Genomic DNA, 56,211 nt, shown 5'->3' on the forward strand with positions numbered 1-56,211 from the left:
ACGGTTACCGCGACGGCATGGCCGACCTGCCGCGCGACGTGATCCCGCACGTCGACCGAGTGACGGACGGCGTCGAGGTCAATTGCGATCTCGGCGGGCTGCCGCACGGCGAGCTGCTGATGTCGCTGACCGCGGTGATCGAGGAGGCGGACGGGCGGCGCTCGTTCTGGGCGCTCCAGCAGCCGCCGGGCGCGCCCGACTTCCATCATCGCGATTGCTTTGCCGCGCGGCTCCCGGCACCAGCGGCGCCATGAACTTCGGGATCGACCGCCTGCTCGCCGACGCGAGCCTCCGCCGCGAACTGAAAGGGCGTCGCGTCGCGCTGCTCGCGCATCCGGCCTCGGTCACCGCGGACCTGACGCACTCGCTAGACGCGCTGGTGGCGGCGGGGGTGAACGTGTCGGCGGTGTTCGGGCCGCAGCACGGCGTGCGCGGCGACCTGCAGGACAACATGATGGAGTCGCCCGACTTCACCGATCCGACCTACGGCATGCCGGTGTTCAGCCTGTACGGCGATGTGCGACGGCCTACGTCCGAGTCGATGGACACGTTCGACGTCATGCTGGTCGACCTGCAGGACGTGGGATGCCGCATCTACACGTTCGTGACGACCCTGCTCTACGTGCTGGAGGCCGCGGCCGCGCACGGGAAGGCGGTGTGGGTGCTCGATCGCCCCAACCCCGCGGGGCGGCCGATCGAGGGGCTGACGCTCAGGCCGGGATGGGAGAGCTTCGTCGGCGCGGGGCCTATGCCGATGCGGCACGGAATGACGCTGGGTGAGCTCGGCCACTGGTTCGTCGCGCACTACGGCTTGGACGTCGACTATAGCGTGGTGGCGATAAAGGGCTGGGCGCCCGAGGCGGCGCCGGGGTTCGGCTGGCCCGACACGCGGGTGTGGATCAATCCCAGCCCCAACGCGGCGAACGTCAACATGGCGCGCGCCTATGCCGGCACGGTGATGCTGGAAGGGACCACGCTTTCGGAGGGGCGCGGGACGACGCGCCCGCTCGAGCTGTTCGGCGCCCCCGACGTGGACGCGCGCGCGCTGATAGCGACGATGCACGATCTCGCGCCCGAGTGGCTCGCCGGCTGCACCCTGCGCGACATCTGGTTCCAGCCGACGTTCCACAAGCACGCGGGGGAGCTGTGCGCGGGCGTGTTCATCCACGCCGAAGGCGCGGCGTACGACCACGCGGCGTTCCGACCGTGGCGGCTGCAGGCGCTGGCGTTCAAGGCACTGCGCCAGCTCAGCCCCGAGTATCCGCTGTGGCGCGACTTCCCGTACGAATATGAGTTCGATAAGCTGGCGATCGACGTCATCAACGGCGGGCCGGCGCTACGAGAATGGGTCGACGACGCGGGCGCGCGGCCGGGCGATCTCGACGCGCTGACCGTGCCCGACGAGCGCGCCTGGGCGGAGACGCGCGCGCGTTTCCTGCTCTACTAGCGCTCGACCGTCACCGTGGCGGGGTAATGCTTGTCGAGGTGGCGCAAGACACGCTTCAGGTTCCTGGTGTTCGAGCGATAGTAGAGGTCGGCCGCGTCGCCCACGAACGGCACGAGTCCGAGCAGCGCGTCGAAGCCAACCCGGCCGGTCATGCGTAGCAGCGACGCCTTGCTCATGCCCAGGTTGCGCGCTTCCCACACCAGCCAGCCGCCCAGTGCGGCGGCGACCGCGTCGCCCGCCACCGGGACCAGCCCGAGCAGGAAGTCGAGTCCGACGCGTCGGTTGATGCCGGGAATGACGAACAACCCTTCGAGCAATTGCTCCATCGCGACCAGCCGGCGACGCACCGAGGCCGGATCGCGGCCGAGCGGCAGGTTGGCGGCGGCGAGGCCGGGCATGATCGTGGGGCGGGTCGTCATCCCATCTATCTGGTGCCGCGACGCAGCCGGTTCAACGGATGCCACGCGCGCGCGTTCGCCTGCCACTGCACCAGCCGGAGCGACACCAGCGACCAGCGGAACGGCCGCGCGAGCGGGATGAAGCTGGCGTCCGCGGTGAGTGCCGCGTCGGCGCGCGCGATGGTCGCGGCGCGCGCGTCCAGCGTCGGGGCGAGCCGCGCGTCCTCAATCGCGGCGCGCGCCTCGTCCGAGCAGGCGACGCACGCCTCGGACAGGTACCAGCGCGCACTGTCGTAGGGCGCGACCGCGTCGACGAGACGCAGGTCCGCCGCGGGATCGTCGATCGCGAGGCGCACCGGCCTGATCCCCATCGCGTACAGGTCGGCGGCGAGCCGCGTCCACAACAGCGTGCCGCCGATACCGCCGGGCAGCGCCAGGCCGACGCTGGGCGTGCCCGCGGTCGCGCGCCAGGCGGCGACGCGCGCGCGGATCGCGCCCAGCCGCTGCTCTCGCGGCAGCGTCGCCCAGCCGGGGCGCGTCGGTGGCGAGAGCGAGTCGAGCTGCTCGGGCAGCAGCGTCTCTGTCGCGCTCCACTCGGGCGAGACGGCGGCGACCAGCGCCGCGCGATCGAGCGCGGCCGACAGGGCAGCGCGCGCTGCGGAGTCCGCGAGGAAGCCGTCGCGGCGCTGGAACGCGAGCCCGAACAACCCAGCGGCGGGATCGATGCGGATATTGGACGCGGCCGGGTCGGCGCGCAGCACCAGCGGCCAGTCGTCGATCGTACCGCCGGCGACCAGGTCGGCATCCTTGTTGACGAAGCGGACGATCGCGCGCGCGGCGCGCTCGCCGATCAGCCGCACGTCGTCCTCGGGCGTCGGGCCGTCGTCGTCCGGGTCGCGGTCGGGATCCTCGACCGGGCGAAGCAGCAGCGAGTGCGCGCCCTCGCCGACGACCCGCAGCGGACCCGCACCGCCCGCACCGCGCACCAGTGCGAGCTCGGGTTGCGCGAACAGCTTGAGCAGATCGGGACGCGGGCGCGCGAGTTCGATCTCGATTACCTCGGGCGTCATCTCCACCACGTCGCCGATCGCGGACAGATAAGGCGCGGCCGCGTTGCGCGCATTGCGGGCGAGTTGGCGCCGCAGCAGCGCGACGACCTGCGCGGCGCGCACGGGCTCGCCGTTCACCCAGCGCGCGGGCCGCAGGCGGAAGATATAGCTGGTGCCATCGTCGGTGACGGTCCACCGCTCGGCGAGGCCACCCTCGATCTGGCCGTTGGCGTCGAAGCGGACCAGGCCCTCGGCGATCGCGTCGGTCAGCAGCCGGTCGGGGGTGGACAGTTGCCGCCGGTCACGTCCGGCGAGCGCGGGCTTGTCGCCGATGACGCTGACGATCACCGGCCCGACATCGGCGCGACGATCGCAGGCGGTGATGGAGAGAAGCGCCGGCAGCAGTGCGCCGAATGCGATGGTGCGGACGGCGGGACTCGAACCCGCACGCCATGGGCAGAAGATTTTAAGTCTCCAGCGTCTACCGATTCCGCCACGTCCGCACATGTGGTCCGCGCACAAGCGCGCTTCGCCGCCGCGCGTCAAGCGGCGATGGTGCCGATCGGCGGTCAGACGTTGAGCCGCTGACGCATTTCCTTGCCGGGCTTGAAGTAGGGAACGCGCTTGGCGGTCACGTCGACCGTCTCACCGGTGCGGGGATTGCGGCCGGTGCGCTCGTCGCGCTGACGGGTGGAGAAGGCGCCGAAGCCGCGCAGCTCGACCCGGCCATTGGCCGCGAGGCGATCGACGATCTGGTCGAAGAAGGTGGCGACGATCGCTTCGACGTCGCGCGGCGACAGTTCCGGGTTCTCTTCGGTAAGCCGGTTGACGAGTTCCGACCGAATCATCTGCTTCCTCACGAAGTGCAACAAACGCCGGCACCGACCATGCCACCTAAACTTGATACAGGTAAACACGAGCGCGCGATAGGACCGAGACGTCATCAATCACCCGAAATGAAGGTTTGACCGGACGAAAAAAGGGGCCGGCAAAGCCGACCCCTCCATCACGCGTCCCGTGCTGGAACAGGCGCTTACTTCTTGGTTTCGCGCGCCTTGAGCGCTTCGCCCAGGATGTCGCCGAGCGACGCGCCCGAGTCGGACGAACCGTACTGCGCTACCGCCTGCTTCTCCTCGGAGATCTGCATCGCCTTGATCGAGAAGGTCGGCTTCTTGGAGCGGTCGAAACCGGTCACCATCGCGTCGAACTTCTGACCGACCTGGAACCGCTCCGGACGCTGTTCGTCGCGGTCGCGGCCGAGGTCGGTGCGCTTGATGAAGCCGGTCGCGCCGTCATCACCCTGCTGCACTTCGAGGCCGGCGTCGCGAACCTCGAGCACCGTGACGGTGACGACCTGGTTCTTGCCGATACGGTCGCCCGCGCCCGCCGCGACGGGACCGCCACGCTCGAGCTGCTTCATGCCGAGCGAGATGCGCTCCTTCTCCGGATCGATGTCGAGCACGACGGCCTGAACCGTCTCGCCCTTGCGATGCAGGTTGAGCGCGTCCTCGCCCGAGACGCCCCAGGCGATGTCGGACATGTGGACCATGCCGTCGACGTCGTTGTCGAGGCCGATGAACAGGCCGAACTCGGTCGCGTTCTTGACTTCTCCCTCGACCGTGGAGCCGATCGGGTGCGCGGCGGCGAATGCCTCCCAGGGATTGTTCTGCGCCTGCTTGAGGCCGAGCGAGATGCGGCGCTTCTCGGCGTCGACCTCGAGCACCATGACGTCGACTTCCTGGCTGGTCGAGACGATCTTGCCGGGGTGGACGTTCTTCTTGGTCCAGCTCATCTCCGACACGTGGACCAGGCCCTCGATGCCCGCCTCCAGCTCGACGAACGCGCCGTACTCGGTGATGTTGGTCACGCGGCCCGACAGCTTCGCGCCGACCGGGTACTTGACGCTCGCACCATCCCACGGATCGCTCTCGAGCTGCTTCATGCCGAGCGAGATGCGCTGCGTGTCCTTGTTGATGCGGATGATCTGGACGCGCACGGTGTCGCCGATGTTGATCATCTCCGACGGGTGCTGGACGCGCTTGTACGACAGGTCGGTGACGTGGAGCAGGCCGTCGATGCCGCCCAGGTCGACGAACGCACCGTAGTCGGTGATGTTCTTGACCACGCCCTCGATGATCTGACCCTCGGCCAGGCTCTGGATCAGGCCCGAGCGCTGCTCGGCGCGGGTTTCCTCGAGCACCGCGCGACGCGACACGACGATGTTGCCGCGCTTGCGGTCCATCTTGAGGATCTGGAACGGCTGCGGGATGTCCATCAGCGGGGTGACGTCGCGCACCGGGCGAATGTCGACCTGCGAACCAGGCAGGAAGGCGACGGCGCCCGACAGGTCGACCGTGAAGCCGCCCTTGACGCGGCCGAAGATCGTGCCCTCGACACGCGCGGTCTTCGCGAACTCGACCTCGAGCTTGTCCCAGGCGGCCTCGCGGCGCGCGCGGTCGCGGCTGAGCATCGCTTCGCCGTGCATGTTCTCGACACGGTCGACGTAGACCTCGACCTCGTCGCCGACCTTCAGCTCGGCCTTCTGGCCCGGCGCCGGCGCGAACTCGCGCAGCGGCACGCGGCCTTCGCTCTTCAGGCCGACGTCGATGACGGCCAGATCGTTCTCGATGCCGGTAACGGTGCCGAGCACCACGCGGCCCTCGAAGCTGTCGGCGCCGCCGAACATGTCATCGAGCATTGCCGCGAAATCGTCGCGTGAGGGAGCTGCCGTAGAGGCCATAAATCCGTAAGTCCTAAACGTTGTCGTTTCCGGCCAAGCGGTTGGTTCCGCTGGTCTAGGGTGTGACCCCAGGGCCAAAACACCGCGACGACCCCATGCCGAACGCGGTATCCGCGCGGGCCGAGGAGTACGTGGAGGACCTAAACGCCAATGCGAAAAGGGCGCGAGGGGACGAGCCCGCCGCGCCGTGCCTCCGCGAACATCGGCTCGCTGGACACCTTCGTCATACCCTAGCGCCGCCGTACAGGCAAGCAGCGCTTACGCAGGCGTGCGGCGAGCCTCGACCAGTGCGATCGCCTTCGCGACCGAGGCGTCGATCGAGAGGAAGCTCGTGTCGAGCAGCGCGGCATCGCTGGCAGGGATCAGCGGCGCGGCCGAGCGGCTGCTGTCGCGCTCGTCGCGCGCGCGAATGTCGGCGAGCACCTGGTCGAAGCTGACCGCGCTGCCGCGGTTCCTGAGCTCGGTGTGGCGGCGCTGCGCGCGGATCGTCGGGGTGGCGCGGACGAACAGCTTGGCCTGCGCGTCTGGGGCGATCACCGTGCCGATATCGCGGCCGTCGAGCACCGCGCCGCCTTCCTGATGCGCGAAACGCTTCTGCCGCTGGAGCAGTGCTGCGCGGACCAGCGGGTGCGCCGACACGACGGAGGCGAGCTGCCCGACATCGTCGTCGCGCAGGCCGGGGTCGGCCAGGGTAAGTTCGTCGAAGTCGCACGCCGCGACCGCGTCGGCCTCCTTCTCGGGGTCGAGCTCCATGCGCCGCACGGTGGCGGCGACCGCGCGGTAGAGCAGCCCGGTGTCGAGGTGGGGCAGGTGGTAGTGACGCGCCAATGCCTTGGCGATCGTGCCCTTGCCCGATGCGGCGGGTCCGTCGACGGCGATGATCATGCGGCCTCTCCCGACAGATAGCTGAGCTGGTCGAAAAAATTGGGGTAGCTGGTGCGCGCGGGCGACACGTCGTCGATCGTAACGGGCCTGCGGGCGTGGAGACCGGCGACCGTCATGCTCATCGCGATGCGGTGGTCGAGGTGCGTCTGGACGGTGCCGCCGCCCGGGATCGCCTCGCCGCCGGTGCCGTCGATCGACAGGCCGTCCTCGTGCTCGGTGACGGCGACGCCGTTCGCCTCCAGCGCGGCGCGCATCGCGGCGATCCGGTCGCTCTCCTTGACGCGCAGCTCGTCGGCGCCGCGGGCGACGGTGCGCCCGGCGGCGAAGGCGGCCGCGACGAACAGCACCGGATACTCGTCGATCATCGACGGCGCGAGGTCGTGCGGCACGGTGATCCCGCTCAGCGCGGCATGGCGGACGCGCAGGTCGGCGACCGGCTCGCCGCCGACGGTACGCGTATCGACCTCGGCGATGTCCGCCCCCATCATGCGCAGCGCGGTGAGCAGCCCGGCGCGCGTGGGATTGAGCCCGACATTCTCGATCACGACGTCGCTGCCGGGCACCACGGTGGCAGCGACCATCCAGAAGGCGGCGGAGGAGGGATCGCCGGGAACGGTGATCTGCTGCGGGCGCAACTCCGCCTCGCCGGTGATCGAGATGACGCGGCCTTGCGACGTTTCCTCCACCAGCACCTCGGCGCCGAAGCCCGCGAGCATCCGCTCGCTGTGGTCGCGCGTCGGCACCGGCTCGATCACGCGAGTGACGCCGGGCGTGTTGAGGCCGGCGAGCAGGACCGCCGACTTCACCTGCGCCGAGGCGACCGGGAGCTCGTATTCAATCGGCACCGCCGGGCAGAGCCCGCGCAGCATCAGCGGCAGGCGTCCGCCGGGCGAGGCGGTGACCTCCGCCCCCATCCGCGACAGCGGGGTGATGACGCGCTCCATCGGACGCGCCGACAGCGAGGCGTCGCCGGTGAAGGTCGCGGTGATCGGGTGCGACGCGACCAGTCCCATCAGCAGGCGGGTGGAGGTGCCCGAATTGCCCATGTCGAGCGCGCCCGCGGGTTGCAGCAGGCCGCTGACGCCGACGCCGTTGATCGTCCAGCAACCTTCCGCCATGCGCTCGATACCCGCGCCCATCGCGCGGAGCGCGGCGGCGGTGGCGAGCACGTCCTCGCCCTCCAGCAGGCCCTCGACCCGGCTCTCCCCGACCGCGAGCGCGGACAGCATCAGCGCGCGGTGGCTGATCGACTTGTCGCCGGGAACGCGTATGCGTCCGGACAGGCAGCGGGCAGCGGGAACGCGGAACGGGGCGGGCGAGGCATGCGACATGCGCGCCGCTTGCCAGCCGGGTTGTGCTATGGCAAGGCGCCCCCCACTTCGCAGGTAACCCTGCAGAACCACCCATCCGAAAGGCTTTTCACGGCATGATCCAGCCGGAATGGGGCACGAAGCGTACGTGCCCGAAATGCGCGACGCGTTTCTACGACCTGACCAAGGACGATCCCGTCACCTGCATCAACTGCGGTTATGCCTGGGCGCCCGAGCCGATTCTGAAGTCCAAGCAGCCGATGCCGTTCGAGGCGGTGAAGTCCGACAAGCAGGCGCCCGACAGCGACCTGGCCGGTGACGATGACGAGGATCTGGCACCCGCGGAGGACGAGGAGCCCTCGGCCGACGACGAGGTCGACCTCGGCGGCGACGACGATCTGGGCGTCGAGGCACCCAGCGACGACGACGAGAACTGACTTTTTCTCATCGGGCTTGGCAAAAGGTGCGATCCACCGCTTGCCAAGCCCGCAGCGCCCGGTTAGTGGGCGCTTCCCAACGGAATGGGGCCGTAGCTCAGCTGGGAGAGCGTCGCAATGGCATTGCGAAGGTCAGGGGTTCGATCCCCCTCGGCTCCACCATTCCGGACTTCCATCGCCCTGATCAACTGAATGAGCCCACGTAGCGGTTGCCCGCTGGTGGTATGAGCTCGGGCGTCATTTAGCAGCGCCGCCAACTCCACCTCTGATCTGTGCTCCGCGAGGCGCGCAAGGCGTTGGTGTTGAGATGCCGAGGTCGGAAACAAGCTCCGCGCCGTACGGCTCGCCAGCGGAAACGCTCGCGATCAGTCGAGCATCCTGAGCGCCGTCATAAATCCGGCGGCATCACGCGCAACGTCGGCGGCCGACTTGCCCGGTTTGTACAGGTTCGACCCCAGGCCGAAGCCATCCGCCCCCGCCGCGCGCCACGCCGCAAGATTGTCGGGTGTGATGCCGCCGACCGCGAGGACGCGCGCGTCGCGCGGCAGCACGGCGTGCTGCGCTCTGAGGAAGGCGGGCGTGGCGCCGTCGGCCGGAAACAGCTTCAGCGCGGTCGCGCCCGCCGCCAGCGCGGCGAAGCCTTCGCTCGGCGTGTAGAAACCGGGCAGCGAGATCAGGCCGCGCGTGATCGCGGCCCCGATCACGGCAGCGTCGGTGTTGGGCGATACGATCAGCGTGCCGCCCGCCTGCGCCACCGCGTCGACCTGCGCGGGCGACAGCACGGTGCCGGCCCCGACCATCGCGCGGCCGCGCAATCGCTCCGCCAGCATCGCGATGCTGCGTAGCGGATCGGGCGAGTTGAGCGGCACCTCGATCAGCGTGAAGCCGGTTGCGACCAGTGCCTCCCCGATTGCGGGCGCCTCCTCCGGCGTGATCCCGCGCAGGATCGCGACCAGCGGGCAGGCGGCGAACGACCGGTCGAAGGTCGACTGAGATATATTCATGCGGACAGCTCCCAGATCGCGTGCATGCCGGCGAGAAAGGCGGCGTCGCTGTCGACCGGTACGGCGCGCGCGCCGACGAAGGCGATCGCGGACGCGTAGAGGTCTGCGAGGCCGCCGCTGGCGAGCAGGTATACGTCGCGGCCCGCGACATCGTCGCGCGCGCCCACGTCGGCACCGATCAGGATGCCGCTGGCGAACGCGGCGGCGTCATCCGCGGCGCGAACGCCGAGCAGTACCCGCGCCCTGACCTCGAACAAGGCGGACGACAGATCGCGCGCGCCCGCACCACGCGCCAGACCGGCGCGGAACGGCGTTCCGTCGCGCACGGTTCCGTCGAGCATGCCCGCGAGGATGCCGTGCGCGCGCAGCAGCGCGAACAGCTCGCCCGTCATCGTGGTCGCGAACCGCGCGATCCGTCCGTCGCTGAGCTCGATCCACTTGTTGTGGGTACCCGGCTGGCAGAGCAGGGCGTCACCCGGCACGAGGCCCGCGGTGACCGCGCCGAGCGCCTGCACTTCCTCACCCCTCATCACGTCGGCGCGATGCGGCGCGCGCAGGGCGACACCCGGGACGATCGTCACGCCGGCGTCCAACCGCACCGCGTGCTCGGCGAGCAACGCCAGCGAGGCGGGCGCGTCGACGTAGGGCGCGTCGTGCCAGCCGCGCGTCGACCCGATCATGCCCGCGGCGAACACCGGAACATCGCCCAACGCGCGTCGTAAGTCGGCGATCTCTCTCGGGTAGGAGCCGGGCACTATCGACAGCACGCCGCGCTCGTCGCGTCGTTGGTCGAGGACCGCGCCACGCGCGTCAACCAGCCAGGCGCGGCGATTGGTCGTGCCCCAGTCCACCGCGATATACGCGCCGCGGGTCATTGTCCGATGGTCGCCATGTGTCCGCCAGCGCTAGGAAGCGGCCGGCGGAGCGTCAAGCGCGCCGACCGGCCCGCCACGCCCTACGACCACGCCGGCTTGGACCTCCCGCACCGCATTTGTTATCGCTACCCGGCACTATGTTTAGGGGGGCCAGATGGCGGATTACAGCAGGCGCGGCGTGTTGCAGGGGATCGGCGCGGGTCTGGCGAGCACGGCGCTGGTCAATGGCGCGCGCGCTCAAGCGGCGCAACCGCGCAAGCTGGGCTACGCGATCGTGGGCCTCGGCAGCTACGCGACCAAGCAGATCATGCCGCAGTTCAGGAATTGCGAGCACGCGCGGCTGATCGCGCTGGTCAGCGGCACGCCCGAGAAGCTGGAGCGCTACGGTGCCGAGTACAATGTGCCGAAGACGCACCGCTACAGCTACACCGATTACGACAAGATCAGGAACAATCCCGACATTGACGTGGTCTACGTCGTGCTGCCCAACTCGATGCACGCCGAATATTCGATCCGCGCCAGCCGCGCGGGCAAGCACGTGATGTGCGAGAAACCGATGGCGGTCTCCGTCGCCGAGTGCGAGGCGATGATCGCGGCGGCGCGCGCCGCCAACCGCAAGCTGATGATCGGTTACCGCTGCCACTTCGAGCAGCACAATCTGCGCGCGATCGAGCTGGTGAAGACCGGTTTCGTCGGCCGACCGACGTTGATCACCGCGGAGCACGGCTTCTACGCGCAGCCCGGACAATGGCGGCTCAACCGTCCGATGTCGGGCGGCGGATCGTTGATGGACATCGGCATCTACAGCCTCAACGCCGCGCGTTACCTCTCGGGCGAGGAGCCGGTAGAGCTGGTCTCGACCGAGTATACCGACCGCAGCGATCCCCGCTTCCGCAACGTCGAGGATCGCATCGATTTTCAGCTAAAGTTCCCGTCGGGCGTGATCGCCAATTGCGTGTCGAGCTACTCGTCGAACCACAACGGCTTCCGCGTGACGGGCACCAAGGGCTGGGTCGGGATGGAGCCCGCCACGCCGTACGACGGGCACAGGCTGTTCACCCGCAGCGGCGGTGACACCGAGCAGGTGCAATTGCCGCCGCCGCGTAAGAACCAGTTCGTCGCGCAGCTCGACCACCTGCCCGAGAGCGTGCTGACCGGCATTCCCTTGCGCGCGTCGGGTGAGGAGGGCCTGCGCGACATGCGGCTGATCGAAGCGATCTACCGTTCCGCGCGCGAGCGGCGGGCCGTGTCGCTGGTATGAGCTTGCCAGGACTCCAGCGCCGCGACGCGATCAGGGCGGGCGTGCTGCTCGCCGCATCGGCGCTGGCACCGCTGCCGCTCCGCGCGGCGGCACCCGACCCCAAGCACGACAAGCGCGTCCGCGACTTGATCGCGCGCATGACGCTGCCCGAGAAGATCGGGCAGATGAACCAGATCGCGGGCGGGCGGCAGCGCGCGCTCAACTCGCGGCTCGACGCCGGCATGCTCGACCGCGTGCGCCGCGGCGAGATGGGGTCGTTCCTGCACGTCGCGGGTGCCGAGCCGCTGCGCCGACTGCAAAGAATTGCGGTCGAGGAGTCGCGGCTCGGCATCCCGCTGCTGTTCGCGATGGACGTGATCCACGGGTACCGCACGACCTTGCCCGTGCCGCTCGCGCTCGCCGCCACCTGGGATCCGGCCACCGCCGAGCGCGCGGCGGCGCTGATGGCGGAGGAAGCTTGGGCGGCGGGGCTCCACTGGACCTTCACGCCGATGGTCGACGTCGCGCGTGATCCGCGCTGGGGCCGCGTGGTCGAGGGTGCGGGCGAGGACGCCTACCTCGGCAGCCGCATGGCGGAGGCGCAGGTGCGCGGGCTGGAAGGCCCGGCGGGCGCAATGCCGGCGCGCGGGCGCATTCTGTCGTGCACCAAGCATTTCGTCGGCTACGGCGCGGTCGCGGGCGGGCGCGACTATGACAGCGCCGATATGTCCGAGCGGACGCTGCACGAAGTCTATCTGCCGCCGTTCCACGCCGCGATGCGCGCCGGCTCGGGCAGCTTCATGACCGCGTTCAACGACGTCGGCGGCGTACCGATGACCGCCAATGACGCGCTGGTGCGCGGCGAGCTGCGCGGGCGCTGGGGCTATCAAGGGCTGGTGGTCAGCGACTGGAACGCCATCCGCGAGCTGATCAACCACGGAGTCGCGGCTAACCCGACCGAGGCGGCGGTGCTCGCGCTGCGCGCGGGCATCGATATGGACATGGCGAGCAGCACCTACGCCGACTACCTGGGCGCCGCGGTCGCGGCCGACGCCTCGCTGCTGCCGCTCGTCGATCAGGCGGTCGGGCGCATCCTGATGGCCAAGGCACGGCTGGGCCTGTTCGACGACCCTTACGGCTACGGCGATCCGGCGCGCGAGAAGGCGCCGCTCGCGCGCGAGCCCGCCCGCGAGATCGCCGCGCGATCGGTCGTGCTGCTGCGCAACGAGGGCGCGGTGCTGCCGCTCAAGCCGACCGCCCGTGTCGCGCTGATCGGTGCGCTCGCCGACGACGCGTCCTCCGCGCTCGGTTCGTGGCGCGCGCGCGGGCAGGCGGAGGATGCGGTAACCTTGCGCCGCGCGATGCCGCAGGCGAGGTTCGATCCGGGCAGCGATCCCGCACAGGCGGCGCGCGTCGCCGCGGCGGCGGACGTGGTCGTGCTCGCGATCGGCGAGGATTACGACCTGACCGGCGAGGCGCGCAGCCGGGCCGACCTGACGCTGCCGGGCACGCAGCAGGCGTTGGTCGACGCGGTGCGCGCGGCGGGCAAGCCGATCGTCGCGGTGCTGATGGGTGGGCGCCCGCTGGCATTGGAGCGTGCGCTCGCGGGCATTCCGGCGGTGCTCCAGACCTGGTTCCTCGGCATCGAGAGCGGCCCGGCGATCGTCGACGTGCTGATGGGCAAGGTGTCACCCGCGGGTCGCCTGCCGATCGGCATGCCGCGCGTCACCGGGCAGCTGCCGAGCAGCTACGCGCACGTGCCGAGCGGCCGTCCCGCCAATCCCGACCTCGCGGTCGACAGCGCGCGCTACCACGACAGCGACATCGGGCCGTTGTTCGCGTTCGGCCACGGCCTCAGCTACGCGCGCTTCGACTATGGCGCGCTCGCGATCGAGCCGCGCGCCGATGCCGCGATCGTCAGCGTCGCGGTGACCAACGCGGGCAGCGTTCCGGCCGAGGAGGTCGTGCAGCTGTACGTCCGCGACCCCGTCGCCTCGGTCGCGCGCCCCGTGGCGGAGCTGCGCGGCTTCCACCGGCTTATGCTCAAGCCGGGCGAGCGTCGGACGGTGCGCTTCACGCTCGCGCACGCGCAGCTCGCCTTGTGGAAGGCGAGCAAATGGGTGATCGAACCCGGGGCGATCGATGTCATGGTCGGCAGCTCGTCGGCCGATATCCGCGCGCGCGGACGCTTCAGCGTCGCGGCGGGCGAGGGGGCGATACCCGCGGCGTCGATCGCGACCGCGGTGACGGCGGTGTGATCGGCGTGAGCCCAAGTGGAGCATATGTGATGACGACCGTAACCCGCCGATCGGTTCTGGCCGGAGGCTCGGCGCTGCTGCTGGCGAGCGGTCGCGCGTCCGCCGCCGCCGCCGTCGCGCCCGCGGGGATTACCCGCTTCGACCCCGAACTCGACCAGGTGATCGACGTGGCCGCGCCGATCGAGACGATCGCGACCGGCTATCGCTGGACCGAGGGGCCGGTGTGGATCGTGCAAGGCGGCTACCTGCTGTTCTCCGACGTGCCCGCCAATACGGTGCACCGCTGGAAACGAAGGGAGGGCGCGCGTCCGTTCCTCCACCCCTCCGGGCTCAGCGGCGCAATACCCGCGGGCATTCGCGAAGCGGGCGCGAACGGGCTCGCGATCGACCCGAGGGGCAAGCTCATCATGGCCGACTCGGGCACGCGCGCGATCGCGCGGGTCGATCTCGCCACCCGCGCCAAGACGATCCTCGCCGATCGCTTTGACGGCAAGCGCTTCAACAGCTGCAACGACGTGGTGCTCGGGCGCGGCGGCGCGATCTACTTCACCGATCCGCCCTACGGCCTCGCCGAAGGCGACGCCTCACCGCTCAAGGAACTCGACTTCAACGGCGTGTTCCGCCTGCGCCCGAACGGCACGGTGGACCTGATCGACCGCTCGCTGCGCCGCCCCAACGGCATCGGGCTGTCGCCGAAGGGGGATCGCTTGTACGTCGCCTGCTCCGACGAGGCGGCGCCCGAGATACGGGTCTACGATCTCGGCACCGACGGTTTGCCGCGTGGGGCCGGGCGCCGCTTCGTCGATTTCACGCCCGAGTTCCGCCGCGGCCTGCCCGGTCTGCCCGACGGCATGAAGGTGGCACGCACCGGACATCTGTTCGCGAGTGCGCCGGGTGGGCTCTACGTCATCGCGCCCGACGGGCGAAAGCTCGGGCTGATCGCGACGGGCAAGGCGATCTCGAACTGCGCGTTCGGCGAGGACCGCCGCACCTTGTTCCTGACGAGCAGCGACTCGGTCGCGCGCGTCAGGCTCAAGCTCGACAACTGATCGCAGCGGGCGCGGCGCTCACCCCGGCAACAGGTCGAGGCGACGCGCGAAGGCCGCGAACAGCGTCGGCCACGCCGAGGCGGGAACCGTCTTCGGCAACCGCGTGCCGAAGCCGTGCCCGCCCTGGTCAAAGCCGTGGAACTCAACCGCGCGGTGCTGGTCCAGCATCGCCCGGTACAGCGCCAGACTGTTGGCGATCGGCACCAGATCGTCGTCGCTCGCGTGCGCCAGGAACATCGGCGGGGTGGTCTCAGCCACGTGCAACTCGACCGACGCGCGGCGCCGACTGGCCTGATCGGCGTCCGTTCCCAGCAGATTGTCGCGCGACCCCGCGTGCGTGAACGGCGCGGCCATGCTCACCACCGGATAGACCAACCCGGCCATGTCGGGGCGCGCCGATAGCTGATCGGCCGCGTCGACGCGCGCGTAGCTTTGTTCGGCGAAGCGCGTCGCCAGGCTGCCGGCGAGGTGCCCGCCGGCCGAGAAACCGAGCACGGCGACGCGGGCCGCGTCCACGCCGTAGGATGACGCGCGCGAGCGGATCACGCGCATCGCGCGCTGCGCGTCCTGCAGCGGCACGCGCGCGCGGTCGCTCCAGCCCTCGCCGGGCAAACGACAGCTGAGGATGAAGCAGGTGACGCCGATCGCGTTCAACCAGCGCGCCTGCTCCTCGCCCTCGTTGTCGATCGCGAGAAACCCGTAGCCGCCACCCGGCACCAGCAGCACCGCGGTGCCGTTCGGCGCGGCTGCGCGGCGCACCATTAGCGACGGCCGCGCGATGCCGCTCACCCAGCGGTCGGTAAAACCGGCGCGCTTGGACTGATCGGCTATCTTGGCCTTCGGCAATTGCGAAGGCGCCCCGGGCGGATCGTTCGGCCACAATGCCAGCGTTTCGCCCCCGGTGACCGGGGCGGCGTTCGCCGCGGTGGCGAGATTGAGCAGGGGCAGGGCGGCCGCAGCACCCAGGATCGAACGACGGCCAACGAGCATCCTCATCGTGTACCAAGCTCCACGCTGCGTTCGTCATCGAACGTCGCCCATGGTAGCAACATCGATCAGGCGGGTTAAGCGTCACGCAGCAGCCGGCCGAGATCACCGCGTCGCGATCGCCGGCGCTGCGATCAGGCGGCGAGCCGCCAGGTACCGCGACCGGCGGCCTTCGCCTGGTACAGCGCCTTGTCGGCCCGCGCCATGACGCCGCGCTCGGTTACCAGCGGCGACGCCGACCAGGTCGCGCCCAGACTCGCGCCGACGCGCAGGTCGCTGTCATGACAGGCGGCGAACCCGCCTTGCAGCGCCGCCACCGTGCGCTCCGACCAGCGCGTCAGTCCCGGCATGTCCGCGCCGACCAGCACCACCGCGAACTCGTCGCCGCCGAGCCGCGCGACGAGATCGCCCTGGCGTACCGAGGCGCGCAGCCGTTCGGCCGACTCCACCAATATGGCATCGCCGGCATCGTGGCCCAGCCGGTCGTTCACCTGCTTGAAGCCGTCGAGGTCGACGAGCATCACGCCGCACGGGCACTCGGGTGGCAGCGCGCGCAGCCGCTGCTCCAATCCGCGGCGGTTGAGCAATCCGGTCAGCGGATCGGTCGTCGCCTGCAACTCCGCGCGGGTACGCCGCTCATACTCGTCGGTCAGGTCGATCGTGACTCCGACGATCTGTTCGGGATTGCCTTGCGCGTCGCGCAGCAGGCGGCGGTCGCAGCGCATCCAGTGCGTGCCGCTCCGCGTCTCCAGCCGATACTCGACCGACGATCGGTCGCACTGCCCCTCGATCAGCGGTCGCAGGTCGGCCTTGGCGAGGTCGTCGGGGTGGATGTGCGCGACGAAGCCGTCGAGGTCGTACGGTCGCGTACCAGGCCCCGATACGAAGCGCGCCAGCGCCTCGGACGTCTCGAAGCGATCGGTCGCGATATCCATGTGCCACGAACCGCCGCGCACCGCTTCGGTGACCAGCGACAGGCGCGCGTTGGTCTCGATCAGGCGCCGCTCGGCCTCGCGCTGCTGCGTCACGTCCTCGGCGTGCGCGAAGAAGCGTACCACGTCGCCGCCGTCGTCGCGTACCGCCGCGATCGTCACCCTGGCCTGGAAGCTCGTCCCGTCGCGGCGCAGGTAGCGTTTCTCGATCTGGTAGCCGTTTCGCCTCTTGCGGATCAGCGCGCGCAATTCGTGCAGGTCGCGCTCGATGTCGTCGGGATGCGTGATCGACGCGATGCTGACGCCAACCATTTCCTCGACCGTGCGGTCCAGCATGGTCGCGAAGACGCGATTGGCGCGGATCACCTTGCCGTCGAGCCCGACCATCGCCTCGCCGACGGGCGCATTCTCGAACGCTTCGGCGAACATCGCCTCGCTGTGCGCGATCCGCAGTTGCAGGTCGTCGCGCTGGCTGATGTCGGTGACCAGCACGACCACGCCGACCACGGTGCCGTCGCTGCCGAAATCGGGCACGTAACTACCCTGCACGCGGCGCTGATGGGCGTTGTCGAAGATGTGATACTCGTAGGTGACCGGCTCCCCGGCGAGCGCGCGGTCGAGTTTCTCGGCGATCAGGGGGTAATTGCGCTCGCCCACGATCTCGCGAACGTAGCGCCCGACGATCTGCTCGGGTGGCAACGCGCGCCAGCGTGCGTAGGTCTGATTGGCGTAGCAGTAGCGCAGGTTACGATCGAAATAGGCGACCAATCCGGGCAGCAGGTCGAGGATGCGGCTGAGCGTGGCGCCCGCAGCCGGTCCGTTGACCCCCTCGCCTGCAACGCTATCAAACATTGCGCGATCATAGCGGGGCACCGGTTAACGAGGGCTTGTCCCGGTGATTGCCACCAGCCTGCCAATTACGCGACGCGCCCCTCTTAGCGCTGGTCCTCGGGCACGGTCGCGTCGGGAAAGCCCAAGCCGGTGACGAAGCCGTTCCACACCTCCGCCGGCAACGCGCCGCCGGTCGCCTGCGCGTGCCCGTTGCCGAAGCGCCCGTCGGCGCCGTCCGGGCGGTGCTCGGCAAGAAAGGCGAGGAGGTCACGCCCGCTCGCCGACCGCGCGGCGAAATGAACCCAGCCCGGTCGATAGCCGGCGTTGGCGGCAAGGACGATCTTATCCTTCAGCCGTCCGCGCCACTGCTGCGCGATCAGCGGATGGACCTGGCACGGTGAGGAAAACAGGATCAGCGCCACGTCGCCGACCACCTGCGGCGCGACCCGGCGCGCGGCCTCGACGGCTTCGCGTACCTCCGCCTTGGCGGCGACCAGCGCGTGCGCGTCGGCGCTATCGCCCTTGGTGATGACCTTCGGACCGTCAGCCTCCAGCAACAGGCGCAACGCGGGGGAGGCATCGGCCGCGCCCGTCCGACGCGGCGCATTGACCAGCGACGTCGCGTCGCGCAGCGCGGTCTTGCCCCAGCGTTTCTGCGCTTCCGCCAGTTCGGGAAAGCCGTCCTCGGGCGCCATGTCGCCGATCAGCCCGAGTGCCGCCAGCCATTGCAGCTCGGGCTGCTCGCCGAGCGCCGCCGCCGCCCACCACGCGATCAGCGCGCTGGTCGGTTCGGGAGAGAGCCCGTGCCCGCTCAACGTCACCGCGTGCGGGGGCGTGCCCGTCGGGCGGTGATGGTCGACGATCAGCGCGGGCACGTCCGCGAGCACCGCTTCGCCGCGCGTGCCCAGGTCGGTCAGGATCAGCGCGGCGGGACCGAGCGCGCGCAGCCGCTGCGCGAACGATGGGTCCCACGGCGTCTCCGTCTTGCCGACGATCACCGGCTCCGCCTCGCGTCCGGCCGTGCGCAGCGCGCGGATGAATGTCGCCACCGCCGACAGTCCATCGGCGTCGAAATGCCCGGCCACCGCGATCACGCCCGTCGGCACTTCGGCCAGGAAGCGTTCCATGCCCGCACGCGCGTCGGCGCGCGGGTCTGCGTGGGTCAACGAACCGATCATGCCGGACAGAACAGTTCGCCCGCCGGTCGGTTCACGCGCCCGTCGATTCACTCAGGCGCGCGGCGCAACGTGAAGCGGGTGATCTCCGACGGCCGCCCGAGCCGCAATGCGAAGCCCGGCCACAGCGCGGTGCCGTTGCTGACGTACAGCGTCATGCCGCCGATCCGGTAGGCGCCCGACACGAACCCCGCGTTCGCCGGCTCGAGCAGCCGTGCCAGCCCCGCGATCATTCCCCCGTGCGTGTGCCCCGACAGTTGCAGCGCGACTCCGCGGGCGGCCGCGGTTCGAGCTCCGCGCGGTTGGTGGTCGAGCAGCACGACCGGCGCCCCCGCGGGAGCGCCCGTCAGCGCCCGCTCAAGGTCCGGGGCTGTCTGGCCGACATGGTGCGCCGACAGGTCGGTCACGCCCGCGATCACCAGCGCGGCATTTCCCCGCCGCAGCCCGACATGCGCGTTGGGCAGCATGGCGATGCCCAGCTCGCGGATGCGCTGCATCCACGCGGAGTAATCGAAGAAATACTCGTGATTGCCCGGCACCGCGTATACGCCGTCCGGCGCGCGCAGCCCGGCGAGCGGTACGACGTCGTCGCGGCGCATCTCGACCGAACCGTCGATGAAGTCGCCCGTCACCACGATCGCGTCGGCACCCGCGGCATTGGCGCGCGTCACCACCGCGCGCGCCCAGTCGGCGGTGAACAGGCGGCTTAGGTGAAGGTCGGTCAGCTGCAGCAAGCGGTAGCCCTCGAACTCGGGCGGCAGGTCGGGGATCGTGACCGACACGTCCTTCACCGGCGGAACGCGCACGGCGCCCGCGACGCCCACCGCCGCCAGCACTGCCGCGACCCCGCCCGCCGCGTAGCGCACCGCGTCCGGCATCGACCATCCGCCACGCGAAACGACCCAGCCGACCAGGCTCGCAAGGTCGATCGCCACCTGCATGACCGCCAGCAGCAGCACCGCGCCGAACGCCCAGTTGAACAACAGCACGACCGGCCGCGGGAACTCGGGCGCGAACACCGACCCGGACGAGAACCGGCTCCACAAATGAAATTGCGACACGAACAGCAGCAGCGAGGCCGCCGCGAGCGTGACCGGCGTCGGCAGCGCCAACGGCAGCAACCAGCGCGCGATCACCAGCAGGCCGGGCAGCGCGAAGAACAGGTGAAAGATGATGCTATCCTCTCGCCAACGACGGTGCCGGCACGCGCGCCCAGATCAGGCGCGCCTACGCCATCCGCTCGCGCGCAACCTGTTCCAGCACCGTCAGCGGCATCGCACCCAGCGTCAGCACGCGGTGGAACTCCTTCGGGTCCCACTTCGCGCCGGCGCGCCGTTTCGCCTCGTCGCGCAGCTTGACCCACATCGTGTGCCCGATCTTGTAGCTGCACGCCTGACCCGGCCACACGGTGTAGCGGTCGATCTCGCCCTCGCTGCGCCCGCGCGCGATGCCGGTGGTGGCGATCAGATAGTCGGTCGCCTTCTCGCGGCTCCAGCGTTTGGCGTGCATGCCGGAGTCGACCACCAGCCGCGTCGCGCGGAACAGCAGCGATTGCAGGTAGCCGACCTGTCCCAGCGGATCGCCGTCGTACATACCCATCTCGTCGGCGAGCTGCTCCGAGTAGAGCGCCCATCCTTCCGAATAGCCCGAGTAGAAGCCGCGACGACGGATCAGCGGGATGTCGTCGCTCTCCAGCGCGGACATGACCTGCAGGTGATGGCCGGGGATCGCCTCGTGGTAGCTGAGCGTCGCCAGCCCGAACTTCGGCCGATCGAACGTGTCGCGCAGGTTGATGAAGTAGATCGCCGGCCGCGACCCGTCGAGCGAGGCCGACTGGTAATAGCCGCCGGGCGCGCCCGCCTGGATCGCCTCGGGCACGCGGCGAACCTCGACCGGCGCGCGCGGCAGCACCGCGAACTGCTCGGGCAGCCGCTTAGCCATCGCCGCGATCTGCGCACGCAACTGCTCCAGCAGCGCCTCGCGACCCGGATCGGTGTTGGGGTAGAGTTGGTCCGGCCGCTTGTTGAGCGCGACCAGCCGATCCCCGACGCTGCCCGTCGACATGCCCTGCGCCTTCAGGATGCCGTCGATCCGGTCCGAGATCTCCGCCACCTGCGCGAGCCCCAGGCGATGGATCTCGTCGCCCGACAGATCAACGGTCGTCGCGGCACTCGCCGCCGCGGCGTAATAGGCGTCGCCGTCGGGAAGACGCCACACGCCTGCGTCGTGGACCGCGCGGCCGCGCAGCTCGGTCACCAGCGCGCGCTGCCGGTCGAGCGCGGGGAAGACGCGCTCCGCCATCAGCTTGGCAACCGCCCGCGCGCGCTCGGGCGGCAGATTCGCGCCCTCCAGCTTGGTCGACAGGTCGGTGGCCGGGCCGGTCGCCTCCGGCGCCTTGTCGCGCACCGCGGCGAGCTGCTTCAGCGTCGTGTCGAGGATGTAGTCGGGCGCGAACACGCCCTTGGCCGCGTCCTCGCGCTGGCGCACCGTCTCGGCGTCGATCACGCCCGCGAACGCCTCCACCCGCGCGACATAGGCGTCGGCGTCCGCCGCGTCGCGCACGCGGTGCTGATTGGCGAGGAAATCGGGCACGTCGCGGTACGCGCCGGTCAATTGCGTCAGCACGTAGGGGGCGTAGCGACCCGCGCTCGACCCGTAGCTGTAGCGCTCGCCCGCGATCACGCGCTCCAGGCCATATTTAACCACGTCGTAATCGAGCTTGCCCGCGTCGCTCAGCGACGCACGCGGGATCGTCTTAAGCGCCGCGAGCTCCTGCTTGGCACGCGCGAAATCGCGCCGCTCACCGCTGCGCGACGCGTCGCTCAGCTTTGCCTTGAGCGCGGCACGCGGGCCGGTGTCGAAGCCGAGCGAGGTCGCCTGCTCCGGACTGTCGTTCAGCCGCGCGTAGAAGAAGCGGTCGAGCATCGCGCGCAGTTCGGCGTCGCGCGTGCCGGCAGCGGCGGCGTGCGCGAGGCGCGGCAGGGCAGCGGCGGCACCGGCGACGCCGGCGGATGCGAGGAATTGGCGGCGCTGCATGGTCGATCTGTCTCCGATTGGTCGAGCGTGGCTCGAAGCGGCAGCCAGACTGACCGAGCAGCGGATGCTTGTCGAGCGCCTAGCCGCAGGTCAGCTTGACGATCCTGCCGTTCGCGGCGCTTTCCACGTCCAGCCGGTCGGCGCGATAGTCCATCGTCAGCACGTCGCCGGTCGCGTAGCGGCGCAGCGACTTGGCGCCGCTCACACGCAATGCTTCCGCTGCGGTTGCGTCCGCGGGCTGCCCGACGAACTGCTGTACGGCTTCGGCGTTGCAGCCTGCGCTCGCCTGTTCCCGGGCAACGGGAGGCTGGGGAGCGCAGGCGGCGACCAGCAGCAGCAACGACCAACCAGCACGCATCACGCGTCCTCCGTCCGAGTCATCTTGAGCCGTCCGTTGATCACCGCGAAGGCGAGCCGCCCCTCGACCAAGTCGAGCGCGTCGCGGCCGAACTGGTCGAAGCGCCAGCCATCGAGGATCGACAGATTGCTGCGCGCGCCCGCCGCCAGCGCCTCCAGATCGTCCGAGCGCGCGAGCAGCCGCGGCGCGACGTCGATGTCGCGCGCGCGGATCTTGAGCAGCAGCTTGAGCAGATCGGCGACCAGCGCGCCGTCCTTGCCCAGCCCCGGCTTGCGATCGTCGCGCGACGGCATCTCGTCGCTGCTCAGCGGCTTGGCGCCCTCGATCGCCGCCATCAGCCGCGCACCGATGTCGTTCGAGGCCCAGGTCTGCGACAACCCGCGCACCTTGGCGAGGTCGGCCTGGCGGCGCGGCGGATGGCCGGCGAGGTCGCCCAGCGTCTCGTCCTTGACGATGCGCCCGCGCGGCAGGTCCTTGCCCTGCGCCTCCAGCTCGCGCCAGCGCGCGATCGCCTTCAACCGGCCGAGCACGTCGGCCTTGCGGCTCGACACGCGAACGCGCTTCCACGCCATGTCGGGATCGTTGGCGTAGTTCGCCGGATCGGCGAGCCGCTCCATTTCCTGGTCGAGCCACGCGCCGCGACCGGTCTTCTTCAACTGCTCCAGCATTCTGGGGAAGATGTCGGACAGGTGCGTCACGTCGCCGATCGCGTAATCGACCTGGCGGTCGTCGAGCGGACGCCTGGACCAGTCGGTGAAGCGCGCACCCTTGTCGACCTGGATGCCCAGCCAGCTGTCGACCAGGTTCGAGTAACCGATCTGCTCGCCCTGGCCCAACGCCATCGCCGCGACCTGCGTGTCGAACAGCGGGTGCGGCGTGCGACCGGTCAGGTTGTAGATGATCTCGATATCCTGCCCGCCGGCGTGGAAGACCTTCAGCACGTCCTCGTTCTCGGTCAGCAGTTCGAGCAGCGGGGTCATGTCGAGCCCCGGCGCCTTGGGGTCGATCGCCGCCGCCTCCTCCGTGTCCGCGATCTGGATCAGGCAGAGCTCGGGGTAATAGGTGCTCTCGCGCATGAACTCGGTGTCGACCGTCACGAACGGCGCGTCGGCGAGGCGGGCGCACAGGTTGGCGAGCGTCGCGCTGTCGGTAATCAGTGGGTGAACGTGCATAGGTCGCGGGTCATAGCGACGCCCGGCGCGCTTGACAAAGCGTGGTTGGAAGGGGAGGGCGCGCGGGTTCCTGGACCGGTATGTCTGATACCGTTCAGCCGCCACCAATCCCGGTACGCCGGGGTGACGACCAAGAGACCCGCCCATGCACGCTTACCGCTCGCACACCTGCGCCCAACTGACCGCCGCGAAGGAGGGCGACACCGTCCGCCTGTCGGGCTGGGTGCATCGCAAGCGCGACCACGGCGGCGTGCTGTTCGTCGACCTGCGCGATCATTACGGCATCACGCAGATCGTCGCCGACGCGGACAGCCCCGCGCTCGTGCTGCTCGACAGCCTGCGTGTCGAATCGGTCGTGACGATCGACGGCACCGTGAAGCGCCGCTCGGAAGCGACGGTGAACCCGAATCTCGCGACCGGCGAGATCGAGGTCTACGCGCGCGACGCCACCGTGCAGAGCCACGCCGCCGAGCTGCCGATGCCCGTGTTCGGCGATGCCGAGTATCCCGAGGAGATCCGCCTGCGGAACCGCTTCCTCGACCTGCGCCGCGAGAAGCTGCACGCCAACATAATGCTGCGCTCCAGCGTGATCGCCTCGATCCGCCGCCGCATGGTCGACCAGGGCTTCACCGAGTTCCAGACGCCGATCCTGACCGCGTCGTCGCCCGAGGGCGCGCGCGACTATCTCGTCCCCAGCCGCGTCCACCCGGGCAAGTTCTACGCGCTGCCCCAGGCCCCGCAGATGTTCAAGCAGCTGCTAATGGTCGCGGGGTTCGACCGCTATTTCCAGATCGCGCCGTGCTTCCGCGACGAGGACGCGCGCGCCGACCGCTCGCCCGGCGAGTTTTACCAGCTCGATTTCGAGATGAGCTACGTCACGCAGGAGGACGTGTTCCAGGCGATCGAGCCCGTGCTCCACGGCGTGTTCGAGGAGTTCGCGAACTGGCAGGGGAAGGGTCGCACCGTCTCCGCGCTGCCGTTCAAGCGCATTCCCTACCGCGAGTCGATGCTCAAGTACGGCAACGACAAGCCCGACCTGCGCAACCCGCTGATCATCGCGGATGTGAGTGAGCAGTTCGTCGGCTCCGGCTTCGGCCGCTTCGCCTCGATCGTCGAGGGGGGCGACGTGGTGCGCGCGATCCCGGCGCCCGGCACGCACGAGAAGAGCCGCAAGTTCTTCGACGACATGAACGCCTGGGCGCAGGGCGAGGGCTTCGCCGGCCTCGGCTACGCCACGCGTAAGAACGGCGAATGGGGCGGCCCCATCGCCAAGAACCACGGCGAGGACAAGATGTCGGCGATGGCCGACGCGCTCGGGCTCGGTCCCAACGACGGCGTGTTCTTCGCGGCCGGCAAGGAAGCGCAGGCGGCCAAGCTCGCCGGGCTCGCGCGCACCCGCGTCGCCGATCAGCTCGGGCTGATCGACCAGAACCGCTTCGAGTTCTGCTGGATCGTCGACTTTCCGATGTTCGAGTATGACGAGGACAACAAGAAGGTCGATTTCAGCCACAACCCCTTCTCGATGCCGCAGGGCGAGATGGAGGCGCTGGAGACCAAGGACCCGCTCGACATCCTCGCCTATCAGTACGACATCGTCTGCAACGGCGTGGAGCTGTCGTCGGGCGCGATCCGGAACCACAAGCCCGAGATCATGTACAAGGCGTTCGAGATCGCCGGCTATACGCAGGCCGACGTCGACACGAACTTCGCCGGCATGATCAACGCGTTCAAGTACGGCGCGCCGCCGCACGGCGGCTCGGCACCCGGCATCGACCGCATCGTCATGCTGCTGGCGGACGAGCCCAACATCCGCGAGGTCATCGTCTTCCCGATGACGCAGAAGGCGGAGGACCTGATGATGGGCGCGCCGAACTTCGCGACGCCCAAGCAGCTGCGCGAACTGAACATCCGCGTGACCGCCGACGGGCCGAAGGCGGACGTGGACGTGGACGCGGCCGTCAGCAAGCGCGCGGGCTGATCCCCGGCGCGGCAAGGATAATCCGCCGCGGCGAGGGGCTGGCACCCCCTCGTTAACCATGTCAGAAGCCCGCGCTGCTAAGCCTTGAGGGTTAGGGCGGGGGACGATGCGACAACCAGATACCGGAACGGCAGCGCCGCTGCCGCGTGCGCCCGACGCGTCGCCGACACCGCTCGTGCGCAGCCTGGGCGTCGCGGGCGTGCTGTTCCTGACGCTGTCGGTCACGACGCCTGCCTCGTCGGTGTTCGTGATCGTGCCGGGCATGTTGCAGGTCGCGGGCACCGGCGCGATCTGGGCGACGGTGGTCGCGGCGCTGGTGTGCGTCGCCACCGCCTATATCTACGCCGAACTGTCGTCCGCCTGGCCGGTCGCGGGCGGCGAGTACGTTATGGTCGCGCACACGCTCGGCCCGATGGCAGGCTTCGTGATGCTCGGCATCAACGTGTTCAACAACCTGATCTTCCTGCCCGTCGCGGGGCTCGGCATCCGCGAGGTGCTGGTCGGCGTCATCCCCTCGCTGCCGCAGGTGCCGACCGCGATTGTCGTGGTGGGCGCGTGCACGCTGCTCGGACTGCTCAACATCCGCGTCAACGCGCTCGTCACCGGACTCTTCCTGCTGATCGAGGTGCTGGCGCTGCTGGCGGTCACGGCGCTGGGCCTCGTGGACGTGCAGCGCAACCCGCTGGACTTCATCGCCAACCCCGTGATGACTGCGGGACAGGGGCTCGCGCCGGCGTCGCTCACCGCAATCGGCGTCGCCGCGTCGATCGCGATCTTCGCCTTCAACGGCTACGGCGCGGCGGTCTATTTCGGCGAGGAGATGCACGAGGCGCCGCGCCGCATCGCGCGCTCGATCATGCTCGCGCTCGTCTTCACGCTAGCACTCGAAGGACTGCCGCTCGTCGCCGCGCTGATGGGGGCGGTCGACCTGCGCGCGCTGCTCGCCTCCTCCAACCCGTTCGGCGACCTCGTCACGGCGATGGCGGGGGAGCGTGCGGGGCAGGCGATGGCGCTCGGCGTCGCGCTCGCGATCGTCAACGCGATCATCGCCTGGGTGCTCGCCTGCGCGCGCTTCTTCTACGGCACCGCGCGCGATGGCTCGTGGGGGCGACCGTTCGATCGCTGGATGACCGCGATCCACCCGCGCTGGGGCTCGCCGCATCCCGGCACGCTGATGGTCGGCGGCGTCGGCATGGCCTTGTGCTTCCTGCCGCTACGATTGCTGGAGGTGTGGAGCGGCGCGGGGCTGATCGCGATCTACGCCGGGATCGCGGTCGCGGCGATGATCGGCCGGCGGTCGGGCGCATCGCGCCACGCGACCTATCGCATGCCGCTCTACCCGCTGGCGCCGATCGTCACGCTGATCGCGCTCGCGCTGATCACGATCGCGACGTGGCAGGACGTGGAGGAGGGGCGACCCGCGATCGTCGCGACGCTGATCCAGATCGTCGTCGCCGCGACTTATTACCTGCTCGTGCTGCGGCGTCGCCGCTGGCAGGCGGTGGTGCCGACCACCTGAGCTTGGCGGCCGGCACCGAAGTACGTCACGCGGGCTCGAACGCGCCCTCGTTCGGCTGCATCACGCGCAGCTCGCCCTCCGCGATGCCGAACCACGCGCCGCGCAGCTTCAGCTCGCCCGCGTCCTCGCGCTCCTTCACGAACGGAAAGGTGCGCAGGTTCTTGATCGAGGTACGGACGCTCTCCCATTCCATCGCGGTCTGCGCCTCGGGTCCGGTGCCCTTCTCCGCGACGACCTTCTCGCGCGCGTCGTCGAGCAGGCTGATCCAATTGGCCACGAAGCCGCCCGCGCCCTTCTCGGCATCCTTGAACCCTTGCGACAAGGCCGCCGCGCAACCGCCGCAAGAGGCGTGGCCCATGATCAGGATCTCGCCGACCTTCAGCTGCGTCACCGCGAATTCCAGCGCGGCCGACACGCCGTGGTAGCCACCACCCGTCTCGAACGGCGGCACCAGATTGGCGACGTTGCGGATCACGAACAGCTCGCCCGGGCGCGCATCGAAGATCTGCGTCGGATCGACGCGGCTGTCGGAGCAGGCGATCACCAGCACCTTCGGCTTCTGCCCCTTGGCGAGCGTTTCCCACTCCGCCTTTTCCTTCTCCCAGTCCTCGCTGCGGAACCGCTGGTAACCCTCGATCAGACCGGCAACATCCCTCGGCATTCTATAGCTCCTACGTTGTTTAAGGGGTCAGACGACGCTATCTCGCGCCGCATGAACGATACGAACTCGCTTCTGGCTCCCACCCCGGCTCCGGTGCGCGCGCGCAAGCCCGACTGGATCCGCGTCAAGGCGCCGACCTCGACCGGTTTCGCCGAGACCAAGCAGCTGATGCGGCGCCTGAACCTCGCCACCGTGTGCGAGGAGGCCGCCTGCCCGAACATCGGCGAGTGCTGGACCAAGAAGCACGCCACCGTGATGATCCTGGGTGACACGTGCACGCGCGCGTGCGCCTTCTGCAACGTCAAGACCGGCATGCCGCGCGCGGTCGACCCGCTCGAGCCCGAGCATGTCGCGGTGGCGGCGGCCGAGATGGGGTTGCAACATATCGTCATCACCTCGGTCGATCGCGACGATCTGCCTGATGGCGGCGCGTCGCAGTTCGTGAAGGTGATCCAGGCCCTTCGTCGCAACACGCCGTCGACGACGATCGAGATTCTGACACCCGACTTCCGCAACAAGGCGCAGGCCGCGGTCGAGTCAATCGTCGAGGCGCGGCCAGACGTGTATAATCACAATCTGGAAACCGTGCCCCGGCTCTACCCGACGATCCGCCCGGGTGCGCGCTACTATGCGTCGCTCAGGCTTCTGGAGAGCGTGAAGCGGCACGACCCGTCGATCTTCACCAAGTCGGGCGTGATGATGGGTCTGGGCGAGGAGCGGCTCGAAGTCCATCAGGTGATGGACGACATGCGCTCGGCCGACATCGATTTCCTGACCATGGGCCAGTACCTCCAACCCACGCCCAGGCACGCCAAGGTCGCCGATTTCGTCACGCCCAAGGCGTTCGACGCCTACGCCGCGATCGCGCGCGCGAAGGGCTTCCTGCTCGTCGCCTCCTCGCCGCTCACGCGGTCGAGCTATCACGCGGGCGACGATTTCGCGAAGCTGCGTGCCGCGCGCGAGGCGAAGCTGGCGCGCGCCTGATGCCGAAGCACTCGGAGACACGCGCGCTGCCGTACACGCCGGAACAGATGTTCGACATGGTGGCGGACGTGAGGCGTTACCCGGAGTTCCTGCCGTGGGTAACCGCGATGCGCGTGCGGCAGGACGGCGATACCGAGACAGTCGCCGACATGATCGTCGGCTTCAAAGGCCTGCGCGAGACGTTCACGTCCAAGGTGAGGAAGCAGCGGCCCGAGACGATCCATGTCGAGTACGTCGACGGGCCGCTCAAGTACCTCTACAACGACTGGCGCTTCCGTGAGGACGGGAAGGGCGGCTGCCTGGTCGACTTCTCGGTTGACTTCGCGTTCAAGAACCGCATGTTCGAAATGCTGGCGGGGCAGGTGTTCTCGGTGGCACTACGCCGCATGATCGGCGCGTTCGAGACGCGGGCCGCCTCGCTCTACGCCGCCTCGACCGCGGGTCCCGGCAGCAGCAGTTCGAGCGCACAGAGCGCCGCCTGAAGCCGGATGCCGCCGCGACCGATGTCGCCGAAGTTCTTGCGGTCGGCGACGATGTCGGCGGGGTCGCCTTCCCGCTCCGCGCGCGCGAACACGACGGTGCCGACCGGCTTCTTCTCGCTGCCGCCTCCCGGCCCGGCCACGCCGGTGATCGCCACCGCGACGTCCGCGCCCGACTTGGCCAGCGCGCCCTGCGCCATGCTCCACGCGGTCGCGATCGATACCGCGCCGAACGTGTCGAGCACGTCGCGGCTGACGCCCAATGTCGCGATCTTCGCCTCGTTCGAGTAGGTCACGAACCCGGATTCGAACACCGCGGACGATCCCACGATCTCGGTCAGCGCGGCGCAGACCAGCCCGCCGGTGCAGCTTTCCGCTACCGCGACGCGACGCTGGATCGCACTATTCTCCTCCACCACGCGGCGCGCGGCGGCGATCAGTTCGTCCGGCAGCACGCTGTCGCTCGTTCCCGCGCTCGCGTCCTCGCTCATTGGGCGGTCCTCGCGGCGCAGATCGGCAGATCGGGCGCGTCGCGCATCGCGCCGCGCGCGTGCTCGGCCTTGATGTACTGGAGCGTCGCGACGACGATCCCCGCCGTGTTGCGCGCCGGCAGCGGCTCCAGCAGCGTGACCAGGCGGTCGAGCGTCGGGCAATCGCGCGCTTGCAGTCGCCCGGTGATTTGCGGCGCGAAGAGGCTGGTCAGCATCGGCCTGGCATAATCGCTCATCAGCAGCAGTTCCACCGACGGGTCGCTCAGTTTCGCGATCGCCTGTCTCGCGGCGGGCCAGGCGCGATCAGCCTCGGCGTCGTACTTGGCGAGGAAGGGACCGGATGTGCGCCGCAACAGGCTGGTCGCGGGCAGCGCGGCGCAGACGCGGCCGGCGTCGCGGATGATCGCGGGCATGCTGACCAGCGCGATCGACTCGGCCTCCGCTTGGTTGAGGCACGGCGACTGCGCGGCCGCGGGCGCGGCGATGAGCGACAGCGCGGTGGCGAGTGCCAGCAGGGAACTCACGCCAGCGTACCCGGTAGCTGGATCGTCGCCACCGCCTGCGCGGCGATCCCTTCGCCACGTCCGGTAAAGCCCAATCGCTCGGTCGTCGTCGCCTTTACGCTGACGCGGTCTACCGGCAGGTCGAGCAACGCACCGATCCGCGCCTGCATCGCGGCGCGGTGCGGGCCGATCTTGGGTGCCTCGCACATGATCGTCAGGTCGACGAAGGTCACGCGTCCACCACGCGCCTCGACCAGTTCGCGCGCGTGGGCGAGAAACTGGCCCGACTCGGCGCCCTTCCACTTGGGGTCGCTCGGCGGGAAATGCGTACCGATGTCGCCCGCCGCGATCGTGCCGAGCACCGCGTCGGTGATCGCGTGGAGCGCGACGTCGGCGTCGCTGTGCCCCGACAGTCCCCGGTGATGCGGAATCAGCACGCCGCCGAGCCACAACTCCTCGCCGTCCTCCAGCCGGTGGACGTCGAAGCCGCTCGCCGAGCGCGTCTCGTAACCGATGCGCGCCTCGGCCGCGGCGAAATCGGCGGGGTAGGTGACTTTCTCGAGCATCTGGTCGCCCTGCACCAACGCGACGCGCTCGCCAAGCGCGCGCACCATCTGCGCGTCGTCGGTCGGCGCGTCGCCCGACCACATGTCATGCGCGCGGAGCAGCGTCGCGCGGCGGAACGCCTGCGGTGTCTGGACGCGGCGCAGCGGCTCGCGCGCCACCAGCGTGCCGTCGGTGTGGACCAGCGTGTCGGCGACCGGCAGCACCGGGACGGCACCGTCAGAAGCGTCGAGCGCCGCGAGCAGGCGGTCGATCACCGCGGCGGGCACGAACGGCCGCGCAGCGTCGTGGACCAGCACGACTTCGGCGTCCTCCGACACTGCCAGCCCCGCCGCGACCGAGTCGTGGCGCGCCGCACCCCCGAGCACGAAGCGGGCTTGCGGCAACGCGTCGCGCAACATGGCTTCCTGACCCTCGCCAATCACGATCACCACCTCGTCGATCCGCGGGTGGGTCGCGAGTGCGTGGTAGCTCCACGCCAGCATCGCCCGGCCCGCGAGCGGCGCGAATTGCTTGGGGCCGGACTGACCCGAACGGGAGCCGGTGCCGGCGGCGACGATGATCGCGGTCGTTGTCATCGTCCGCGCGCCTAGTCGCATCGCGCCCGCCTTGCCACCCCCGCCTTGCCACCCTCGCCTGGAGCGTTTACTGCCTAAATAACAGGCAACATGCAGAAGCTTACTCCCATCCAGATCGGTCCGGTGCGGATCGACCAGCCCGTCGTGCTCGCGCCGATGACCGGCGTGACCGACCAGCCGTTCCGCACATTGGTGCGTCGCTACGGCTCCGGCCTCAACGTGACCGAGATGATCGCGAGCCAGGCGGCGATCCGCGAGACGCGCCAGTCGCTGCAGAAGGCGATGTGGCACCTGTCCGAGGAGCCGGTGTCGATGCAGCTCGTTGGCTGCGCGCCCTTCGAGATGGGGGAGGCGGCGAAGCTCGCGCGCGACAAGGGCGCGGCGATCATCGACATCAACATGGGCTGCCCCGTGCGCAAAGTGACCAACGGCGACGCGGGCTCGGCGCTGATGCGCGATCTCGTGCTCGCGCGCGCGATCATCGAGGGCGTCGTGAAGGCGGTGGAGGTACCGGTTACGCTCAAAATGCGGATGGGCTGGTGCCACGACAGCCTGAACGCACCCGAGCTCGCACGGATCGCCGAGGATCTGGGCATTCGCATGGTCACCGTCCACGGCCGCACGCGCAACCAGATGTACAAGGGCTCGGCCGACTGGCGCTTCATCCGCCGGGTCAAGGACGCGGTGTCGATCCCCGTGATCGCCAACGGCGACATCTGCGGAATCGAGGACGCCGAGGCCGCACTGGAGCAATCGGGTGCCGACGGCATCATGGTAGGGCGCGGCGCTTACGGTCGCCCGTGGCTGCTCGGTCAGTTGATGACGTGGTTCGCCGAGGGCCGCCGCGTGCCCGATCCGTCGCTCGACGAACAATATCACGTGATCGCCGAACATTACGACATGATGCTCGACCACTACGGCCCCGTCACTGGCGTCAACATGGCGCGCAAGCACATCGGCTGGTACACCAAGGGGATCGACGGTTCGGCCGTGTTCCGCAACAAGGTGAACCAGGAACCCGACGCGAACCGCGTCAAGGCGATGCTGCGCGACTTCTACGCGCCGTATCTAAATCGCGCCGCGGCGTGATGCTCGCGGCGTGCGATCCTGGTGACGCCGATCTGCTGGCGGCGTTGCCGGTCGCGATGCTGCTGCTCGACCCCGCCGATCGGATCGCGCGCGTCAATGCCGAGGGCGAGACGCTGCTCAACATGTCGCAGCGCGCGCTGCTGGGGCAGGGGATTGCCGATGTGCTCACCCTGCCGAGCAGCGCCGCGCGCCGCGCCGGGCACGCCGCCGCCGCCTTCGACACCCAGGTCGAGACCGCGCGCGGGCTCAAGCTGCGCGTCGACCTGATCGAGGCGGAGGTTCCGGATCGCGCGGGTTGGCGCGTGCTCACGCTGCACAATGCCGCGCCCTCGCGCCGGCTCGGGCAGACGATGGACCGCGCCGCCGCCGCGCGCTCGGCGGTCGGGGCGGCGGCGATGCTCGCGCACGAGATCAAGAACCCGCTGTCGAGCATCCGCGGCGCGGCGCAACTGATCGCCGACGGTGCCGCGCCCGATGACCTCTGCCGGCTGGTCATCAAGGAAGTCGACCGCATCGCCGCGCTGATCGACCGCATGGAGGATTTCACCGACACCCGCCCGCGCGAGGTCGCGGCGCTCAACATCTATCCGCTGCTCGCGCACGCGCGACGCGTGGCGCTGGCGGGTTTCGCGCGCGGGATCGCGATCGAGGAGCGCTACGATCCCTCGCTGCCGCTCGCGCTCGGCAACCACGACGCTTTGTTGCAGGTGATCCTCAACCTGCTGAAGAACGCGGCCGCCGCGCTGGGGCAGATTGGGGAACGCCGTATCACGCTGGCGACGGCCTATCGTCATGGCATTACCGTCGCCGCGCGCGACGGCAGCGGCCGCGTCGCCTTGCCGATCGAGATCTGCGTCATGGACACCGGACCCGGCGCGCCGGACGACATCGCCGAACACCTGTTCGACCCGTTCGTCTCGAGCAAGCCGGAGGGCAAGGGCTTAGGACTGGCGCTGGTCGACAAGCTGATCCGCGACATGGGAGGGATCGTGCAATATTCGCGCGAGGGCGTGCCGCACGCGACGGTGTTCCGCATCCTGCTACCGCGCGCCGCGTGATGGCCGGCGCGGATATCCTGCTGGTCGACGACGACGACGCGGTACGACTGGTGGTCGCGCAGGCGCTGCGCCGTGCCGGGCACCAGGTCCGCACCGCGACCTGCCTCGCCGATCTCGACCGCGAACTGGGCGCCAAGCTGCCCGACGCCCTGGTCACCGATGTCGTGCTGCCAGACGGCGACGGCATCGACCACGCGACCCGCATCGTCGCCGAACACAGCGACCTGCCGGTGGTGGTACTCTCCGCGCGCAACACGCTTACCACCGCGGTCCGCGCGAACGAGGCCGGCGCCTACGATTATCTGCCCAAACCGTTCGACCTCGACACGCTGACCCGCACCGTCGCGTCCGCCCTCGCGCGCCGACGCGGCGACGCGGCGCCGGCCAGCGACGACGCCGACGCGTCCTTGCCGCTGATCGGGCGATCGCCCTCGATGCAGGAGGTCTACCGCGTCATCGCGCGCGTCGTCTCGAACGACCTCACCGTGCTCGTCTCCGGCGAGTCGGGCACGGGCAAGGAACTGGTCGCGCGCGCGATCCACGACCTGGGCGCCAGGCGCCATGCACCGTTCATCGCCATCAACATGGCCGCCATCCCCCGCGACCTGATTGAGGCGGAGCTGTTCGGTCACGAGCGCGGCGCTTTTACGGGGGCAGCGCAGCGCACCGCCGGACGCTTCGAGCAAGCGAACGGCGGTACGTTGTTTCTGGACGAGATCGGCGACATGCCGCGCGAGGCGCAGACGCGACTGCTTCGCGTGCTGCAATCGGGTGAGTTCACGACGGTCGGCGGCTCGCGCGCGATTCGGGCCAACGTCCGCATCGTCGCCGCGACCAACCGCGATTTGCTGGCGGCCGTCGCGGAAGGCGCTTTTCGTGAGGATCTGTTCTACCGGCTCAACGTCGTGCCGATCTCGCTTCCCGCCTTGCGCGAACGCCGCGACGATGTGGCCGAGCTCGCGCGGCATTTTCTCGATCGCGCTGCGGAAGCAGGGTTGCCACGCAAGACCCTCGACCCCGCTGCAGTTTCCGCGCTGGAGGCGCACGACTGGCCCGGCAACGTGCGCGAGCTGGAAAATCTGATGCGTCGGCTCGCCGCGCTGTCGCGCGACGACCGGATCAGCGTTGCCGAGATCCGCGGCACGATGGGCGGCGGCACGGCCTCCACGCCGTCACCGGCTGCGCTCGATCTGGACGAGGCCGTACACGCGATGATCGACCACCTGGCCCACACCGAGCCTCGCACGCTCGATGACGGAACGCTCCACGCCCGCCTGGTCGCCGCGGTCGAGCGGCCGATGATCGAGGCGATGCTACGTCGGCACGGCGGCAACCAGCTGCGCGCGGCGCGCGCGATCGGGCTCAATCGCAACACGTTGCGCAAGCGGCTCGACCTGCTCGGGATCGACCCGGACGTCCCGCCAATCACGGCGTCATAGGCTCCGTTCACCGAAATATGTGTTTTCTATGCAACAGTGATGGTGTAGCGCGCCGTTGATGCATGCCGGCGCCGAGCCCGCTTTCCCGTCGCTATCGCCACTGAAGCGCAGGCTGTCGGTGACCCCGACGGTCGAATTGGGCGTGCTGGCAGCCGTGCTCGCGGTGGCAGTCGCCAGCTACTTCATCGTGCGCGGCGAGGGCGATCCCAAGGGGTTGCTGGCGCCGCCGGTCATCGCGCTCGTCCTCGTCGCCAATCTGGCGGGCGGTATCGCACTGATGATGCTCGCCGGGCGTCGTATCGCGCGCCGCCGCGCCGCGCGCTCGCCGGTGGGTGGGGAGGGGCGGTTGCACGTCCGCCTCGTGCTGTTGTTCTCGGCGGTCGCGGCAGTGCCGGCGCTGCTGGTGACGATCTTCGCTTCGCTGCTGTTCCAGTACGGCGTGCAATTCTGGTATTCCGACCGCGCGCGCAGCATGTTCGAGAATGCCGCCAGCCTGGCGCAGGAGAATTACCGCAGCGAGCTCAACCGCGTGGCGCAGGAAACTGCCACTATGTCGAGCGATCTCGCCAATTACCTGCGCAACGACACGATCGATAGCAAGCGCTTCAGCGAGGGGCTCGCCTACCAATTGTACCTGCGCAACCTGTCGGAGGCGCTGATCGTCAGCCGCGGCGCCGACGGCGAGTTGCGCACCCTGGCGCTGCTCAACCCGTACGATCGTCCGCTGGAGCGTGTCGTCACCCCCGCTATGGTGGCGAAGCTGGATCGTTCCGGACCGACCGTGATCGTGCAGGGTACCGATCGCGCCGGCGCGCTGACGCGGCTCGATTATCAACCGAACACCTATCTTTACTCGGCGCGCGTCTTCGACCCGCAATTGTCGGCGCAGATCGACCGCGGCGCGGCGGTGCTCGGCGATTATCGCCAGCTGCTGGAGCGCGCGCGCTCGCTGCAGCTGCGTTTTAACGCCGCGCTGCTCATCATCTCGCTGCTGATCGTCGGCATCGCGGTGTGGATCGCGCTCCAGGTGGCGGACCGGCTCGTGCGCCCGGTCGGCGAACTGGTCGAGGCGGCGCGGCGCGTCGCCAACGGCGATCTCGCCGCGCGCGTGCCCGACACGCTGGAGCGCGACGAGGTCGGCGTGCTCTCCAACGCCTTCAACGCGATGACCTCGCGCATCGAGACGCAGAACACCGCGCTCGTCACCGCCAACACCCAGCTGGAGAGCCGCCGCGCGCTGATCGAGGCTGTGATGTCGGGCGTGTCCGCCGGCGTGCTGTCGATCGCCGAGGATCGCACCATCCGGCTGATCAACAGCTCGGCGCAGACGTTGCTCGGCCTCGAAACCTCGCCGATCGGGCGCCCGCTCGCCAGCGTCGCGCCCGAGCTCGACGCGTTGCTCACCGCCGGCGCGCGTGAGGGCGCGGTGCAGGTGTCGGTCGCGGGTGAGCAGCGCACCTTCGCCGCGCGAGTCGCGCGCGACGGGTCGGGGCCGATCATCACCTTCGACGACATCACGCAGCAGCTGACCGATCAGCGCCGCGCCGCCTGGGCCGACGTCGCGCGTCGCATCGCGCACGAGATCAAGAATCCGCTTACGCCGATCCAGCTCGCCGCCGAGCGACTCCAGCGCCGCTACGGCGGCAAGGTCGAGGAGGGCGATACGACATTCGCGCGGCTGACCGACACGATCGTGCGGCAGGTCGGCGATCTGCGCCGAATGGTGGACGAGTTCTCATCGTTTGCCCGCATGCCCAAGCCCGTGTTCCGCCACGAGGCATTGCTCGACGTCGCGCGCCAGACCATGTTCCTCCACGAGGTCGCGCACCCGCGCATCCGCTTCACGCTCGACTACGACGATTCGGCACCGATGCTGGTGTGCGATCGCCGCCAGCTCGGACAAGCGTTGACCAACGTGGTCAAGAACGCGGTCGAGGCGGTCGAGGCCGCGGATCGCGACGACGCGTCGATCACCATGCGCCTGACCGGCGACGATCGGCGCGTGACCATCAGCGTCGCCGATACGGGCGTCGGGCTGCCCGCGGAACGCGAGCGGATCGTCGAGCCGTACATGACGACGCGCGCGCGCGGCACCGGCCTCGGCCTCGCCATCGTCAAGAAGATCGTCGAGGAGCACCACGGATCGATCAGCTTCGACGATCGTCCGGGCGGGGGCACGATCGTGACCCTGTCATTCGAGCCAGCGCTGCTCGAACCGCTCGCGCTCGACGACGAACCAGACAGCCAGCACGACGATCGCTCGATCGCCGCTTTGACCAGGAGCCGGAACTAGACGCATGGCGATCGACATCCTCGTCGTCGACGACGAACTCGACATCCGCGAACTCGTGGCCGGCGTGCTGGAGGACGAGGGCTATGACACGCGCGTCGCCGCGGACAGCGACACCGCGCTGGAGGCGATCGCGACCAGGCGACCGAGCCTGGTGCTGCTCGACGTCTGGTTGCAGGGATCGCGCATCGACGGACTGGAGCTGCTCGACGAGATCAAGCATCGCGACCCGTCAATCCCCGTGCTCGTGATCTCGGGGCACGGGACGCTCGACACCGCGGTCGCCGCGATCCGAAAGGGCGCGGCCGACTTCATCGAGAAGCCGTTCCAGGCCGAGCGCCTGCTGCTGATGGTGGAGCGCGCGACCGAGACCGAGCGGCTGCGCGCCGAGGTGGCGTCGCTGCGCGCGGCGGCGGGCAGGGCGGTCGACCTGACCGGCAATTCGACCGGGATCAACGCGGTGCGCGCGACGCTCAAGCGCGTCGCGGGAACGGGCAGCCGCACGCTCATCATGGGGCCGGCGGGCGTCGGCAAGGAGGTGGCCGCGCGTCTGCTCCACGGCTGGAGCCAGCGCGCGCACGCCAATTTCGTGCTGATGAGCGCGGCCGGCATGGCGCCCGAGCGCGTCGAGGAGGAACTGTTCGGCGTCGAGGAGCACGGTGACCTGAAACGCACCGGCCTGCTCGAACAGGCGCACGGTGGAACGCTGTTCCTCGACGAGATCGCGGACATGCCGATGGCGACGCAGGCGCGCATCTTGCGGGTGCTGACCGATCAGAGCTTCACGCGAGTGGGGGGCACGCGCGTCGTCAAGGTCGACATCCGCGTCGTGTCCGCCACCGCGCGCGACCTGCCGGTCGAGATCGCCGAAGGGCGCTTTCGCGAGGACCTGTACTACCGCCTCAACGTGGTGCCGGTGACGATCCCGTCGCTCGCCGAGCGGCGCGAGGACATCCCGCCGCTGGTCGAGCATTTCGTCGCGCATTACGCCGCCGAGCGCCGCGTCGCGACGCCACAGATCGCGACCGAGGCGATGGTGGCGCTGCAATCGTTCGATTGGCCGGGCAACGTGCGCGAGTTGCGCAACGTCGTCGAGCGGACGATCATCCTCGCGCCGGGCAATCGCATCGGGCGGATCGACGTCGACCTGCTGCCGGTCGAGGTGCTGGGCGATCAGGGTTCGGGCGCGGGCAGCAGCGCGATCATGGGCGCGCCGCTGCGAGAGGCGCGCGAGACGTTCGAGCGCGAATATCTGCGCGTGCAGATCAGGCGCTTCTCGGGCAACATCTCGCGCACCGCCAGCTTCATCGGCATGGAACGCTCGGCGCTGCACCGCAAATTGAAGTTGCTCGGCATTACCGAGACCCGCGAGGATTGAGCCACCGGCAACTTATCGTCCGCGTGGCACTGGACGCGGGGCGGCACGTTGCATAGCTTCATCAACGCCGACGCCGGGCACCGGCGCATCGCGGGGAACCTCCCGCCAAGAACAAGGACGATCTCATGGCCGACAAGCCCACCTCGCTCCAGGACCTTTTCCTCAACTCGCTGCGCAAAACCAAGACGCCGGTAACCATGTTCCTGGTGAAGGGCGTGAAACTGCAGGGCATCGTCACCTGGTTCGACAATTTCTCGGTGCTGCTGCGCCGCGACGGCCAGTCGCAGCTCATCTACAAGCACGCCATCTCGACGATCATGCCCGCGGGGCAGATCGACGTCGGGGGGATCGTCGGCTCGCTGGGTGAGCCGGCCCGCAAGCAGCCGCTGCTCCAGGACATCTTCCTCAATGCCGTCCGGAAGTCCGAGGACCCGGTAACGATGTTCCTCGTCAACGGCGTCATGCTGCAGGGCGCGATCGCGGCATTCGATCTGTTCTGCATGCTGCTCCAGCGCGACGGCATGTCGCAGCTCGTCTACAAGCATGCCGTCTCGACCATCCAGCCGTCGCAACCGCTAAACCTGGCCGAGGAGCAGGACGGGGATTGAGCGTGTACCAGCTGGAGTCGCAGGCGTGAGCGCCGGGTTCGATCGCGACCGCGACGAGTTCGCCCGCGGAGCCAAGGCAATCGTTGTATTTCCCGATCTCGGCGGGTCGTCGCGCGACGCTGACGCGAGACTCGAGGAGACCGCGGGCTTGGCCGAAGCGATCGGCGTCGAGGTGGTCGACCGCATCGCGCTACGCGTGCGGGCACCTCGCGCTGCGACGCTGATCGGCAGCGGCCAGATATCCGATATCGCCGGGCGCGCCCGGATGGAGGATGCGCAACTCGTCGTGTTCGATGGCGCGCTGACACCGATCCAGCAGCGCAACCTGGAGACTGCGCTCGAAGCCAAGGTGATCGATCGCACCGGCCTGATCCTCGAGATCTTCGGCGAGCGTGCGGCAACCGCCGAGGGCCGACTGCAGGTCGAGCTCGCGCATCTCGACTATCAGTCGGGTCGGCTGGTGCGCAGTTGGACCCACCTGGAGCGGCAGCGCGGCGGCTTCGGATTTCTCGGGGGCCCGGGCGAGACGCAGATCGAGGCCGACCGTCGCCTGATCCGCGATCGTATGGCACGGCTGCGACGCGAGCTCGACCAGGTGACGCGGACGCGCGGGCTCCACCGTGAGCGACGCCAGCGCGCGCCATGGCCGGTCATCGCGCTGGTGGGCTATACGAATGCGGGCAAGTCGACGCTGTTCAATCGCGTGACCGGCAGCGACGTCATGGCCGAAGACCTGCTGTTCGCCACGCTCGACCCGACGCTGCGGCAGATTTCGTTGCCCGGGATCGACAAGGCGATCCTGTCGGACACGGTAGGCTTCGTGTCCGAACTGCCGACGCAGCTCGTCGCCGCGTTCAAGGCCACGCTGGAGGAGGTCGTCTCGGCGGACCTGTTGATCCACGTGCGCGACATCGCGCATCCCGATAGCGAGGCGCAGCGCGCCGACGTGGAGGCGGTGCTGGAAGAGATCGGCGTCGCCGACACGACGCCGCGTATCGAAGCGTGGAACAAGGTGGACCAACTCGAACTGGTCGATCGGGACGTGCTACTGGCCGACGCGAGCAGACGCGACGACGTGGTCGCGATCTCCGCGCTGACCGGGCAGGGGGTCGACGACCTGATCAGGCATGCAGCAACGCGGCTGACCTCGGCCCACCGTCGCTACGTGATCGCACTCGATCCCGCCGATGGCGCCGGCGCTGCCTGGCTGCATCAGCACGGCGAAGTTTTGTCGCAGCAGATCGACGACGATCAGGCGCATTATGAGGTGCGGATGGCCGAGCGCGATTACGACCGGTTCCAGCAACGATCGTTGGAGGACTAGGTATCTGACCTGTTGGCTGACGGGTCGCTTTCACGTTCATCGGCCTTCGCGCGCAGCCAGAGTGCTTCCTGCTGCTCCAGGTCAAGTGCGCCGATGTCCGCGGTGCTGGCTTCCATCGCCGCGAAGCGCCGCTCGAACTTGGCGGTGGCACGTCGTAGCGCTGCCTCCGCATCAATCCCGTGGTGGCGCGCCCAGTTAACCGTGGCGAACAGGAGATCGCCGATCTCGTCCTCGCGCGCATCGGTCATCTCGGCCCGATCGGCTTCGTGCAATTCCTCGTCGATCTTCGCTCGCGGACCTGTCGCGTCGGGCCAGTCGAACCCGACACGGGCAGCCCGCTTCTGGATTTTCTCCGCTCGCTGCAGCGCCGGCAAACCGAGCGCAACGCCAGCAAGCGCGCCGCAAAAACCCTTGGCCTGCCGCTCGGTCGCTTTCACCTGCTCCCAAGAGTGGTGACTTATATCGGCGACAGTGCCGAAGATATGCGGATGGCGCCGCTCCATCTTGTCGCTGATCGCAGTGACGACGTCTTCAAAGGCGAATAGACCGGCTTCCTCAGCGATACGGCTGTGGAACACGACTTGCAGCAGGAGATCACCGAGTTCGTCCTTGAGGTCGCCCATGTCACCGCGCGTGATCGCGTCGGCGACTTCATAGGCTTCCTCGATCGTGTAAGGTGCGATGGTCTCGAACGTCTGCGCGCGATCCCATTCGCAGCCATCCGGCGAACGCAGCTGCTGCATGATCGAGAGAAGGCGTTCGATAGCCATGTCTAGTCTCTAAACAGAGTTCGATAATAAACATTATGTGAAGTAAAGCTTAAGATCGTGTTTAGCAGACGGCGCGGACGAGGATGAACCCGATCGCGAAGATGACGATCCAAGCGATCGCGTACCGTATCACTGTAGCCATCGGCAGACGCCGCGCCGCTAGCGCGGATAGCGGGAGCAAGAGAAGAAGCGCGTAGAATAGTGTCTGCCCGAGCATATCGCTCACCAGCGACGTTCCCAGCCGTCGAAACCGGGTTCTACTCCCCTAGGCAGCGTATCGCTTAGCGTTCGATAGTCCATCGACTGATCCATGTGGATCAACGCCGTCTCCGCCGGTCCGAGTTCCTCGATCCACCCAAGCACTGTTGGCAGATCGGCGTGCGATGGATGCGGACGTCGGCGCAAGGCGTCCACGATCCATAGGTCCAGATCAGCGTAGCACGCGCGCATGTCATCGGTCATGCCGCTGACGTCGGTCGCGTACCCGACCCGCACGCCGCCCGCGTCGAAGCGCAACCCGGCTGATGTGATCGAACCGTGCGGTTGATCGACCACGCTGATACTGATTGTTCCAACAGTCAGGGTATCGGACAGGTCCGACAACTCGACTGTCGGCGGGTAGCCCCCCGCTCCGTCGAACACGTAAGCGAACTGGCGCCGCAACAGCGCGGCCGTGGCCGGTCGCGCATAGCCCGGAACGGGCGCACCCCGCGCGTGGTAGATTTGTCGCAGATCGTCGATGCCGAATACGTGGTCGGCATGCGCGTGCGTCCATATGACCGCGTCCACGACGCCGACGTCGGCGGCGAGCAATTGCTCGCGCATGTCGGGGCCGGTATCGATCAGGATGCGCGTCCCGTCGTGTTCGACCAGCAACGACGCGCGCGTGCGGCGATTGCGCGGCTCGGCCGGATCGCACGCACCCCAGTCATTGCCGATGCGCGGCACCCCCGACGACGTTCCCGACCCGAGGATGCGAACCTTCACGCCGTCGCCTGCGCAGCCGTCTTGCTGAACAGCGCGTGAAAATTGTGAGCCGTATACATCTGTAAATGCCCGACTTCCTCGCCACGCAAGTTCGCCAGGAACCCCGCCGTGTCGGCAACGAAGCCCGGCTCTCCCGTCTTGCCGCGATGTGGCACGGGCGCGAGGAAGGGCGCATCTGTTTCGATCAGCAGCCGATCGCCGGGGATGCGTGCTGCCGTCTCCTGAAGGTCGCGGGCGTTCTTGAACGTTACGATGCCGGAGATTGATATGAAGAAGCCGAGCTTCATCGCCGCGTCGGCGAAGGCAGCGCTGGCGGTGAAGCAGTGGATCACGCCGGTGTAGGCGCCCCTGCTCATCTCGTCGCCGAGGATCGCGAGCGTGTCCTCTTCGGCATCGCGGGTGTGGACGATCAGCGGGACGCGCGCCTCGCGCGCCGCGGCGATGTGCGCGCGGAAGCTCGCCTGCTGACGCTCGCGGTCCGAGTAGTCGTAATGATAGTCGAGCCCGCTCTCTCCGATGGCGACGACGCGCGGGTGCGCGGCGCGCGCGACCAGCCGCGCCGTGTCGACGTGCGGGTGCGCATCGGCCTCATGCGGGTGGATGCCGACGCTTGCCCACACGTCGGGTTCGCGCTCCGCCACGGCGAGCACGTCGTCCCACTCGCTCTCGCGCGTGGCGATGTTCAGCATCGCCGTGACGCCGCGTGCGCGCGCGCGTGCAAGCACCGCCTGCTGTTCCTCGGCGAGCCCCTTGTAGTTCAGGTGGCAGTGGCTATCGACCAGCATCAGGCGGCGACCTCCGCCTCGGCGGGCAGTTCCAGTCGCGGGAATGCCGGGGTTGGCGCCGCGAGCACGAAGCCCGACGCGGCCTGGCGGGCGTACCAGCCATCGTCGTCGATCGCGGCGTGCGAGCGATCTTCGGCCCCGAGCAGGTCGAGCACGTGCCCCGCGCCGCGCGGCACCACCGGCAGGATCGCGATCGCGAGCATGCGGATCGCGCGGACGAGCGTGCCGAGCACCGCGTGCATCCGCGCGAGATCGGTCTTGCGCAACGACCACGGCGCCTGCGCGTCGATGTACTGGTTGCACGCGAAAACGCCGCGCAGCCACGCCTCGATCCCCTGGCTGAGCATCAGGTCATCGAAAGCGGTGCGCAGGCCGGCGCAGGCGACGACCATTTCCTCGATCAACTGCGCGTCGGCGTCCTCGCGGCGGCCGACATCGGGCAGCGAGCCGCCGAGGTTCTTGGCGATGAACGACAGCGTCCGCTGCGCCAGATTACCGAACGCGTTCGCGAGTTCGGCGTTAACGCGGGTCACGATCGCCTCGGCCGAGTAGCTGCCGTCCTGCCCGAAGCTGACCTCGCGCAGCAGGAAGTAGCGCAGCGCGTCGACCCCGAACGCGTCGACCAGCCCGAGCGGATCGACCACGTTGCCCAGGCTCTTCGACATTTTCTCGCCGCGATGAAGCAGGAAACCGTGGCCGAAGACGGTCTTGGGCAGCGCGATCCCCGCCGACATCAGGAACGCGGGCCAGTAGACCGCGTGGAAGCGGACGATGTCCTTGCCGATCAGATGGAGGTCGGCGGGCCAGTACGGCATCTCACCATCGGGGTAGCCCGCGCCGGTCAGGTAGTTGGTCAGCGCGTCGACCCACACGTACATGACGTGGCCGTCGCTGTCGGGCACCGGCACGCCCCAGTCGAACGTGGTGCGCGACACCGACAGGTCGGACAGCCCGCCCTCGACGAAGCGCATGATCTCGTTACGGCGGCTCTCCGGGCGAATGAAGTCGGGCTCGCGCGCGTAGAGGTCGAGCAGAGGCTGCTGGTACTTGGACAGACGAAAGAACCACGTTTCCTCCGCGGTCCAGGTCACCGGCGTGCCCTGCGGCGACAACTTGGCGCCGCCCTCGCCCGCGACCAGCTCCTTCTCGTCGTAGAAGGCTTCGTCGCGGACCGAGTACCAGCCCTCGTAACGGTCGAGGTAGAGGTCCCCCGCCGTCTCCATCGCGCGCCAGATCGCCTGGCTGGCGCGGTAATGGTCATCGTCGGTGGTGCGGATGAAGCGATCGTAGCTGATCGCCAGTGTGTCGCACATCCTCTTGAAATGACCCGACATCTCGCCCGCGAACGCGCGCACGTCACGCCCCTGGTCGCGCGCGGTCTGCGCCATCTTCAGCCCGTGCTCGTCGGTGCCGGTCTGAAGGCGTACGTCGCGTCCGGCCTGCCGCTGGAAGCGCGCGATCGCGTCGGCGGCGATCGCTTCGTAGGCGTGGCCGATGTGCGGGCGACCGTTGGGGTAGCTGATCGCGGTGGTGATGTAGAAGGGCTTGCCCATGCACCGCTCCTAGCCGGACGCCCGGCGTAAGTCAGCCCCGTGTTGCGCGCGGTGCGTCGCCCGCCAGCCTGGACACGAGGCCGGCGAGTTCGAGCACGGTGCCGCCCGCGTCTAGCGACAGGCCACGCGCCGCCCCCGCCACGTCGCGCGCGCGCGCGTAGGCGTCGAGCGCCACCTGGAGCGCGGGACCGCGCCGGTCCTGCGCCGCCTCCGCGATGATACCGGGCACACGATCGAGGAACGCCTCGTAGCGCGGCTGCGCGGCCTTGGCGCTCAGTGCCTTGGCGAGCCTGAAACGGCGGCTGGTATCCGGGTCACCGTCGCGCGCGATCGCGTGGAGCGCGTCGTCGATTTCGGACAGGTCGAGTTCGGCGTAGCGCAGCGCGCGGCCCGGCGAGCCGCCGCCGACGCGGACCAGCGCCGCAATCTCGTCCGCGCTCGCCTCCGGTAGCGCCTGCGACAGCGCGTCGCGCATCGCCGCGTCGTCGAGCGGCTCCAGCCGGAGCACGCGACAGCGCGAGCGGATCGTCGGCAGCAAGCGACCGGGCGCGTGGCTGACGAGCAGGAAGATCGTGCCCGCGGGTGGTTCCTCCAGGCTCTTGAGCAACGCATTCGACGCGCCGGGCCGCTCCAGTTCGTCGGCGCTGTCGATGACGATGACGCGCCGTTCGGACAACGAGGCCATGGTGCCGAGAAAGGGCGCGAGGCCGCGCACCTGATCGATCGTGATCGAGCGTGCGCGCTCGCCGTCCTTGCCGTCCTTCTTGGGCAGGCGACGTAGCTCGCGAAAATCGGGGTGGGACCCGGCTGTGAGCAGTGCCGAGGTACGGTGACCCGCGGGCAAGGACAGTCGCGGCGGCAGGGCGCCGGGCTCCGCCGCCTCGGCGAGCAGCCGCGCTGCAGCGGCGCGCGCGAACGTCGCCTTTCCGATCCCCGGCGGCCCGGTAATCAGCCAGGCGTGGTGCAGTGCCCCGCCGCGCATCGCCGCGAGCAGTGCGTCGCTGGCCGCGTCGTGGCCATACAGCGCCGGCACGAGCTGCCCCTCCGTCACCGCAGCCACGGTGCCAGATCGGCGAGGATCGCAGTCGTGACCGCTCGCGAGTCCTGCGCCGCGTCGATGCGGCGCACGCGCGCGGGCTCCTGCTCGGCGATCCGCTCAAACGCGGCGGCGACCGCGTCGTGGTAGCTGGGATCACGCGCGGCGAAGCGATCGGCAGCCGCGCCGTCGCGCGCGGCGGCGCGCCCGGCACCGACGTGTACCGGTAAAGTCAGCAGGTAGGTGCGATCCGGCAGGAGCTCGGCCGAGCCGAAGGCGTGGAGCGCGAGCACGTCGGCGTCGGCGATCCCGCCGGCCGTGCCTTGATAAGCACGCGACGAATCGAGGTAGCGGTCGCAGATCACCCAGGTGCCCGCGTCCAGCGCCGGGCGGATCACCTTCTCGACGTGGTCGGCGCGCGCGGCGGCGAACAGCAGCGCCTCGCTGCGCGCGCTCCAGCGACCCGCGTCACCCTGCATCAGCAAAGCGCGGATCGCCTCCGCGCCCTCGCTGCCGCCGGGCTCACGCGTGATGAGCGTTGCGCGACCCAGCGCCTGCAACGCGTCGGCGAGCGCGCGTACCTGGGTCGACTTGCCCGCCCCCTCGCCCCCTTCCAGGCTCAGGAAGCGTCCGAGCATTACCCGAACATGCCGGTCAGGCCGTGCCACGCGCGGCGGAAGAACCCAGCCTCGCCTACGTCGGTCGCGGCGTTGAGCGGCGTGACCTGCTGCGGCAGGCCCGGCGCGCTGACCACCAAGTCGGCGACGTGCGTGCCCGCCTTGATCGGCGCCTTGAGCGGACCCTGGTAGACGATCTTGCCCGACACCGCCGGGCTGGTCCCCGCGGGCACCGACACGGCGACCACGCGCGGCGCGACGAGGTCGACCGCGGTCACGTCACCCATCTGCACGTCGGCCTGCCCGACCACGCGGCCGCTCTTCACCACCGGCTTCGACTGCCAGGCGCGGAAGCCCCATTCCATGAAACGCACCGATTCGGACGCGCGCTGGTTGAAGCTGGTGAGCCCCGCCAGCACCATGACGAGGCGGCGGCCGTTCTGCTCAGCCGAGCCGGTGAAGCCGTAGCCGGCCTCTTCGGTGTGGCCGGTCTTCAACCCGTCCGCGCCGGCGACGCGCCCGAGCAGCGGATCGCGGTTCGCCTGCGTGATCTGGTTGCCGCCCATCGTCTTGCCCCAGGTGAAATCCCGGCGCGAGTAGAATTGCTTGTAGAGCTTCGGGTGCTGCTCGATCGTCGCGGAGGCCAGCTTGGCGAGATCGCGCGCGGTGACGTAGGTGACGCCATTGTCGGGCCAGCCGTTCGAGGTGCCGAAGTGGCTGTTGGTGAGCCCCAGCTTCTTCGCATTCTCGTTCATGCGATCGACGAACGCCGGCTCGGTGCCAGACAGACCTTCCGCCAGCACGACGCACGCGTCGTTGCCGCTCAGCGTGACGATGCCGTAGAGCAAATTGGCGACCGACACGCGCTCGCCCGCGGACAGGAACATGGTCGAGCCCGCCGAGGGCCCGTGCCACTTCTGCCACGTCTCGGGCCGCACCTCGAGCTCCTGGTCGAGCCGGATGTCGCCTTTTCGCAGCATCTCGAATGCGGTGTACACCGTCATCATCTTCGCCATGGAGGCGGGCGGCATACGGCGGTCGGCGTCCTTCGCGAACAGCACCGCGCCCGACGACATGTCCTCCATGAAGGCGACGGGTGCGGGCGTGTCGAACTGCGGCGCGGCGGGCGCCTGCGCGACGGCCGGATAGGCGCCGGCGAGAACCACGGCAGGAGCCGCGATGGCGGTCAGGAACTTGGGCATGGACGCACTTTCCACATTCTGGCCACGAGGGGCATCGTTCACGAAATCAGGGGGCGGAGATGATCGAGGCGCCACCATAGCCACGCGCAATCGCCGCGTCACGCGCCCGCTGCGCCCGCGCGCGATCGGCGAACGGGCCCAGACGGATACGCCACAGCGAACCCGCGCGCTCGACCTGGCCGTTCAGGTCGCGTGCCACAGCGCGCGCGCGCTGCTCGTCAGCCAAAGCGGCAACTTGGACGCGAAAGCGGCCCTGCGGTGCAGCGGCCGCTTGGCGGACGGCGGCCGCTGATCGGACCGGCCGCGGCGGGGCGGCGCGCGGCTTCGGCGCGGGCGCTCGCGCGGTCTGTGAGGCGGTCAGGCCGCGCCGTAGTGCCTGCAACAGGACCTCGGGCGCGGGAAGACGCGGCGACGCGCTGTTGCCGGCACGCAGCGCGGCGAGGTCAGCGGCGCTCGCCTGGATGCTGCGGACGCGTACCGGGCCGCCCTGGTCCGGCAATCCCAGCGCTCGCGCGGCCGCGGCGGACAGCTCGATCTCGGCGCCGGTCGTGTCGGGTCGCGCGGTGATCTGCACCAGGATGATGCGTCCGCTGTCCAGCGCGGTCACCTCCGCGACCGAACCGAGCGGCAGCGCGGCGTGCGCGGCCGTTATCGCCTCGCCCCGACCCACGCGCGCCGATCCGACGCGGTCGTAGGCCGACGCCTGCCCGTTCCCTGCCGTGGCGCGTGCCAGCCCGCTCTGTTCGCTCGTCGGCGCCTGCGCGGCGAGCAGCGGCAGAGCTAGCAGCAGCCTAGCGTGCGATCTCATCGGCCAGCAGCCCCACCGACAGCGCGTAGAAGTTGGAACAATTATAATCGAGGATGACGCGGTAATTGCCCGTCAGCAGGTAGGCGGTGCGCCCCGCGCCATCGGGCTCGATCAAAACGGCCTGCGTCGTGTCGCGCGGCCAGGCGCCGTTCTGCGGCGCGATGCCCATCGCGCGCCACTCGGCCATCGTCCGCCACCCGCTGTGCCGCGCGAAGACGCGCGGGCAGCGCGGCGAGACGAGGCGGTTGGTCGCCGCGCTGCGATCCAGGCTCTCGGGCACGTTGACTGCGACGCCCCACGGCTCGCCCGGGCGCCACCCGGCCTGCGTGAAATAATTGCCGATCGAGGCGAGCGTGTCGGTCGCGCTGCTCCAGATGTTGGCGAAGCCGTCGCCGTCCGCGTCGCGCGCGAGCCGCAGATAGGCGGACGGCAGGAACTGCGGGTTGCCGGTCGCGCCCGCCCAACTGCCGACCAGACGCGCGCGCGGTACGCCGCGGTCGATCATCTTCAGCGCGGCGATGAACTCGCCCGCGAATAAAGTGCGGCGACGGCCTTCGTAGGCCAGCGTCGCCAGGCTGCGCAGCAGGTCGAAATCGCCGGTGTAGCTGCCGTAATTGGTCTCGTGCCCCCAGATCGCGATCATGATCGGCGCGGGGACACCCGTCTCGGCCTCGACGCGGACCAGCCGTGCACGCTGCTCCTGATAGGTCCGCCGGCCGCGGCCGATCCGCGCCGCGTCGACGTGGCGGGCGCGATAAGGCGCGAACATCGGGATCGCCGCGCTGTTGTTCTGCTCCGGCTGCTGCCGATCCAGCGCGACGACGCGCGGATTGAACGTCAGCGTCGGCAGCACGGAGTCGACGGTCGCGGTCTTGACCCCCGCGGCGATCGCCTGCGCGCGCAGGGTCGTCAGATAGGCCTGAAAGCCGCTCTCGTCCTGCGCGACCGCGGGCTGACCGCTCACCAGCAAACAGGCCGCAGCCATCAATCCCGCCCGCCACCTGGCGGCTATTACTCGCACGATACGCATCCGCGCGTTCTGGCATAGCCCGCGACGTGCGAGAACAGTCAATCGTCGTCGCACTTGCACGCGGCACCGCAACCGTCCTAAGCGCGAGCCCGCACTGCGGAGAGATGGCCGAGTGGTTTAAGGCAGCGGTCTTGAAAACCGCCGTGGGTTCACGCTCACCGTGGGTTCGAATCCCACTCTCTCCGCCACCAGCGGTATCAGGCGTAGCGCTCGGTCAGCGCGGCGACGGCCTCTTCGCTCAACGGTGTACGGAATTGGCATCCGGCGACGTAATCGTCCGCCCACATGACGTTGGCGGCAACAGGCCCGATCATGGGCAGGTTGAGCCAGATCGTCTGGCCGCGCGTCATGGCGCTGTACGTCTGCAGACGGCAGCCGTGGAGCGAGATGTCGACGACCTTGCACAAGGTACGCCCCATCCCGCCCTGGCCGTCCAGGCGCGCATCAAAGGAAACCGGCGCCCGCGGGGAGCGGCGCCGGCCATCCATTTGAGCTGGTTCAAATTCGGCCGCGAACATCGACATGTGAGGGACGCTAAGCCGCTATCCCTAACAGGTCGTTAGCGCAGCCAAAGCTGCTTACTTGCGCAGCGTCAGACCACCGCCGAAACGCTTGTTGAAGCGTGCGACCTGGCCACCCTGGTCGAGCATCTGGCCGCGACCGCCGGTCCATGCCGGGTGCGCCAGAGGATCGATCTCAAGCGTCATCGTGTCGCCTTCCTTGCCCCAGGTGGAGCGAGTCTCGTACACGGTGCCGTCGGTCATCTGCACCTTGATCATGTGATAGTCGGGGTGCGTTCCGGTCTTCATGGGTGTTCTCCACTGATGGCTGGTTCCGACCAGCCCGTCCAACCGCGAGTCGGTAGCGCCCGCGCGCGCAGAAGTCAAAGAATGTCGCGTCGGGCAGGCCGCTCAGGCGGCCTTAGGCGGATCGGCGATCATCGCGGTGAAGTTCGCCTGCGCGGCGACCTTGCCGTCGATCAGCGCTTTGCCGGAGAACTTGCACACGCTGCTGCGCTTCTGGACGAACTCGACTTCGAGACGGAGCAGCACGCCCGGCTCCACCGGCGCGCGGAACTTCGCCTCGTCGATCGCCATGAAATAGACCAGCTTGCCAGAACCTGCGAGCCCCAGGCTCTCGACCGCGAGCACGCCCGCCGCCTGCGCGAGCGCTTCGACGATCAGCACGCCCGGCATGATCGGCCGCCCGGGGAAGTGCCCCTGGAAGAAGCTCTCGTTGATCGTCACCGCCTTGATCGCGGCGATCGACCGGTCGGGGATCAGCTCCTCGACACGGTCGACCAGCAGCATCGGGTAGCGGTGCGGCAGCGCCGCCATAACGCGCGCGATGTCGAGCGGGCCGATCGACCCGCTCGCCACCGCATCATTGGTCGCCTGCTCGCTCACCGGCCGGTCGGCGCCTTCCGGGTGCTGGTGGCGGCCGGCGCTGCGGCGGGCGCAGCCGCGGCGGGCGCGCCGGCGCCCTGGCCGGGCTGCCAGTTGGCGGGAACCGCGGTGCTGACGCTCGGCACCAGGCGGTCGAGCTCGGCGGTGATCGCCGGCGTGATGTCGGCGGCCGGCTGCGTGAACAGCGTCGCTTGCGGCGAGACCAGCAGGCTGACGTTCTTTGCCTTGACGACGTTCTGCACCGCGGTGGCGAGCTGGCGCTGCACCTGCTCGGCGGCGTAGGCGCGCGCGCGCTGCGCGGGGGCGGTCAGCCGCTGGAGCTCGGCGTTGCCGGCCTGCTCCTTGGCCTGAATCGCGCTCAGCTGCGGACGCAGCGACGCCTCGGTCGCGCCCGGCGCGCGGGCCGCGGTCTGCGCCGCGGTGACGAGCGGCTGGAGCTCGGCCTGGATCGCGGTGCGACGCGTGTTCGCCTGATCCAATTGCGCCTTGTAGGTCGTCTGGATCTGCGACACCGCGGTGGTAAAGGCGCGCGAGTTGGCGATCGCCGCCTCGGGATCGGCGACGGCGACGCCGTTCACCTGCGCGCTGGCGGTACCGGCGGCGATGACGCCCGGCGTCGCGAGCGCGGCGGCGAGCAGGATGGTCTTGAAGGTCTTCATCAGAACTGCGTCCCTACGTTGAAGGTGATGAGCTTGGGGTCGTCGCCAGGCTGCGTCAGCAATGCCTTGGCAAGGTCGATGCGCAGCGGCCCGAACGGCGAGTTCCAGTTGACGCCGACGCCGACCGTCACGCGCGGCTTGGGCGAGTCGCCCAAGAACCGCTCGTCGAACGGATTGGCGCGGATCACCGGATTGTTGCCGACCACGCCGTTGCAGGTGCCACCCGCGCCGGGGATGCCCGCGGCGCAGATCGTCGGCACGGTGCTGCCGTCCGCCAGCGTGTAGGTGTAGATCGGCTGCCCTGCCGCGTTGGTTACCGGCAATGGCAGAAATACCTCCTGACCGTTGACGATTCCCTTGGGGAAGTTGGCGGTGGCCGGCGGACGCTTCAGCCCGAACAGGCTGCCGACCTGCGCGTAGATCGACGGGCGCAGCCCCAGCTCGCGCGCGCCGGAGCCGAGCGGCAGTTCGAGCTCCACCTTGGCGAGGTAATAGGCCCGGCCGCCCAGCGCGTCGTCGACGATCTGGCTACGGTCGGTTTGCAGGATCTGGCGACCGTCCGCGTCGAGCGTGTACGGCGTGCGCAGCACGCGCGGGCCGACGCCGCGGATGTCGAAACCGCGGAACTGCGGCATGCCCAGGTAGAAGCGATCGTTGATGCGGATGCGGTCGTTGCCGTCCGCGCGCGCGCCCTCCAGCGAGTGGATGTACCCGCCCTCGGCCGTCACCGAGGCGATAAACCCGCTGCCCAGGCCCCTGAACTTCGCACCCTCCAGGCGCGTGCGGATGTACTTCACGTCGCCGCCCAGCCCGGCGAAATCCTGGCTGAACGAGACGCGCTGCCCCGCCGTCGGACGCAGCCGGCTGTTCAGGCTGTCGTAGATCAGCGAGTAGCCGATCGACGAGGTGAACCGGTTACCGAGCGCGGAGCAGAGATAGCTGCCCGCCTTCAGCACGTCGCACTGCCCGTTGGTGAAGAACGTACCCTCGTCCAGCGTCACTTCGTCGTAGGACAGGCCGTAGCGACCGGCGAGCTGGAGGTACTCGGTCAGCGGCACGCCCGCGCGCACCTGAAACCCGGTCGACACCTGCCCGTAGGTCGTGCGGCGATCGTTGCCGTTGAAGCCAAACGAATTGTAGTCGCGGCGAAATACGTCGACGCCGACCGCGACGTTGCGGTCGAACAGATACGGTTCGGTGAAGCCGAGCTCGATCGACTTCGAGTAGCTGGAATAATTGACGCCCGCGCGCAGCTCCTGTCCGCGCCCGCGGAAGTTGCGCTGCGTGATATTGGCCTGGATGATAAAACGTTCGAGGCTGGAATAACCCGCCGACAATTGCAGCTCGCCGGTCGACTTCTCCTCGACGTTCGCGTTCAGCACGACGCGGTCGGGCGAGGAGCCCTGCTCCTGCTTGATCTCGAACTTGTCCTGGAAATAACCGAGCGAGTTGATGCGGTCCTGGCTGCGCTTGACCTGGAAGCTGTTGAACGCGTCGCCCTCGGCCAGGCGCACCTCGCGCCGGATCACCTTGTCCTGGGTCTGCGTGTTGCCGGTGATCTCGACGCGCTCGACGTAGGTGCGCTGCGCCTGTCCGATGTGGAAGTTGATCGACATCGTGAGCGCTTCACGATCGCGATTGAACTCCGGCGCCACGTCGGTGAAAGCGTAGCCGAACAGCCCGGTGGTCTGGCTTAGGTTATCAACCGTGTCCTCGACCGCCTTGGCGTTGTACCAGTCGCCCTTCTTGATCGGCAGCGTCTTGGCGAGCTGCTTGCCGTCGAAGTCGCGGATGTCGCTGTCGACGGTCACGTCGCCGAATTTATACCGCGGCCCCTCCTCCACCACGTACGTGATGATGAAGTCCTTGCGGTCGGGCGTCAGCTCGGCGACCGCCGAGGTCACGCGGAAATCGGCATAGCCTTGCGTCAGGTAGAATTGCCGCAGCTTCTGCTGGTCGTAGGCGAGCCGATCCTGATCGTAGGAGGTGTTGGACGACAGCAGGCGGAAGAAGCGCGACTCCTTGGTCGCCATCTGCGCGCGCAGCTCGCCGTCGTCGAACTTCTCGTTGCCCAGGATGTTGATCTGGCGGACCTTGGACTTCGGCCCCTCGCTGATCTCGAACACCACGTCTACGCGGTTCTGGTCGAGGTTGACCATCTTCGGGTCGACCGACGCGGCGAAGCGACCCTGACGGCGATACAGTTCGACGATGCGCGCCACGTCCGCGCGGACCGCGGAGCGCGTGAAGATCTGGCGCGGCTTGAGCCGGATCTCCTTGGTGATCTTGTCGTCCTTCAGGCGCTTGTTGCCCTCCAGGATCACGCGGTTGATGATCGGGTTCTCGCGCACGCGGATCACGATGTCGCCCGTCGACGCGCCCGAGATCGACACGTCGGCGAACAGGTCGCTCGCATACAGGTCCTTGATTGCCTGATCGAGCAGTTCGTTGGTGTACGCCTGGCCCTGACGCAGCTTGGTGTAGCTGAGCGCGGTCTCCGGCTCGATGCGCTGCGTGCCCTCGACGCGCAACGTCTTGATCGTGCCGCCCTGCGTCGCGGAGGTAGCGGCGGCGGGCGCGGTCTGGGTAGCCGGCGCGGTCTGAGCCGATGCCGCGACCGGCAGCCCCGCCAGGATGGTGCAGCACAGCAGCGCCGGCAAGGCGCGCGCCCGCGAAGTCGAAACGTTCAGAACCGTCACCATGTTACCTTCGAGAAAACCCGTTGCGCTCGCCAGGCTCGCGCCCGCCCTGCAACACCTGCGTCAACCGATCAAGCCGGCCAGGTGCTGCCATAGTCCGAAGTTGCCGAGATCGTTGAACGTCACCAGCATCATCAACGCCAGCACCGCTGCCAATCCGCCGCGATACGCCCACTCCTGCGCTTCGGGGCCGACCGGTTTCCGCCTGACCGCCTCGATCAGGTAGAATATCAGGTGCCCGCCATCGAGCATCGGCACTGGCAGCAGGTTGATGAACCCCAGATTGATGGACACGAGCGCCAGCAGGAACACGAACGCGTCCCAGCCGAGCGTGATCTGCTCGCCCGACACCTTGGCGATCGCGAGCGGCCCGCCCAGTTCCTTGACCGAACGGCGGCCGGTGACGATCTGCCCAATCGTCTCCACCATCATCGCCAATATGTCCCCCGTGCGCCGCACCGCGACGACCGGCGCCTCGAGCAGCCCGACCGAACGCACCACCGGCGCGGTCGGCGCGATGCCGAGCAGGCCCACCTTGTAATCGTTGCCGAAACGGTCGCGCTGCTCCTGCGTGCCGATCACCGCGGCGACGCTCGCCGGCTGGCCGTCTCGGACGTAGTCGATGCGCACGCGCTCGCCCGCGCGGATCTTCACGTAGCGGACCATGTCCTCGAACGTGTCGACCTCACGGCCGCCGAGTGCCGCGATCCGGTCGCCCGCGCGCAACCCGGCGGCAGCAGCGGCGGTGCCCGACATCGCCTGCCCCACCACCGCCGGCGTCCGCGCGTCGCCGTACGCCATCGCGAAACCTGCCAGGATCAGGATCGCGAACACGAAATTGATGACCGGGCCGGCGGCGACGATGATCGCGCGCTGCCACACCGGCTTGGACTGGAACGTCCGCGCGCGCTCCTCGGCCGAAAGCATCAGCCAGTCGGGATCACTCCGGCCCGCCGCGGTCATGTCGCCCGCGAACTTCACGTACCCGCCCAGCGGCAGCAGCGCGAGTTTCCACCGCGTGCCGCGCTTGTCGGTCCAGCCGGCAATCTCGCGCCCGAACCCGATCGAGAACGCCTCGGCCTTCACGCCAAACCAGCGACCGGCGAGGTAATGACCCATCTCGTGGATGAAAACGAGCGGACCGATCACCAGCGCGAACGCCAGGATGGTCAGCAGCAGTCCGGGTGTCTGGATCAAGCCACGCAATCCTCTACGCGCTCGCCCGCGATACGTCGCGCCTCCTCGTCGATCGCGATCACCGCGTCGAGCGTCTCCGGCGCCTCGGGAGCGTAGCGCGTTAGGGTATCTTCCACGATTGCGGCGATTTCAAGAAACCCGATCCGGTCGGCCAGGAAGGCCGCGACCGCTACCTCGTTGGCGGCGTTGAGGATCGCCGGCCGCGCCCCGCCCTCCTCCAGCGCTGCGCGCGCGAGCGCCAGCGCGCGGAAGCGCCGGGTATCGGGCGCCTCGAAGTCGAGCCGGCCGAGCTTCACCAGGTCTAGCGGCTCCATCGGCGTCGCCATTCGGTCGGGCCAGGCGAGGCAGTGCGCGATCGGCACGCGCATGTCGCTCGGCCCCAGTTGCGCGAGCATCGAGCCGTCGACGTAATCGACCATCGAGTGGATCACCGACTGCCGGTGCACGACGATCTCGATCCGGTCGGACGACACCGGGAACAGCCGCGCCGCCTCGATCAGTTCGAGGCCCTTGTTCATCATCGTCGCACTGTCGACCGAGATCTTGGCGCCCATCGACCAATTCGGATGCGCCACCGCCTGCTCGCGCGTCACCGCCGCCATCTGCTCCAGCGACGCGTCCCGGAACGGTCCGCCGCTCGCGGTCAGGATGATGCGACGCACCCGCTCGGGCCGCGCGAAATCGAAGCATTGATAGATCGCGTTGTGCTCGCTGTCCGCGGGCAACAGCGTCGCGCCGTGCTCCGCCGCGGCGGCGACGATCAGGTCGCCGGCCGACACCAGCGGCTCCTTGTTGGCGAGGACCACCGTGCCGCCCGCGCGGATCGCCGCCATCGTCGGCTTCAATCCCGCACAACCGACGATCGCGCCCATCGTCCAGTCGGCGCCCGAGGCGGCGGCGTCGCAGATCGCATCCATGCCTCCGGCCGCTTCGGTCCCACTCCCCGCGAGCGCGTCGCGCAGTGCGGGCAGGCACGTCTCATCGGCGACGACGGCGAGCTCGGCGCGTGTCCGGATCGCCGCGGCGGCGAGCCGGGCGACGTCGCAGTTCGCGGTCAGCGCGCGGACGCGGAAGCGATCGGGCGCGCGCTCGACAAGGTCGAGCGTCGAGGTGCCGACCGATCCGGTCGCGCCCAGGATCGTGACGCTGCGCATCACAGCACCGCCGGTGCGACGATCAGCAGCGCGGCGAGCGGCGCGACCGGTACTAATCCGTCGAGCCGATCGAGCAGTCCGCCATGGCCGGGCAGGATGTTGCCCGAATCCTTCACCCCGGCGCGGCGCTTCAGCCAGCTCTCGAACAGGTCACCGCCCTGCGCCGCCGCGCCCAGCACCGG

The 56,211-nt window shown here is 69.0% G+C and carries 51 protein-coding genes, 3 tRNA genes and 2 pseudogenes (1 of these 56 only partly in view); 19 read left to right on the plus strand and 37 right to left on the minus strand.

The genetic code is table 11. From position 1 onward, the window contains the following. Both ACFDS6_RS02960 and ACFDS6_RS02965 read left to right on the plus strand, forming a co-directional pair. A pseudogene (locus ACFDS6_RS02960) lies at positions 1-254 on the plus strand (hypothetical protein); the annotation flags it as partial. After that, on the plus strand, positions 251-1,447 hold the full coding sequence (locus ACFDS6_RS02965) for an exo-beta-N-acetylmuramidase NamZ domain-containing protein (RefSeq protein ID WP_375270621.1): 1,197 nt from the start codon (positions 251-253) through the stop codon (positions 1,445-1,447). The pseudogene ACFDS6_RS02960 and the gene ACFDS6_RS02965, both read left to right, overlap by 4 nt. On the opposite strand, the gene ACFDS6_RS02970 is transcribed toward ACFDS6_RS02965, so the two are convergent. The 7 genes from ACFDS6_RS02970 to aroA all read right to left on the minus strand — a co-directional run bounded on the left by ACFDS6_RS02970 (position 1,444) and on the right by aroA (position 7,850). Continuing rightward, positions 1,444-1,866, minus strand: a complete 423-nt coding sequence (locus tag ACFDS6_RS02970) for a DUF4112 domain-containing protein (RefSeq protein ID WP_375270622.1) — start codon at positions 1,864-1,866, stop codon at positions 1,444-1,446. The genes ACFDS6_RS02965 and ACFDS6_RS02970 overlap by 4 nt on opposite strands. Before the next feature lie 5 nt (positions 1,867-1,871). Beyond that, positions 1,872-3,242 (minus strand): ABC transporter substrate-binding protein, encoded by a 1,371-nt coding sequence (locus ACFDS6_RS02975; RefSeq protein ID WP_375270623.1) that lies wholly within the window; start codon positions 3,240-3,242, stop codon positions 1,872-1,874. Positions 3,243-3,313: 71 nt separating this feature from the next. Next, positions 3,314-3,397 (minus strand) — tRNA-Leu (locus ACFDS6_RS02980). Positions 3,398-3,463: 66 nt separating this feature from the next. Further along, positions 3,464-3,754: an integration host factor subunit beta gene (ihfB, locus tag ACFDS6_RS02985; RefSeq protein ID WP_375270723.1), complete on the minus strand. Its 291-nt coding sequence runs from the start codon at positions 3,752-3,754 to the stop codon at positions 3,464-3,466. A gap of 173 nt (positions 3,755-3,927) precedes the next feature. Continuing rightward, entirely contained in the window at positions 3,928-5,634 is a 1,707-nt protein-coding gene (rpsA, locus tag ACFDS6_RS02990) for a 30S ribosomal protein S1 (RefSeq protein WP_375270624.1), read from the minus strand. Positions 5,635-5,892: 258 nt separating this feature from the next. Continuing rightward, a complete protein-coding gene (gene cmk / locus ACFDS6_RS02995; RefSeq protein WP_375270625.1) occupies positions 5,893-6,519 on the minus strand; it encodes a (d)CMP kinase in 627 nt (208 codons plus the stop codon). Further along, complete coding sequence (gene aroA, locus ACFDS6_RS03000) at positions 6,516-7,850, minus strand: 3-phosphoshikimate 1-carboxyvinyltransferase (protein ID WP_375270626.1); 1,335 nt, start codon at positions 7,848-7,850, stop codon at positions 6,516-6,518. The genes cmk and aroA overlap by 4 nt, the downstream gene beginning before the upstream one ends. Positions 7,851-7,945: 95 nt before the next feature. On the opposite strand from aroA, the gene ACFDS6_RS03005 reads away from it, so the two are divergent. Then, the gene (locus tag ACFDS6_RS03005) at positions 7,946-8,266 is read left to right on the plus strand and encodes an FYDLN acid domain-containing protein (RefSeq protein WP_375270627.1); all 321 of its coding nucleotides are present in this window, start codon (positions 7,946-7,948) and stop codon (positions 8,264-8,266) included. 86 nt (positions 8,267-8,352) lie between these two features. Next, positions 8,353-8,428: transfer RNA gene (locus tag ACFDS6_RS03010), tRNA-Ala, on the plus strand. Between the two features lie 203 nt (positions 8,429-8,631). Here ACFDS6_RS03010 and ACFDS6_RS03015 read toward each other — a convergent pair. Continuing rightward, positions 8,632-9,270: a 2-dehydro-3-deoxy-6-phosphogalactonate aldolase gene (locus tag ACFDS6_RS03015; RefSeq protein WP_375270628.1), complete on the minus strand. Its 639-nt coding sequence runs from the start codon at positions 9,268-9,270 to the stop codon at positions 8,632-8,634. Continuing rightward, complete coding sequence (locus tag ACFDS6_RS03020) at positions 9,267-10,145, minus strand: 2-dehydro-3-deoxygalactonokinase (protein WP_375270629.1); 879 nt, start codon at positions 10,143-10,145, stop codon at positions 9,267-9,269. Before ACFDS6_RS03020 ends, ACFDS6_RS03015 begins: the two co-directional genes overlap by 4 nt. A 154-nt stretch (positions 10,146-10,299) precedes the next feature. Between ACFDS6_RS03020 and ACFDS6_RS03025 the strand changes: the two genes are divergently transcribed. Genes ACFDS6_RS03025 through ACFDS6_RS03035 form a run of 3 tightly spaced genes read left to right on the plus strand, consistent with a single transcriptional unit; the run spans position 10,300 to position 14,692 of the window. After that, positions 10,300-11,406 carry a Gfo/Idh/MocA family protein gene (locus tag ACFDS6_RS03025; protein WP_375270630.1) on the plus strand — a complete coding sequence of 369 codons (1,107 nt, stop codon included), beginning with the start codon at positions 10,300-10,302 and terminating at the stop codon, positions 11,404-11,406. Continuing rightward, on the plus strand, positions 11,403-13,643 hold the full coding sequence (locus ACFDS6_RS03030; RefSeq protein ID WP_375270631.1) for a glycoside hydrolase family 3 N-terminal domain-containing protein: 2,241 nt from the start codon (positions 11,403-11,405) through the stop codon (positions 13,641-13,643). The genes ACFDS6_RS03025 and ACFDS6_RS03030 overlap by 4 nt, the downstream gene beginning before the upstream one ends. Positions 13,644-13,672: 29 nt before the next feature. Next, positions 13,673-14,692, plus strand: a complete 1,020-nt coding sequence (locus ACFDS6_RS03035; RefSeq protein WP_375270632.1) for an SMP-30/gluconolactonase/LRE family protein — start codon at positions 13,673-13,675, stop codon at positions 14,690-14,692. Positions 14,693-14,710: 18 nt separating this feature from the next. On the opposite strand, the gene ACFDS6_RS03040 is transcribed toward ACFDS6_RS03035, so the two are convergent. The 7 genes from ACFDS6_RS03040 to rnd form a co-directional block, all read right to left on the minus strand. Then, entirely contained in the window at positions 14,711-15,682 is a 972-nt protein-coding gene (locus tag ACFDS6_RS03040) for an alpha/beta hydrolase (protein ID WP_375270724.1), read from the minus strand. Positions 15,683-15,813: 131 nt separating this feature from the next. Continuing rightward, positions 15,814-17,463, minus strand: coding sequence for a diguanylate cyclase (locus tag ACFDS6_RS03045; protein WP_375270633.1), 1,650 nt, complete (start codon positions 17,461-17,463; stop codon positions 15,814-15,816). 83 nt (positions 17,464-17,546) lie between these two features. Continuing rightward, entirely contained in the window at positions 17,547-18,608 is a 1,062-nt protein-coding gene (locus ACFDS6_RS03050) for a phosphoesterase (RefSeq protein ID WP_375270634.1), read from the minus strand. A gap of 59 nt (positions 18,609-18,667) precedes the next feature. Further along, a complete protein-coding gene (locus ACFDS6_RS03055; protein WP_375270635.1) occupies positions 18,668-19,753 on the minus strand; it encodes a metallophosphoesterase in 1,086 nt (361 codons plus the stop codon). Between the two features lie 91 nt (positions 19,754-19,844). Beyond that, positions 19,845-21,653 (minus strand): DUF885 family protein, encoded by a 1,809-nt coding sequence (locus ACFDS6_RS03060; RefSeq protein WP_375270636.1) that lies wholly within the window; start codon positions 21,651-21,653, stop codon positions 19,845-19,847. A gap of 79 nt (positions 21,654-21,732) precedes the next feature. After that, positions 21,733-21,993 carry an I78 family peptidase inhibitor gene (locus ACFDS6_RS03065; RefSeq protein WP_375270637.1) on the minus strand — a complete coding sequence of 87 codons (261 nt, stop codon included), beginning with the start codon at positions 21,991-21,993 and terminating at the stop codon, positions 21,733-21,735. 17 nt (positions 21,994-22,010) lie between these two features. Further along, positions 22,011-23,183, minus strand: a complete 1,173-nt coding sequence (gene rnd, locus ACFDS6_RS03070; RefSeq protein ID WP_375270638.1) for a ribonuclease D — start codon at positions 23,181-23,183, stop codon at positions 22,011-22,013. Between the two features lie 145 nt (positions 23,184-23,328). On the opposite strand from rnd, the gene aspS reads away from it, so the two are divergent. Both aspS and ACFDS6_RS03080 read left to right on the plus strand, forming a co-directional pair. Continuing rightward, complete coding sequence (gene aspS / locus ACFDS6_RS03075; RefSeq protein WP_375270639.1) at positions 23,329-25,161, plus strand: aspartate--tRNA ligase; 1,833 nt, start codon at positions 23,329-23,331, stop codon at positions 25,159-25,161. Positions 25,162-25,267: 106 nt separating this feature from the next. Then, positions 25,268-26,680: an APC family permease gene (locus tag ACFDS6_RS03080; protein ID WP_375270640.1), complete on the plus strand. Its 1,413-nt coding sequence runs from the start codon at positions 25,268-25,270 to the stop codon at positions 26,678-26,680. A 25-nt stretch (positions 26,681-26,705) separates the two neighbouring features. On the opposite strand, the gene ACFDS6_RS03085 is transcribed toward ACFDS6_RS03080, so the two are convergent. Next, the gene (locus ACFDS6_RS03085; RefSeq protein WP_375270641.1) at positions 26,706-27,341 is read right to left on the minus strand and encodes a carbonic anhydrase; all 636 of its coding nucleotides are present in this window, start codon (positions 27,339-27,341) and stop codon (positions 26,706-26,708) included. Between the two features lie 51 nt (positions 27,342-27,392). Here ACFDS6_RS03085 and lipA point away from each other — a divergent pair, with 51 nt between their 5' ends. Beyond that, a complete protein-coding gene (lipA, locus tag ACFDS6_RS03090; RefSeq protein WP_375270642.1) occupies positions 27,393-28,325 on the plus strand; it encodes a lipoyl synthase in 933 nt (310 codons plus the stop codon). After that, positions 28,325-28,807 carry a type II toxin-antitoxin system RatA family toxin gene (locus ACFDS6_RS03095; protein ID WP_375270643.1) on the plus strand — a complete coding sequence of 161 codons (483 nt, stop codon included), beginning with the start codon at positions 28,325-28,327 and terminating at the stop codon, positions 28,805-28,807. Before lipA ends, ACFDS6_RS03095 begins: the two co-directional genes overlap by 1 nt. On the opposite strand, the gene ACFDS6_RS03100 is transcribed toward ACFDS6_RS03095, so the two are convergent. Genes ACFDS6_RS03100 through ACFDS6_RS03110 form a run of 3 tightly spaced genes read right to left on the minus strand, consistent with a single transcriptional unit; the run spans position 28,747 to position 30,940 of the window. Then, complete coding sequence (locus ACFDS6_RS03100; RefSeq protein ID WP_375270644.1) at positions 28,747-29,295, minus strand: CinA family protein; 549 nt, start codon at positions 29,293-29,295, stop codon at positions 28,747-28,749. The genes ACFDS6_RS03095 and ACFDS6_RS03100 overlap by 61 nt on opposite strands. Next, positions 29,292-29,819 carry a hypothetical protein gene (locus ACFDS6_RS03105; RefSeq protein WP_375270645.1) on the minus strand — a complete coding sequence of 176 codons (528 nt, stop codon included), beginning with the start codon at positions 29,817-29,819 and terminating at the stop codon, positions 29,292-29,294. The genes ACFDS6_RS03100 and ACFDS6_RS03105 overlap by 4 nt, the downstream gene beginning before the upstream one ends. Further along, positions 29,816-30,940 (minus strand): bifunctional 2-C-methyl-D-erythritol 4-phosphate cytidylyltransferase/2-C-methyl-D-erythritol 2,4-cyclodiphosphate synthase, encoded by a 1,125-nt coding sequence (locus ACFDS6_RS03110; RefSeq protein WP_375270646.1) that lies wholly within the window; start codon positions 30,938-30,940, stop codon positions 29,816-29,818. Before ACFDS6_RS03110 ends, ACFDS6_RS03105 begins: the two co-directional genes overlap by 4 nt. A 90-nt stretch (positions 30,941-31,030) precedes the next feature. Between ACFDS6_RS03110 and dusB the strand changes: the two genes are divergently transcribed. The 7 genes and pseudogenes from dusB (at position 31,031) to hflX (ending at position 40,126) form a co-directional block, all read left to right on the plus strand. After that, positions 31,031-32,029, plus strand: a complete 999-nt coding sequence (gene dusB, locus ACFDS6_RS03115) for a tRNA dihydrouridine synthase DusB (RefSeq protein WP_375270647.1) — start codon at positions 31,031-31,033, stop codon at positions 32,027-32,029. Next, on the plus strand, positions 32,029-33,087 hold the full coding sequence (locus ACFDS6_RS03120) for a nitrogen regulation protein NR(II) (protein ID WP_375270725.1): 1,059 nt from the start codon (positions 32,029-32,031) through the stop codon (positions 33,085-33,087). Before dusB ends, ACFDS6_RS03120 begins: the two co-directional genes overlap by 1 nt. Continuing rightward, positions 33,087-34,526, plus strand: coding sequence for a nitrogen regulation protein NR(I) (gene ntrC, locus ACFDS6_RS03125; protein ID WP_375270648.1), 1,440 nt, complete (start codon positions 33,087-33,089; stop codon positions 34,524-34,526). Before ACFDS6_RS03120 ends, ntrC begins: the two co-directional genes overlap by 1 nt. Before the next feature lie 58 nt (positions 34,527-34,584). Beyond that, positions 34,585-36,819: an ATP-binding protein gene (locus ACFDS6_RS03130; protein WP_375270649.1), complete on the plus strand. Its 2,235-nt coding sequence runs from the start codon at positions 34,585-34,587 to the stop codon at positions 36,817-36,819. 4 nt (positions 36,820-36,823) lie between these two features. Then, the gene (locus ACFDS6_RS03135) at positions 36,824-38,194 is read left to right on the plus strand and encodes a sigma-54-dependent transcriptional regulator (protein WP_375270650.1); all 1,371 of its coding nucleotides are present in this window, start codon (positions 36,824-36,826) and stop codon (positions 38,192-38,194) included. 116 nt (positions 38,195-38,310) lie between these two features. After that, positions 38,311-38,802: pseudogene (gene hfq / locus ACFDS6_RS03140) on the plus strand (RNA chaperone Hfq); the annotation flags it as partial. Positions 38,803-38,827: 25 nt separating this feature from the next. Further along, the gene (hflX, locus tag ACFDS6_RS03145) at positions 38,828-40,126 is read left to right on the plus strand and encodes a GTPase HflX (protein ID WP_375270651.1); all 1,299 of its coding nucleotides are present in this window, start codon (positions 38,828-38,830) and stop codon (positions 40,124-40,126) included. On the opposite strand, the gene mazG is transcribed toward hflX, so the two are convergent. From mazG to ACFDS6_RS03190, 9 genes are all read right to left on the minus strand, one after another. Then, positions 40,123-40,896 carry a nucleoside triphosphate pyrophosphohydrolase gene (mazG, locus tag ACFDS6_RS03150; protein WP_375270652.1) on the minus strand — a complete coding sequence of 258 codons (774 nt, stop codon included), beginning with the start codon at positions 40,894-40,896 and terminating at the stop codon, positions 40,123-40,125. The two genes, hflX and mazG, sit on opposite strands and share 4 nt — an antisense overlap. A gap of 222 nt (positions 40,897-41,118) precedes the next feature. Next, positions 41,119-41,883: an MBL fold metallo-hydrolase gene (locus ACFDS6_RS03155; RefSeq protein WP_375270653.1), complete on the minus strand. Its 765-nt coding sequence runs from the start codon at positions 41,881-41,883 to the stop codon at positions 41,119-41,121. Next, positions 41,880-42,668: a TatD family hydrolase gene (locus ACFDS6_RS03160; RefSeq protein WP_375270654.1), complete on the minus strand. Its 789-nt coding sequence runs from the start codon at positions 42,666-42,668 to the stop codon at positions 41,880-41,882. Before ACFDS6_RS03160 ends, ACFDS6_RS03155 begins: the two co-directional genes overlap by 4 nt. Then, entirely contained in the window at positions 42,668-44,221 is a 1,554-nt protein-coding gene (metG, locus tag ACFDS6_RS03165; RefSeq protein WP_375270655.1) for a methionine--tRNA ligase, read from the minus strand. The genes ACFDS6_RS03160 and metG overlap by 1 nt, the downstream gene beginning before the upstream one ends. A gap of 31 nt (positions 44,222-44,252) precedes the next feature. Beyond that, entirely contained in the window at positions 44,253-45,203 is a 951-nt protein-coding gene (locus tag ACFDS6_RS03170; protein ID WP_375270726.1) for an AAA family ATPase, read from the minus strand. 65 nt (positions 45,204-45,268) lie between these two features. Further along, positions 45,269-45,895: a dTMP kinase gene (gene tmk, locus ACFDS6_RS03175; protein ID WP_375270656.1), complete on the minus strand. Its 627-nt coding sequence runs from the start codon at positions 45,893-45,895 to the stop codon at positions 45,269-45,271. Next, complete coding sequence (locus tag ACFDS6_RS03180; RefSeq protein WP_375270657.1) at positions 45,895-47,076, minus strand: D-alanyl-D-alanine carboxypeptidase family protein; 1,182 nt, start codon at positions 47,074-47,076, stop codon at positions 45,895-45,897. Before ACFDS6_RS03180 ends, tmk begins: the two co-directional genes overlap by 1 nt. 46 nt (positions 47,077-47,122) lie before the next feature. After that, positions 47,123-47,884, minus strand: coding sequence for an SPOR domain-containing protein (locus ACFDS6_RS03185; protein ID WP_375270658.1), 762 nt, complete (start codon positions 47,882-47,884; stop codon positions 47,123-47,125). Next, positions 47,868-48,869 (minus strand): lytic transglycosylase domain-containing protein, encoded by a 1,002-nt coding sequence (locus tag ACFDS6_RS03190; RefSeq protein WP_375270659.1) that lies wholly within the window; start codon positions 48,867-48,869, stop codon positions 47,868-47,870. Before ACFDS6_RS03190 ends, ACFDS6_RS03185 begins: the two co-directional genes overlap by 17 nt. Positions 48,870-49,012: 143 nt before the next feature. Between ACFDS6_RS03190 and ACFDS6_RS03195 the strand changes: the two genes are divergently transcribed. Continuing rightward, positions 49,013-49,102: transfer RNA gene (locus ACFDS6_RS03195), tRNA-Ser, on the plus strand. A 9-nt stretch (positions 49,103-49,111) separates the two neighbouring features. Here the strand turns inward: ACFDS6_RS03195 and ACFDS6_RS03200 are convergent. The 8 genes from ACFDS6_RS03200 to ACFDS6_RS03235 form a co-directional block, all read right to left on the minus strand. After that, positions 49,112-49,438, minus strand: a complete 327-nt coding sequence (locus tag ACFDS6_RS03200) for a PilZ domain-containing protein (protein WP_375270660.1) — start codon at positions 49,436-49,438, stop codon at positions 49,112-49,114. A gap of 54 nt (positions 49,439-49,492) precedes the next feature. Beyond that, positions 49,493-49,723, minus strand: coding sequence for a 50S ribosomal protein L31 (gene rpmE / locus ACFDS6_RS03205; protein ID WP_019514824.1), 231 nt, complete (start codon positions 49,721-49,723; stop codon positions 49,493-49,495). A 102-nt stretch (positions 49,724-49,825) separates the two neighbouring features. After that, complete coding sequence (gene fabZ, locus ACFDS6_RS03210) at positions 49,826-50,320, minus strand: 3-hydroxyacyl-ACP dehydratase FabZ (protein ID WP_375270661.1); 495 nt, start codon at positions 50,318-50,320, stop codon at positions 49,826-49,828. After that, on the minus strand, positions 50,317-50,979 hold the full coding sequence (locus ACFDS6_RS03215) for an OmpH family outer membrane protein (RefSeq protein WP_375270662.1): 663 nt from the start codon (positions 50,977-50,979) through the stop codon (positions 50,317-50,319). The genes fabZ and ACFDS6_RS03215 overlap by 4 nt, the downstream gene beginning before the upstream one ends. Beyond that, a complete protein-coding gene (gene bamA / locus ACFDS6_RS03220; protein ID WP_375270663.1) occupies positions 50,979-53,681 on the minus strand; it encodes an outer membrane protein assembly factor BamA in 2,703 nt (900 codons plus the stop codon). The genes ACFDS6_RS03215 and bamA overlap by 1 nt, the downstream gene beginning before the upstream one ends. A gap of 60 nt (positions 53,682-53,741) precedes the next feature. Next, a complete protein-coding gene (rseP, locus tag ACFDS6_RS03225; RefSeq protein ID WP_375270664.1) occupies positions 53,742-54,875 on the minus strand; it encodes an RIP metalloprotease RseP in 1,134 nt (377 codons plus the stop codon). Next, positions 54,872-56,029: a 1-deoxy-D-xylulose-5-phosphate reductoisomerase gene (locus ACFDS6_RS03230; RefSeq protein WP_375270665.1), complete on the minus strand. Its 1,158-nt coding sequence runs from the start codon at positions 56,027-56,029 to the stop codon at positions 54,872-54,874. The genes rseP and ACFDS6_RS03230 overlap by 4 nt, the downstream gene beginning before the upstream one ends. Further along, positions 56,029-56,211: the end of a phosphatidate cytidylyltransferase gene (locus ACFDS6_RS03235; protein WP_375270727.1), read on the minus strand. It continues 558 nt past the right edge of the window; the window shows 183 of its 741 coding nt (coding positions 559-741); the start codon falls outside the window, past its right edge; its stop codon occupies positions 56,029-56,031. Before ACFDS6_RS03235 ends, ACFDS6_RS03230 begins: the two co-directional genes overlap by 1 nt.

This window comes from Sphingomonas sp. (genome assembly GCF_042095875.1).
Taxonomy (GTDB): domain Bacteria; phylum Pseudomonadota; class Alphaproteobacteria; order Sphingomonadales; family Sphingomonadaceae; genus Sphingomonas.

Bases quoted from the DNA above. Each gene is read 5' to 3' on its own strand.
- ACFDS6_RS03180 (WP_375270657.1), bottom strand. From the start codon at position 47,076: ATGCCCAAGTTCCTGACCGCCATCGCGGCTCCTGCCGTGGTTCTCGCC.
- ACFDS6_RS03045 (WP_375270633.1), bottom strand. From the start codon at position 17,463: ATGTTTGATAGCGTTGCAGGCGAGGGGGTCAACGGACCGGCTGCGGGC.
- ACFDS6_RS03190 (WP_375270659.1), bottom strand. From the start codon at position 48,869: ATGGCTGCGGCCTGTTTGCTGGTGAGCGGTCAGCCCGCGGTCGCGCAG.
- rpsA (WP_375270624.1), bottom strand. From the start codon at position 5,634: ATGGCCTCTACGGCAGCTCCCTCACGCGACGATTTCGCGGCAATGCTC.
- ACFDS6_RS03200 (WP_375270660.1), bottom strand. From the start codon at position 49,438: ATGTCGATGTTCGCGGCCGAATTTGAACCAGCTCAAATGGATGGCCGG.
- ACFDS6_RS03135 (WP_375270650.1), top strand. From the start codon at position 36,824: ATGGCGATCGACATCCTCGTCGTCGACGACGAACTCGACATCCGCGAA.
- ACFDS6_RS03035 (WP_375270632.1), top strand. From the start codon at position 13,673: ATGACGACCGTAACCCGCCGATCGGTTCTGGCCGGAGGCTCGGCGCTG.
- rnd (WP_375270638.1), bottom strand. From the start codon at position 23,183: ATGCACGTTCACCCACTGATTACCGACAGCGCGACGCTCGCCAACCTG.
- ACFDS6_RS03080 (WP_375270640.1), top strand. From the start codon at position 25,268: ATGCGACAACCAGATACCGGAACGGCAGCGCCGCTGCCGCGTGCGCCC.
- ACFDS6_RS03170 (WP_375270726.1), bottom strand. From the start codon at position 45,203: ATGCGCGGCGGGGCACTGCACCACGCCTGGCTGATTACCGGGCCGCCG.
- bamA (WP_375270663.1), bottom strand. From the start codon at position 53,681: ATGGTGACGGTTCTGAACGTTTCGACTTCGCGGGCGCGCGCCTTGCCG.
- aroA (WP_375270626.1), bottom strand. From the start codon at position 7,850: ATGTCGCATGCCTCGCCCGCCCCGTTCCGCGTTCCCGCTGCCCGCTGC.
- cmk (WP_375270625.1), bottom strand. From the start codon at position 6,519: ATGATCATCGCCGTCGACGGACCCGCCGCATCGGGCAAGGGCACGATC.
- ACFDS6_RS03015 (WP_375270628.1), bottom strand. From the start codon at position 9,270: ATGAATATATCTCAGTCGACCTTCGACCGGTCGTTCGCCGCCTGCCCG.
- ACFDS6_RS03030 (WP_375270631.1), top strand. From the start codon at position 11,403: ATGAGCTTGCCAGGACTCCAGCGCCGCGACGCGATCAGGGCGGGCGTG.
- tmk (WP_375270656.1), bottom strand. From the start codon at position 45,895: ATGCTCGGACGCTTCCTGAGCCTGGAAGGGGGCGAGGGGGCGGGCAAG.
- dusB (WP_375270647.1), top strand. From the start codon at position 31,031: ATGCAGAAGCTTACTCCCATCCAGATCGGTCCGGTGCGGATCGACCAG.
- ACFDS6_RS03020 (WP_375270629.1), bottom strand. From the start codon at position 10,145: ATGACCCGCGGCGCGTATATCGCGGTGGACTGGGGCACGACCAATCGC.
- ntrC (WP_375270648.1), top strand. From the start codon at position 33,087: ATGGCCGGCGCGGATATCCTGCTGGTCGACGACGACGACGCGGTACGA.
- ACFDS6_RS03095 (WP_375270643.1), top strand. From the start codon at position 28,325: ATGCCGAAGCACTCGGAGACACGCGCGCTGCCGTACACGCCGGAACAG.
- ACFDS6_RS03230 (WP_375270665.1), bottom strand. From the start codon at position 56,029: ATGCGCAGCGTCACGATCCTGGGCGCGACCGGATCGGTCGGCACCTCG.
- mazG (WP_375270652.1), bottom strand. From the start codon at position 40,896: ATGGCTATCGAACGCCTTCTCTCGATCATGCAGCAGCTGCGTTCGCCG.
- ACFDS6_RS03120 (WP_375270725.1), top strand. From the start codon at position 32,029: ATGCTCGCGGCGTGCGATCCTGGTGACGCCGATCTGCTGGCGGCGTTG.
- ACFDS6_RS03160 (WP_375270654.1), bottom strand. From the start codon at position 42,668: ATGCTGGTCGATAGCCACTGCCACCTGAACTACAAGGGGCTCGCCGAG.
- ACFDS6_RS03040 (WP_375270724.1), bottom strand. From the start codon at position 15,682: ATGCTCGTTGGCCGTCGTTCGATCCTGGGTGCTGCGGCCGCCCTGCCC.
- ACFDS6_RS03215 (WP_375270662.1), bottom strand. From the start codon at position 50,979: ATGAAGACCTTCAAGACCATCCTGCTCGCCGCCGCGCTCGCGACGCCG.
- ACFDS6_RS03185 (WP_375270658.1), bottom strand. From the start codon at position 47,884: ATGAGATCGCACGCTAGGCTGCTGCTAGCTCTGCCGCTGCTCGCCGCG.
- lipA (WP_375270642.1), top strand. From the start codon at position 27,393: ATGAACGATACGAACTCGCTTCTGGCTCCCACCCCGGCTCCGGTGCGC.
- ACFDS6_RS03025 (WP_375270630.1), top strand. From the start codon at position 10,300: ATGGCGGATTACAGCAGGCGCGGCGTGTTGCAGGGGATCGGCGCGGGT.
- ACFDS6_RS03130 (WP_375270649.1), top strand. From the start codon at position 34,585: ATGCATGCCGGCGCCGAGCCCGCTTTCCCGTCGCTATCGCCACTGAAG.
- ACFDS6_RS03100 (WP_375270644.1), bottom strand. From the start codon at position 29,295: ATGAGCGAGGACGCGAGCGCGGGAACGAGCGACAGCGTGCTGCCGGAC.
- ACFDS6_RS02970 (WP_375270622.1), bottom strand. From the start codon at position 1,866: ATGACGACCCGCCCCACGATCATGCCCGGCCTCGCCGCCGCCAACCTG.
- ACFDS6_RS03005 (WP_375270627.1), top strand. From the start codon at position 7,946: ATGATCCAGCCGGAATGGGGCACGAAGCGTACGTGCCCGAAATGCGCG.
- ACFDS6_RS03110 (WP_375270646.1), bottom strand. From the start codon at position 30,940: ATGACAACGACCGCGATCATCGTCGCCGCCGGCACCGGCTCCCGTTCG.
- ACFDS6_RS03085 (WP_375270641.1), bottom strand. From the start codon at position 27,341: ATGCCGAGGGATGTTGCCGGTCTGATCGAGGGTTACCAGCGGTTCCGC.
- rpmE (WP_019514824.1), bottom strand. From the start codon at position 49,723: ATGAAGACCGGAACGCACCCCGACTATCACATGATCAAGGTGCAGATG.
- ACFDS6_RS02965 (WP_375270621.1), top strand. From the start codon at position 251: ATGAACTTCGGGATCGACCGCCTGCTCGCCGACGCGAGCCTCCGCCGC.
- ACFDS6_RS03060 (WP_375270636.1), bottom strand. From the start codon at position 21,653: ATGCAGCGCCGCCAATTCCTCGCATCCGCCGGCGTCGCCGGTGCCGCC.
- metG (WP_375270655.1), bottom strand. From the start codon at position 44,221: ATGGGCAAGCCCTTCTACATCACCACCGCGATCAGCTACCCCAACGGT.
- aspS (WP_375270639.1), top strand. From the start codon at position 23,329: ATGCACGCTTACCGCTCGCACACCTGCGCCCAACTGACCGCCGCGAAG.